The organism is Corynebacterium sp. (assembly GCF_030826625.1).
GTDB lineage: Bacteria > Actinomycetota > Actinomycetes > Mycobacteriales > Mycobacteriaceae > Corynebacterium.
On record NZ_JAPJNQ010000006.1, the window covers coordinates 1 to 53,039 of the forward strand.

At 56.0% G+C, this 53,039-nt stretch carries 43 protein-coding genes, 1 tRNA gene and 1 pseudogene; 17 read left to right on the plus strand and 28 right to left on the minus strand.

The window, feature by feature from the left end:
• The coding region (locus RCH87_RS01575) for a DNA repair helicase XPB (RefSeq protein ID WP_306514999.1) at positions 1–1,584 on the minus strand (1,584 nt) is incomplete at its 3' end.
• A gap of 76 nt (positions 1,585–1,660) precedes the next feature.
• Complete coding sequence (locus RCH87_RS01580) at positions 1,661–4,204, minus strand: helicase-associated domain-containing protein (RefSeq protein WP_306515000.1); 2,544 nt, start codon at positions 4,202–4,204, stop codon at positions 1,661–1,663.
• Between the two features lie 80 nt (positions 4,205–4,284).
• On the opposite strand from RCH87_RS01580, the gene RCH87_RS01585 reads away from it, so the two are divergent.
• Positions 4,285–4,467: a hypothetical protein gene (locus tag RCH87_RS01585; RefSeq protein WP_018121166.1), complete on the plus strand. Its 183-nt coding sequence runs from the start codon at positions 4,285–4,287 to the stop codon at positions 4,465–4,467.
• 227 nt (positions 4,468–4,694) lie between these two features.
• On the opposite strand, the gene RCH87_RS01590 is transcribed toward RCH87_RS01585, so the two are convergent.
• Positions 4,695–5,369 (minus strand): transglycosylase family protein, encoded by a 675-nt coding sequence (locus RCH87_RS01590; RefSeq protein ID WP_306515001.1) that lies wholly within the window; start codon positions 5,367–5,369, stop codon positions 4,695–4,697.
• Positions 5,370–5,959: 590 nt separating this feature from the next.
• On the opposite strand from RCH87_RS01590, the gene RCH87_RS01595 reads away from it, so the two are divergent.
• Positions 5,960–6,343, plus strand: a complete 384-nt coding sequence (locus tag RCH87_RS01595) for a cold-shock protein (protein ID WP_306515002.1) — start codon at positions 5,960–5,962, stop codon at positions 6,341–6,343.
• 50 nt (positions 6,344–6,393) lie between these two features.
• Here RCH87_RS01595 and RCH87_RS01600 read toward each other — a convergent pair whose 3' ends face one another.
• Together RCH87_RS01600 and RCH87_RS01605 are read right to left on the minus strand one after the other, a co-directional pair.
• Positions 6,394–6,903 carry a DUF2771 domain-containing protein gene (locus tag RCH87_RS01600; RefSeq protein WP_306515003.1) on the minus strand — a complete coding sequence of 170 codons (510 nt, stop codon included), beginning with the start codon at positions 6,901–6,903 and terminating at the stop codon, positions 6,394–6,396.
• A gap of 53 nt (positions 6,904–6,956) precedes the next feature.
• Positions 6,957–7,787, minus strand: a complete 831-nt coding sequence (locus tag RCH87_RS01605) for a glutaminyl-peptide cyclotransferase (protein ID WP_306515004.1) — start codon at positions 7,785–7,787, stop codon at positions 6,957–6,959.
• 115 nt (positions 7,788–7,902) lie between these two features.
• On the opposite strand from RCH87_RS01605, the gene RCH87_RS01610 reads away from it, so the two are divergent.
• Both RCH87_RS01610 and RCH87_RS01615 read left to right on the plus strand, forming a co-directional pair.
• On the plus strand, positions 7,903–9,408 hold the full coding sequence (locus RCH87_RS01610) for an NCS2 family permease (protein ID WP_306515005.1): 1,506 nt from the start codon (positions 7,903–7,905) through the stop codon (positions 9,406–9,408).
• A 16-nt stretch (positions 9,409–9,424) separates the two neighbouring features.
• Positions 9,425–10,366: an RNA methyltransferase gene (locus RCH87_RS01615; protein ID WP_306515006.1), complete on the plus strand. Its 942-nt coding sequence runs from the start codon at positions 9,425–9,427 to the stop codon at positions 10,364–10,366.
• A gap of 3 nt (positions 10,367–10,369) precedes the next feature.
• On the opposite strand, the gene RCH87_RS01620 is transcribed toward RCH87_RS01615, so the two are convergent.
• From RCH87_RS01620 to serC, 3 genes are read right to left on the minus strand one after another with little or no spacing between them, the layout of a single operon-like run.
• A complete protein-coding gene (locus RCH87_RS01620) occupies positions 10,370–11,332 on the minus strand; it encodes a hypothetical protein (protein ID WP_306515007.1) in 963 nt (320 codons plus the stop codon).
• A gap of 46 nt (positions 11,333–11,378) precedes the next feature.
• Positions 11,379–12,713, minus strand: a complete 1,335-nt coding sequence (gene sepH / locus RCH87_RS01625) for a septation protein SepH (protein WP_306515008.1) — start codon at positions 12,711–12,713, stop codon at positions 11,379–11,381.
• A 36-nt stretch (positions 12,714–12,749) separates the two neighbouring features.
• Positions 12,750–13,883, minus strand: a complete 1,134-nt coding sequence (serC, locus tag RCH87_RS01630; protein WP_306515009.1) for a phosphoserine transaminase — start codon at positions 13,881–13,883, stop codon at positions 12,750–12,752.
• A gap of 373 nt (positions 13,884–14,256) precedes the next feature.
• On the opposite strand from serC, the gene RCH87_RS01635 reads away from it, so the two are divergent.
• From RCH87_RS01635 to RCH87_RS01660, 6 genes are all read left to right on the plus strand, one after another.
• Positions 14,257–15,552, plus strand: coding sequence for a citrate synthase (locus RCH87_RS01635; protein WP_306515010.1), 1,296 nt, complete (start codon positions 14,257–14,259; stop codon positions 15,550–15,552).
• A 202-nt stretch (positions 15,553–15,754) separates the two neighbouring features.
• A complete protein-coding gene (locus RCH87_RS01640; RefSeq protein ID WP_306515011.1) occupies positions 15,755–16,123 on the plus strand; it encodes an FKBP-type peptidyl-prolyl cis-trans isomerase in 369 nt (122 codons plus the stop codon).
• 100 nt (positions 16,124–16,223) lie between these two features.
• Positions 16,224–17,075 carry an aldo/keto reductase gene (locus RCH87_RS01645; protein WP_306515012.1) on the plus strand — a complete coding sequence of 284 codons (852 nt, stop codon included), beginning with the start codon at positions 16,224–16,226 and terminating at the stop codon, positions 17,073–17,075.
• 262 nt (positions 17,076–17,337) lie between these two features.
• Complete coding sequence (locus RCH87_RS01650) at positions 17,338–17,679, plus strand: DUF485 domain-containing protein (protein ID WP_306515013.1); 342 nt, start codon at positions 17,338–17,340, stop codon at positions 17,677–17,679.
• A gap of 3 nt (positions 17,680–17,682) precedes the next feature.
• On the plus strand, positions 17,683–19,371 hold the full coding sequence (locus RCH87_RS01655; protein ID WP_306515014.1) for a cation acetate symporter: 1,689 nt from the start codon (positions 17,683–17,685) through the stop codon (positions 19,369–19,371).
• 163 nt (positions 19,372–19,534) lie between these two features.
• Complete coding sequence (locus RCH87_RS01660; protein ID WP_306515042.1) at positions 19,535–20,473, plus strand: hypothetical protein; 939 nt, start codon at positions 19,535–19,537, stop codon at positions 20,471–20,473.
• A 74-nt stretch (positions 20,474–20,547) separates the two neighbouring features.
• Here RCH87_RS01660 and RCH87_RS01665 read toward each other — a convergent pair whose 3' ends face one another.
• The 6 genes from RCH87_RS01665 to RCH87_RS01690 all read right to left on the minus strand — a co-directional run bounded on the left by RCH87_RS01665 (position 20,548) and on the right by RCH87_RS01690 (position 24,486).
• The gene (locus RCH87_RS01665) at positions 20,548–21,552 is read right to left on the minus strand and encodes a DUF1906 domain-containing protein (RefSeq protein WP_306515015.1); all 1,005 of its coding nucleotides are present in this window, start codon (positions 21,550–21,552) and stop codon (positions 20,548–20,550) included.
• A gap of 194 nt (positions 21,553–21,746) precedes the next feature.
• Positions 21,747–21,819, minus strand: a tRNA-Arg gene (locus RCH87_RS01670).
• 159 nt (positions 21,820–21,978) lie between these two features.
• Positions 21,979–22,266 (minus strand): glutaredoxin domain-containing protein, encoded by a 288-nt coding sequence (locus tag RCH87_RS01675; protein ID WP_306515016.1) that lies wholly within the window; start codon positions 22,264–22,266, stop codon positions 21,979–21,981.
• Positions 22,267–22,806, minus strand: coding sequence for a dihydrofolate reductase (locus RCH87_RS01680; RefSeq protein ID WP_306515017.1), 540 nt, complete (start codon positions 22,804–22,806; stop codon positions 22,267–22,269). It lies immediately after the preceding gene.
• A 5-nt stretch (positions 22,807–22,811) separates the two neighbouring features.
• Positions 22,812–23,684: a thymidylate synthase gene (locus tag RCH87_RS01685; protein WP_306515018.1), complete on the minus strand. Its 873-nt coding sequence runs from the start codon at positions 23,682–23,684 to the stop codon at positions 22,812–22,814.
• A 43-nt stretch (positions 23,685–23,727) separates the two neighbouring features.
• Positions 23,728–24,486, minus strand: coding sequence for a 3'(2'),5'-bisphosphate nucleotidase CysQ (locus tag RCH87_RS01690; protein ID WP_306515019.1), 759 nt, complete (start codon positions 24,484–24,486; stop codon positions 23,728–23,730).
• A 30-nt stretch (positions 24,487–24,516) separates the two neighbouring features.
• Here RCH87_RS01690 and RCH87_RS01695 point away from each other — a divergent pair, with 30 nt between their 5' ends.
• Positions 24,517–29,277: an ATP-dependent helicase gene (locus tag RCH87_RS01695; RefSeq protein WP_306515020.1), complete on the plus strand. Its 4,761-nt coding sequence runs from the start codon at positions 24,517–24,519 to the stop codon at positions 29,275–29,277.
• Between the two features lie 28 nt (positions 29,278–29,305).
• Positions 29,306–30,289: a DNA-formamidopyrimidine glycosylase family protein gene (locus RCH87_RS01700; protein WP_306515021.1), complete on the plus strand. Its 984-nt coding sequence runs from the start codon at positions 29,306–29,308 to the stop codon at positions 30,287–30,289.
• 31 nt (positions 30,290–30,320) lie between these two features.
• Here RCH87_RS01700 and pgi read toward each other — a convergent pair whose 3' ends face one another.
• The 7 genes from pgi to RCH87_RS01735 all read right to left on the minus strand — a co-directional run bounded on the left by pgi (position 30,321) and on the right by RCH87_RS01735 (position 38,554).
• Positions 30,321–31,985, minus strand: coding sequence for a glucose-6-phosphate isomerase (gene pgi / locus RCH87_RS01705; RefSeq protein WP_373690890.1), 1,665 nt, complete (start codon positions 31,983–31,985; stop codon positions 30,321–30,323).
• Complete coding sequence (locus RCH87_RS01710; protein ID WP_306515022.1) at positions 31,982–33,148, minus strand: cation diffusion facilitator family transporter; 1,167 nt, start codon at positions 33,146–33,148, stop codon at positions 31,982–31,984. Before RCH87_RS01710 ends, pgi begins: the two co-directional genes overlap by 4 nt.
• A 41-nt stretch (positions 33,149–33,189) precedes the next feature.
• Complete coding sequence (locus tag RCH87_RS01715; RefSeq protein WP_306515023.1) at positions 33,190–35,253, minus strand: N-acetylmuramoyl-L-alanine amidase; 2,064 nt, start codon at positions 35,251–35,253, stop codon at positions 33,190–33,192.
• A gap of 390 nt (positions 35,254–35,643) precedes the next feature.
• The gene (locus RCH87_RS01720; protein WP_306515024.1) at positions 35,644–36,252 is read right to left on the minus strand and encodes a flavin reductase family protein; all 609 of its coding nucleotides are present in this window, start codon (positions 36,250–36,252) and stop codon (positions 35,644–35,646) included.
• 3 nt (positions 36,253–36,255) lie between these two features.
• Complete coding sequence (locus tag RCH87_RS01725) at positions 36,256–37,314, minus strand: acyl-CoA dehydrogenase family protein (protein WP_306515026.1); 1,059 nt, start codon at positions 37,312–37,314, stop codon at positions 36,256–36,258.
• Positions 37,315–37,421: 107 nt separating this feature from the next.
• Positions 37,422–37,967 carry an OsmC family protein gene (locus tag RCH87_RS01730; protein ID WP_306515027.1) on the minus strand — a complete coding sequence of 182 codons (546 nt, stop codon included), beginning with the start codon at positions 37,965–37,967 and terminating at the stop codon, positions 37,422–37,424.
• 281 nt (positions 37,968–38,248) lie between these two features.
• Positions 38,249–38,554 (minus strand): chorismate mutase, encoded by a 306-nt coding sequence (locus RCH87_RS01735; protein WP_306515028.1) that lies wholly within the window; start codon positions 38,552–38,554, stop codon positions 38,249–38,251.
• A 154-nt stretch (positions 38,555–38,708) separates the two neighbouring features.
• Between RCH87_RS01735 and RCH87_RS01740 the strand changes: the two genes are divergently transcribed.
• Entirely contained in the window at positions 38,709–41,396 is a 2,688-nt protein-coding gene (locus RCH87_RS01740) for a UvrD-helicase domain-containing protein (protein ID WP_306515029.1), read from the plus strand.
• 12 nt (positions 41,397–41,408) lie between these two features.
• Here the strand turns inward: RCH87_RS01740 and RCH87_RS01745 are convergent, their stop codons facing one another.
• The gene (locus RCH87_RS01745) at positions 41,409–42,191 is read right to left on the minus strand and encodes a M23 family metallopeptidase (RefSeq protein ID WP_306515030.1); all 783 of its coding nucleotides are present in this window, start codon (positions 42,189–42,191) and stop codon (positions 41,409–41,411) included.
• Positions 42,192–42,627: 436 nt separating this feature from the next.
• Complete coding sequence (locus RCH87_RS01750) at positions 42,628–43,386, minus strand: M23 family metallopeptidase (RefSeq protein ID WP_306515031.1); 759 nt, start codon at positions 43,384–43,386, stop codon at positions 42,628–42,630.
• Positions 43,387–43,763: 377 nt separating this feature from the next.
• Between RCH87_RS01750 and RCH87_RS01755 the strand changes: the two genes are divergently transcribed.
• Genes RCH87_RS01755 through RCH87_RS01770 form a run of 4 tightly spaced genes read left to right on the plus strand, consistent with a single transcriptional unit; the run spans position 43,764 to position 48,350 of the window.
• Positions 43,764–45,407 carry a DUF6350 family protein gene (locus RCH87_RS01755; protein WP_306515033.1) on the plus strand — a complete coding sequence of 548 codons (1,644 nt, stop codon included), beginning with the start codon at positions 43,764–43,766 and terminating at the stop codon, positions 45,405–45,407.
• A 33-nt stretch (positions 45,408–45,440) separates the two neighbouring features.
• A complete protein-coding gene (gene purN, locus RCH87_RS01760) occupies positions 45,441–46,025 on the plus strand; it encodes a phosphoribosylglycinamide formyltransferase (protein WP_306515035.1) in 585 nt (194 codons plus the stop codon).
• The gene (purH, locus tag RCH87_RS01765) at positions 46,018–47,724 is read left to right on the plus strand and encodes a bifunctional phosphoribosylaminoimidazolecarboxamide formyltransferase/IMP cyclohydrolase (RefSeq protein WP_306515036.1); all 1,707 of its coding nucleotides are present in this window, start codon (positions 46,018–46,020) and stop codon (positions 47,722–47,724) included. The genes purN and purH overlap by 8 nt, the downstream gene beginning before the upstream one ends.
• Positions 47,724–48,350 carry a TetR/AcrR family transcriptional regulator gene (locus RCH87_RS01770; protein ID WP_306515037.1) on the plus strand — a complete coding sequence of 209 codons (627 nt, stop codon included), beginning with the start codon at positions 47,724–47,726 and terminating at the stop codon, positions 48,348–48,350. The genes purH and RCH87_RS01770 overlap by 1 nt, the downstream gene beginning before the upstream one ends.
• Positions 48,351–48,364: 14 nt before the next feature.
• On the opposite strand, the gene RCH87_RS01775 is transcribed toward RCH87_RS01770, so the two are convergent.
• From RCH87_RS01775 to RCH87_RS01795, 5 genes and pseudogenes are all read right to left on the minus strand, one after another.
• Positions 48,365–49,342, minus strand: coding sequence for an alpha/beta fold hydrolase (locus RCH87_RS01775; protein ID WP_306515038.1), 978 nt, complete (start codon positions 49,340–49,342; stop codon positions 48,365–48,367).
• A gap of 12 nt (positions 49,343–49,354) precedes the next feature.
• Positions 49,355–50,779, minus strand: a complete 1,425-nt coding sequence (locus tag RCH87_RS01780; protein WP_306515039.1) for a cytochrome b/b6 domain-containing protein — start codon at positions 50,777–50,779, stop codon at positions 49,355–49,357.
• A gap of 3 nt (positions 50,780–50,782) precedes the next feature.
• A complete protein-coding gene (locus RCH87_RS01785; RefSeq protein WP_306515040.1) occupies positions 50,783–51,754 on the minus strand; it encodes an electron transfer flavoprotein subunit alpha/FixB family protein in 972 nt (323 codons plus the stop codon).
• A 21-nt stretch (positions 51,755–51,775) separates the two neighbouring features.
• A complete protein-coding gene (locus RCH87_RS01790; RefSeq protein WP_306515041.1) occupies positions 51,776–52,597 on the minus strand; it encodes an electron transfer flavoprotein subunit beta/FixA family protein in 822 nt (273 codons plus the stop codon).
• 149 nt (positions 52,598–52,746) lie between these two features.
• A pseudogene (locus tag RCH87_RS01795) lies at positions 52,747–53,039 on the minus strand (TetR/AcrR family transcriptional regulator); the annotation flags it as partial.

A 53,039-nucleotide genomic window follows, 5' to 3' on the forward strand; every position in this document is an offset into this window, starting at 1 on the left:
GTGTAATGCAAAAGTCGCGTCTACCGTATCGCGGGTGACAATGGTGTAAAAGTAGGCGATTTCACCGGTGGATTTCGGGCGCAACAAACGCCCTAAACGCTGTGCTTCTTCTTGTCGTGAGCCGAAGGTACCCGAGAGCTGCACCACCACTGCGGTGTCTGGCAGGTCGATGGAGAAATTCGCGACCTTAGAGACGACTAACGTGGTGATTTCACCAGCCCGGAACTGAGCGAACAAACGCTCGCGTTTGGCTGCAGAGGTCCGCCCATCAATCACCGGGGCACCTATTCGGTTCGCTAGCGTTTTTAATTGGTCCAGGTATGCACCAATGAGCAGTGTTTGCTTACCAGAATGTTTGTCCAAAATCTTGTCGACGACGGAATACTTCACCGACGAACACGCGGCCAAACGATAACGATCTTTTGCCGCTGCGGTAGCGTATTCCATCTTCTCGGCTGCTGGCATGTCCGCACGCACCTCGATGCACTCGGCAGTGGCGATAAAGCCTTGTGCTTCCAGCTCTTTCCAGGGCGCGTCGTAGCGCTTCGGGCCGATGAGCGAAAACACATCGCCTTCGCGCCCATCTTCGCGGATCAGCGTTGCGGTGAGCCCAAGACGTCGCCGGGATTGCAGATCCGCCGCCATGCGAAACACGGGTGCGGGCAGTAGATGAACCTCGTCGTAAATGATTAGCCCCCAATCACGGGAATCAAACAACTCGAGTGCCCGATACTCACCTTGCGTTTTGCGTGTGATGACTTGGTAGGTGGCGATCGTGACTGGCTTGATTTCCTTTTTCTCTCCGGAATATTCGCCAATCTCGTGTGCTTCGAGGCTGGTGCGACGGATCAGCTCATCGCGCCACTGTCGGCCAGCAATCGTGCTGGTCACAAGGATCAACGTGGTCGCTTGTGCTTTCGCCATCGTCGCAGCACCGACCATCGTTTTACCTGCGCCACAGGGCAGGACGACGACACCAGAACCGCCCTGCCAGAACGATTCCGTGGCATAACGTTGGTAATCGCGCAGTTGCCAGTCGACGTCTTTCGTCGATAAAGAAATTGGGTGTGCTTCGCCGTCGACGTAGCCTGCTCGATCCTCGACAGGCCAACCGATCTTGAGTAGCTCTTGCTTGAGCCGGCCACGCTCGGAAGGTGGCACCGAAAAGGTGGATTCGTCGATGCGGCTTCCAAGCATGCTTGCGATTGTGCGGTGGCGCGCCACCTCTTCGAGGACCGGTAGCTCCGTGCTCTCCAAGATCAGCCCTTGAGTGGGATGGTTGTGTAGTTTCAGCCGCCCGTAACGCGACATAGTTTCGGCGGTATCGACCAACAACGCCTGGGGTACCGGAAACTTGGAATAGGTTTCGAGTACATCGACGACCTGCTCGGCATCGAAACCTGCAGCCCGGGCATTCCACAACGCCAATGGCGTGATGCGGTAGGTGTGTACGTGCTCGGGAGCTTTTTCGAGTTCCGCGAATGGTGACAGCGCAACGCGGGCCGCATCTGCTTGCGGGTGGGCGATTTCAAGCAAACAAGTCTTATCTGATTGCACGATTAATGGGCCATCGCCTAAGGGCACAGGATTGTTCCTTTCTCACACAGACAGTCTGTCCCATGGTACTCGCTTAATTCTGCTAAACGCCGTGCTTTCTCGCTTAATCGGTGTGGTTGATATCGATGATTCGATGGAGAGGGATGCGTCGAATGCTCTCGGAACGTGTGGGGCTCGTTGTGGGGTTCGCCGCCGCACTCGAGTCTGCAGCCCCGGCCTGGCTTAAACGAATATCTACGTTGCCTCCAAAAATCGATAAAATTGTGGCACGCACTTCTTTACGCTGACCATTCTTGGTCGCATAGCCAAGCACCACGGTGCGCCCGCTACGCTGGGCAAGTTCGATTACATTGCTGATCTCTGCTGCGCTGGTGCCAGTGTTTGCAGGCTGTGTGCCAATAGTGAGCTTGTCGACGATGCTTGTCACCCTCTCGGCATCTAAGCGAGGGCTAGATGCTGGCCTGTTACGCGGTGCAGGCACCCGTGCCGGGGATTGCCGAATATCGATGCCGTGCCCGTGACTGTCCTCAGCAACTGCATAGAAACCGTATTGCGCGAGCTTTTGCACCACGAATGCCAAAGGGCGCTGTGAGATCACAACAGTGGGGGCAACCCGGTGTATCGCGATCTCTGCCGCCGCTGCCGAATGCTCCAGGACGTCGAGCGTGGCTGGGTCTTCGCAGCGCACATATGATACCGCTGGGCCGCCGCGTAAACCGCCGTGGTGGCGGGCGAGGTCTCGGATTATTGATAGCATCGCATCGGGGACTGGGGTGAGACTGTGCTCGCGTAAAAACTCTATGATTTGCGCACCTGAGCGACCTGCGTCCAAGCTGCGGCGTAGTGAGGATTCATCAACCCGGTATAGACTCGCCAAGCCGGATGATTCCACATCGGCGAGAAGCTCCAATTCAGTGCGTACCACGGGTTCCAAAGGCCCGGGGCACATTATGGTGAGATCAGCTTGCACGATAAATTCGCTCACTGGCTCTGGACATAGTGCGCGCGTGGCGGCTATGACAGGATCAGCAGCATCGTGAAAAGTAGCGCCGGCATTGTTCGAGTCGGGTTCAGTAGACGCTGTGCTACTGCCCACTGATCGTGTTGTGTGCTCGGTTCGTGGGCTGGCCTCGTCGACAAGCAAAGCCACGGCAGGACTGCTGAGAACTCCATTGTTGATCGCACCAAGCCATTCAGCCTCACGTACCAGAGGAGCAAACAGCGATTGGGTTGAAGCAGTCACCAGCTTTGGATGCAAAAACAGCAAATCTTGCCAAAATTCCGCATCAGTGATTGCAGCCTGCGCACTGCTACGGGCGTAAGCGTGCAATGCTAGACGACGGTAGGCGGCTAGGCGATGATGACTAAACTCTGCATGCAACAGGCGTTGGTGTGGCTCAGTAGCATCGTCGATCTGCCACCACGGCCATGGAGAGTCGATCAAGCCCCGTAATAGCATGGACCAGCGGGTGGATAAATCTGCTTCCTGCCAATCATCGGCGCGCCGGGTCGGTGCGAGGTAGTTGCCTTCACCTTCGGCAGGCAGCGGTTTCGGTTCCCCGGTGCCGATGAGCCCGGCGGCCGCAGCAATGGCGACTGTGCGGGCAATATCGCGGACTGACAGTCCTAAGCGTTGTGCGATTGTCTTGGTGCTGCGTTGTCCTAGCCCGCCATTTTTTAGCATCGGTGCTGGCCGTTCGCCGAGATAGTCGAGTAGGTTGGAAACCTCTCGGCAAGCTTCGAGCCCCGCTGCGGTTGCAGCTTGCTCTGCAGCTGTCGACGACGATGATGTGGCCGCTGTGTAACGGGCATCGGGTTGATATCGGCCGAGCACTTCGTCGTTGTTGTGCCATAGCAGCCCCGCGATACGTGCAGAAGGCAGTAAGTGCACATCGGTGGAGGGTAAATCGCTGAGTATGCGGGCAACGGATACCGGCAACGCGACTGTCGAATCCGCCACGTGATATAACACTCCGGCAGAAATCATCTGCGTAATGGGGTGGTCTGGGTCGGTGCTATCCGCGTACTTGGTGGTGCCGAGTCCACCGCCAGCGTGAATCCGTCGCAGAATTTCATGGTGCTGATCGGGGAGGTGGGCGATGGTCTCCGCGCTGACGGATTGTTGCTGCAAAAGTCGGTCGCGGTGGGAAAGTAAATTTTGGATTCGTGCTGGGAGCCAATACTGCGCAGCCTGAGTCGACTTTGCAGCAGGTGTTTTTTCTGGCGGATAGTTCAGCACGATGGCGTGGGCCTGTAACTGCTGAAGTGCTTGTGCGAGTGCAGAGGCATTCCGGTCGTCGCCAGTGTCGCCAGCGTCGTCAAAGATGTCGGAGGTATGATGCGCATTTTCTAGTTGGCTTCCGGCCAGGGCAGCTAGGAGTTGATCCTGGCTTACTGGTCGGGTGTGCGCACCGGCGGTGAGCAAGGCTTCCACGACAGCGAGTTCGAGTGCATTACGCTGTTCCAAGGCGCGGGCGAGTGAAGCCGGCAGCAGTAGCCGGTGCGCTAGAGTCTGCAGATCGCGCGGTTCGGGGATCGCGGTATCGGCACGGGCCTGCACAATGACCTTAAGTTGCTGGTTTGTGCGGGTCTCTAGCCATTCGGCGAGGTGGTGTGCAGGCGATTGCGTAATTGGATGATCGGCCATAGTACTGCCAGATTTTACGCTGCTGAATTTTGTGGTGGTTCCGCTTACTTTTTAGAAAAATTTTTGGCAGAATGAGGTTTATGGCAAACGTAGAAAAATTCAACCCCGCATGGCCGACTCACCTGGAAGACGGTGATCACCCGGTTACTGAGCTGCATTCGAAACTGACTGGAGCTTCGAGCCCATTCGGTGATGATTTGGTGCTGCCAATTCCTGCCGAGAAGCTGAACTACGTGCACCCTTATACGCGGATCAATAAATAGCGTATACCGCGCGCTAAGCGTTTAGAGCTGACAACCTCCAGCCCCTAGTCGATGGCAAAACCAGACCATGGGGCTGGAGGTTTTTGTGCTGCAAGCAATCACTGGCTGTCATTGAGTTGCCGGTTGCTGTTGCCAAAGAAAAAGCTGCAGTCAGTGTTGACTGCAGCTTGCGCACACTATGAGATGCGCTCAAAACAACTAGCTCAGAATAACTACCCCAGAAAAATCTAGCGCAGGTTCAAGATTGCGTCGATAGCGCCGGCGTTAGCACGGTAGAATTCATCGACGCTTGGGATTCCAGCGACGGCACCCTTGGCCTGGGCCAAAGCGTGTTGGTAAGCCTGTGTGATCGGTGCAGGCACGGCCAAACCGTACTGTGCCAGAGTAGATTCGATGCGCTGGTAGAGATCTTCTACCGCCTGGAATGGATTGTTCGCGGCAGGAGCAGCGGCTTGCTCACGCTGGCCAGCGTACTGAGCTGGTGCAGGCGCTGGTGCTGGAGCCGGGGCGGCAGCACCGTTTGCTGAACGATCCAGGTTAGGTGCCGAGTTCAGCCCCAGCTTCGCGGAGCAGGCAGGCCATGCGCCCCAGCCCTGTCCAGCCAAGGTGCGTTCTGCAACCCAGATCTGCTGGGATTTGGTTGCCTGGTGGGCGTTGGGAGCAAACTGTCCGCCACCGAACGCGTGCCAGGTGGAGTTCGTGAATTGCAGGCCACCGTGGAAGCCGTTGCCGGTGTTGATGGACCAGTTTCCGTTGGATTCACATTGCGCCAAGCGCTCCCAGTCGGAGACTGGGGCAGCGTCAGCAGCTGGACTGAACAGCGCAGCGGATGCGCCAACGGCGGCGGTGGCTGCTGCAAGTTTGGTGATGCGCTTGCTCTTCACGTTGCTGTGGCGTCCCATTGGATTTCTCCTTGTGCCGCATACAGAACCCGCGTGTGATGATTGCTGCACAGATCGTGATGGTCGAATTCGCGCCCTGCTCGGGTTCGTCGTGCGGACTTGTTTGTAGCAGGTGTGCGAAAGTGACCGTGTGCCTGATTAGAAACACTAGCGATTTATAACGAATGTGTCACGCTTTGGCGCAAAATTGGCTACAAATTCGTGAATAATGTGGTGATTGTTAATGTGATCGCAGTAAAGATGCAGCACAGCAACGTTTATGAAGTAAATCACAAACCATTGGCGGGGGCTAAGCTGTCGGAAGTTTTTACGCTAAATCTCTACCGCTGGCTGTGATTTATCGGTGCGCGAAAGATCACGTCACGCTGGGGTTGTTGGGGTAATTAGAGCCTAGATATAATGGAGCCTTTACGCGTTGACTGCTGGTATCGACGACTAGATATCGTCTGCTGCATCACAGTGCAGGATGATGTTGCGTTGCCTGGCAATACCACGACAATAAGATCGAAAACGGCAAGCGTTCATAACAGCGAGCAACAGCGAAAAATAAACGATAATGACGAGTTAGAACAACGAAGGTGGTGACGATCGTGCCGGTTGGAAAAGTGAAGTGGTACGACGCAAATAAAGGATTCGGTTTTGCCTCCAACCCAGGAGATGCTGATGTCTTCGTCGGTAAGAACGTGTTACCCAAAGGCGTCGACGAACTGCTCCCAGGCCAGCGCATCGAGTTTGATTTCGCTGCTGGCCGTCGGGGGCCGCAGGCGCTGCGTGTGAAAGTTCTCGATAACCCGCGTCGGAAGGCAGGGATAGCTCGCAAGCCGGAAGAGCTGCACTCTCTGGTCTCGGACGTTATGACGGTTCTGGAAAACCAGGTGCAGCCGGCCTTGGAAAACGGCCGCTACCCGGACCGGAAAACTGGCCGTCAGGTCTCGGAAATTTTGCGTGCAATTGCCAAAGACCTAGATGCTTAAGTAAAAATTCTCGGGGCTCGAGCAAAACCAACTGCTCGAGCCTCGAACTATCACTGCTCTTGCGTGGCAATCGACCACACAACCGAATACGGAGATTCCTCACCTTGGTCATCAGTACCGATGAGCACAGTGGAAATCTCCACGACGAGCAAACGAGCATCGCCGGCGGAGCCCGCAATTTCTACGGAATCAGTGTCGTAGGCGCCGTGTAATACCTCGTCGTTGGCCGCCGGATCGTCATAAATTCGTAGCACTCGCCACGGGACCTTGTGCACCGCTTCGGGGACATCAATGTGCAAGGTTTCGTCAGCATCGACCAGCAACTCCGCGACCTCAGTTTCCGGGCATTCCGCCCCCAGTTCGCACACCAAGTAAGGGCTGATTTCTTCCTCCCGGTCACCGACGCGGGCCTGCAAAGTGATACTTCCCGGTTCCGGGCCGGGACGGTTGGTCCACCAGTTTTGGAATACCAAAGCAGCGACTGCAACCACCACGACGGCGACGATGAGCACCAAAATCTGAATCAGCGATTTCCGCTTCGCTTCTTTACGGGTAGCCATGGCCTTAAGCTTACTTTTCGGCGCAGCTGCTGCCGAACCCGGTTATCCCGTCACTAATGGTGGGCTGGGTCGGCCACGAATTCAACTTCGTACAAATCCGGCCAACGTTTGCCCGTGAGAAAGAAATGCCCACTGCGCTGATCGAAAGCGATTCCGTTGAGCACGTGGTTCGGATCGGCAACGGCATTGTTCTTCAGGCTCGAAGCGTCGATGATTGCATCTACCTCGCCGGTGATAGCAGAAAAACGAATGATCTCATCAGTTAAAAAGCGGTTGGCATAGACAGAGTCTCCGACACATTCCAACTCGTTAATCTTGTCGACGGCGGCACCCTTGGCTGTTACCTGCAATTCCGCACCGTCGAGCAGCTCGAAAGTATCCGGGTCACGCTTGACGACGGTAGCTGAGCCGTCCGAAACCAATAATTCGCCGTCGCGAGCGCAAATGCCCCAGCCCTCGCCGTCGTAATGTGCTCGCCCGATTTCTTCCAGGCTCTGTGGGTCTCGTTCAATCGCTTCGCCGGCTTGCCAGGTCAGCTGCCAAATCTTCTCGCCAGTATGGGTGATGCCTTCACCGAAAAATTCGTCGGCAAGCTCGTGATGTTCAGCGATTTCGTGGGTGGTGAGCTCTGCCCGGTAAATGCGGGATTCACCCCACTGGCCGGTACCAACTAAGAGGGACCCATCCGCAGCGAATTCCAGGCCTTGGGTAAAAGATTCGGCAGAAAACGGGTGAGTGGCAATCACTCGTGGCACTAGCCGTTCTATGGAATTGTCGTCTCCCACATCTGCGGTACCTGTTGCCGTGGCGTCGCTGGTTGTGCGGGGAGCGTTGGCAGTACTGCTATCGGCATGATCAGCACTACTGCAGGAAGTTGCCAGCAAGAGTGCGGCTAATCCTAGCCCGAGGGCGCTGCTGCGGGGACGGTGGAGGGTAGCTGTGAATATACCTAGGGGACCCATGTCTTTAATTGTGCCGTATGTGGTTCATAATGGGTGCATGACAAGACCGTCTTCACAGCCAGCAGAGTCAACTGGCGACATCAATACAGCAAATTCACAGTCTGAACGTGGCTTTTTAGACCGCTATTTCCACATCAGCGAACGCGGTTCCACGATTCCATCGGAAATTCGCGCCGGCGTCGTGACCTTCTTTGCGATGGCCTACATCATCATCCTCAACCCACTGATTTTGGGTACCACCGAGGATGTAGAAGGCACCGTGCTGGGAATCCCTCAGGTTGCAGCCGTGACCGCCCTCGCGGCAGGCATCATGACCATTCTGTTCGGCGTCATCGCGAAATATCCCTTCGGTTTCGCTGCTGGATTAGGCATTAATACTCTCGTCGCCGTCACCTTGGTGCTGGGCGAGGGGCTGACCTGGGCGCAAGCGATGGGGTTGGTCGTCATCGACGGCATTATCATCGTCATCTTGGCGGTGACCGGTTTCCGTGAGGCAGTTTTCCATGCCATCCCAGCGGCGATGAAATCCGCGATCGGCGTCGGCATCGGCTTGTTCATCACCATGATCGGCATGGTGGACGCGGGCTTCGTGCGTCGCATCCCAGACGCTGCCGGCACCACCGTCCCGGTGCAATTGGGCATCGATGGTTCGATTGCTAGCTGGCCGACCTTGGTCTTCATTATTGGTTTACTCATCTGCGGTTTCATGATGGTTCGCGGAATTCGCGGTGGCCTGTTCATCGGCATCGTTGTCACCACCGTTATTGCCGTCATCGTGGAAGCGATCGCGGGGGTTGGGCCGTCTGTTGATGCTGATGGTGAGGCTCACCCGACTGGTTGGAATCTGGCAGTACCTGCGGTACCGGATTCTTTGGGCGGGATGCCGGATCTGTCTTTGGTAGGAGCTATCGACCTGGTTGGCGCTTTCACCGAGGTTGGGGCACTAGCGGCAACGCTCTTGGTTTTTGCACTGGTGCTGGCGAACTTCTTCGATGCGATGGGTACGATGACCGCCTTGGGCAAGCAGGGCAAGCTGGTCGACGACAATGGCAACTTGCCCAACCTGAAAAAGGCACTGGTTGTCGAAGGCTTCGGTGCCGTGCTTGGTGGTGCAACCTCCTCGTCCTCGAACACGGTTTATGCTGACTCCGCTGCAGGTGTTGCTGACGGTGCCCGCACCGGCCTAGCAAATGTTGTCACAGGCTTGCTGTTTTTGGCCGCGATGTTTTTGACGCCTCTGTATGAGATCGTTCCGATGGAAGCTGCAGCGCCAGTTCTCGTCGTCGTCGGCGTGCTGATGATGGGCCAGGTGAAAGACATTGAATGGGACAAGTTCCATATTGCGCTACCGTCGTTTTTGACCATTCTGGTGATGCCATTTACCTATTCCATCGTCAACGGTATTGGCGTGGGCGTGATTGCTTTCACCGCGCTGAGCTTGTTCGCGGGCAAAGCGAACAAGGTGCACTGGATCATGTGGCTGCTTTCGGCACTGTTCGTAATCTTCTTTGCCATCGAACCGCTGCGTGCAGTACTCGGATAGTTACGCGACTGTACCTATGATCTCTTCCTCTGCTGATTCTGCCGTGCACAGCCCGCAGGTGATCGAGGTGCGTAAGGCTGACGTGGATGACGAGCGATTCGCGGATATTCGCTTGCTCAACCACCCGCGTCTGCGCCCGGACCGGAACCCGCGGTTGCAAAACAACGAGGCCGGCGATTATATTCCGGCGCGGCGTGAGCCGGTGGTGCTTGCCGACGGCGCGCTGCCGGTGTCGCGCATGTGCGCGGGAGATTCCCTGGTGCGCCCGACTGCAGTATTCGGGCTGAAAGAAAAACTGCGGCAGTTTGGTGCGCAATATCCTGAACAGTGGTCATACATCGCGCGACTCGGGATACCGGTCTACCAACTTTCGGCCCAGTTGCTGCGTGCGGTTGTCGGCTTCGAACTACATCGTGGATTGCTCGCCGTGGCTCCGCGCCCGGAGCCGGTAGCTCTCGAGCGCCTTAGGGACGCGCGTACCGTGGTGGTCTTAGAGGGCGTGGGCGATCCGGATAATATCGGCGCAATTTTTCGCTCTGCGGCATCCTTGGGCGCGGAAGCAATCGTTTTCGGAGCCGGCTGCGGTGACCAGTGGGATCGTCGAGTCATCCGAGTGTCGATGGGGCAGGGGTTGCGACTTCCGAGCGTGCACATTCCCGGAGGCCCGAATGATTGGCACCATGGCTTGCAAGATCTGCGCGACCAAGGTTTTCATGTGGCAGCGCTGAGCCCAGGGGCAGGAGCTGTGGAGCTTCGAGATGCGCTTGTTGATGCCTCGCAGCAGCCCCGCGAGAAGGTTGCGCTGTTACTTGGTGCGGAAGGCCCAGGGCTTAGTCAGCACGCGATGAAAGCCGCCGATAGCTTGGTGGTTATCCCGATGGCAGAAGGCGCAGATTCGCTTAACGTCGCCACGACGGCGGCTTGTTGCCTATACGAGCGTTGGCGCAGCCTGCACTGAGTGCTAGCCACGGTCAAGATGGCGTAATTGCTCACGGAGTTTGCCCCATCCTGTGCGCGTTTTACGAGCGGCAGTTTTTCCTAGCTTGCCGACGACGCGCGCGGTGGTGGTAGCGCCATTCATAAACGTTTCGGTGATCGAAGACTGTTCTGCTTGTGCTGCGTGATTCTCGTAGTCGTCGTAGTTCTCGGTGAGCGCTGCGGAGCTATTGGAGCCGGTGGCCGTAGAGGGCCGCGCAGCCGAATTCTTGCGTACGAGCGCGTGCGAGCCGCCGTTGCGGCCGCGGGCGAATTTTGGTTCAGGGCGCCCATCCAGCGCGAAGCCTACTACGTCGATATCGGGGCCGTCGGCAGAAAAGTCAATCCCCAGCCAGGCTTTGTGGGCGTCGGCAAGCAAATCTGCCGGGGCGAAGGGCAGCGCGATCCCGCCGAGCTGTGGGCTGCGTTCACCCGCCCACAGTGGTGCTTCAAAACCGTCGGGCAGGCCCTCGTTCTCGAATGTTGCATAGCGCGTCGCAGTCAGACTGCGATACAGCTCGCCATTGTGCCAATGTGCGATGCCACCGAAGCCAGTGTCGTCGTTGAAGGCAAAAGCATAGACGTCTGTGGCGGGGAGGGAATCACGCAGCTGTGGCGAAAGCTCAGACAACGTCAACGCATCATCAATAACGGTTTGTAGCACCGTGATGCCAGGGTAGGCGCCTATATAAAATTCGTCGGCTGATGCTTGGGCAGAACGGTTCAGTGGGAATTGCCCCAGCAAGGTGATCGGCGCTGAAGGATACATCTGTGCCAAATATTTCCGCCCGAACCCGCGGTCAGCGACCGGGTTGTTCTCTAATACTTCCGCAGGATTATCCGCAGAATCAAGAAACCACAAGGTAAGCACCGCTGAGCGGTCCTCTGGTTGGGAACCGTCGGATAGCGGGTCCGGCGTACCCGGTTGGTGAGACTCAAACTGCGTCATGGGAAACCTTCGGTGCGATTAGTGTGGTTGCGACACAGCCCGTGTGTTAACGGCGCGGTCGCTTGGTGTTGGCGCGTACGCCAAGCAAAACATCTTCCCAATGTGGGGTCGTTGCTTTGCGACGGCGCTTTTTCGGCGCTTCTGATTCTGGGTGTTGCAGGAATTCGTCGTCGTCGCTGTCTGCGCCTCGTGCTGAATCTTGTGCAGGTCGCTCATCGGAGTCTTTGACCACAGGGATGTCATCGCGGGTGTCTTCGTCATCGTCAGCCGGGCCGGAGTTGTCGACTGCATTCTGTGAAGTATCAGCAGTCTGTAACGGGTGCGAAGCACCGCGTTTGCGTTTTTTGTGCGCGGCGAGTTCGTCTTCTGCGAGAGGATCACCGGAGATGATGCCATCGAAGCCGGCGTTAAATGCATCCTGTGCGTCGTCATCAACGCGTTGTGAGCGGGTCAGGGAAGTTACCGAGCGCACTGGTTGGATGAAGTCAGGATCCACCAAATCAGCTGCAACAGAGTTACGTGGCTCGACCGTATCTGCCGACGTCGGATGCCGATGGAACAGCCATTGTGCGGAGTTTTGTGACAGGCCGGCGGTCCAGGAAACTTCGATGGTCCAGGGCTCTCCGGTAACGCTGCGGTGGGCATCCCAGTGTGAATCAGCAAGAGAATGCCCGCGGGCGGCAAAAGCCGTAGCCAGGACCTCCCAGAGCGTGAGACGATCAGGGCCACCATCGCGTACTGGGTGGGCTTGCTTCGCTAATTCCGCGATGCGTTCGCGCTCCAGAACCACGGGATGTGCGAATGGTTCCACGCGGGAAACCTCCACTCCCATCTCGTCGGCAAGCTCTTGCGCGCTCGCGCCCGCACGGATGCGCTGCTGAATTTGGTTCGGGCGCATCGACATTGGTCGGTTTCGTGGGCGTTCGCGATCCGGCACGCCGCTCGCCTTGGTGGGAACCATATGCGGAACTTCCGGCACTGCGCTTAATCCAGGACGCTCGGAGCTTGGCTGTGATTGCTCGGAGCCAGCAGCTTGGTTGGGTTGGCTGACGCTGCCCTCGGCATTGGTGCGGGCGTCTGTATTTGTACTCGTGGCTGCGTCTGTGCCTGCATCGTCTGTGCCTGCATCGCCATGGGCATTGCTGGCTGTGCCTGTGTTGGAGTCGTCACCAGCGGCGGTCGGCTCAGACTCGTCGATGATCGTCACAGCAGAATCAGGGGCACCGGATGCAGTCTTAGCTGCGTTAGTCGCATTATGGTGAGTGCCCAAAATGCGCAACAGCTCTTCGCTGACGGGCAGCTCAAAACTTTGGCCAGTCTCGTCGCGGAAGTACAAGACCGACGCCTCTAAGTTGTGGCCTTCGAATGCTAACTGGTGCATACCTGACTCCTTAGTGTGCAGTAGCTGCAGAAAATACTACCGTTTCTCGCTACCGTTATCGAGAATATAATCGATAGCTTTGGTGAGTATTGAGATATCACCAGGCTCGATAGCAGGGAACATGCCAATACGCAGCTGGTTACGCCCTAATTTACGGTAAGGTTCGACATCCAAAATGCCATTGGCGCGCAGTGTTTTTGCTAGCTCTGCTGCATCAATCGAATCATCGAAATCAATTGTGCCGACCACCAACGAACGGGCATCTTCGTTGCTGATGAACGGAGTGGTTTCTGCCCGCTCGGTAGCCCACTCGTAGAGGATTGCCGATGATTCGCGAGTGCGCTGCACCATGCCTGCTAACCCGCCATTGTCGTTCATCCATTTGATTTGAGCATCGAGCATCAGCAGCGTGGCGACGGCTGGGGTGTTGTAGGTCTGGTTTTTCCGGGAATTTTCTACGGCTGTCTGTAGATCTAAGAAGGCAGGGATGAATCGTCCGGAATCTTTAATCTCCTTGATGCGTGCGATCGCCGCCGGCGACACGATAGCGCACCAGAGCCCACCGTCGGAGGCGAAACACTTCTGTGGTGAGAAATAATAAACATCGGTTTCTGCAATATCAACCTCAAGGCCACCGGCGCCCGATGTGGCATCAACCACAACCAACGCGGCGCTGCCTTCTGGGCGGGTCACCGGCACCATGGCGCCTGTGGAGGTTTCGTTGTGTGCCCAAGCGATGACATCGCAACCTTCCATGGCCTGGGGCTTTGGTGCGTTGCCTGGTTCTTCTTTGATGACAGTCGGTTCGTCTAGCCAGGGCGCCTGCTGTGAAGCCTTCGCGAATTTGGCGGAGAATTCACCAAAACTCAAGTGCCCGGATTTCTTCTTGATCAGCCCATAGGTCGCGGCATCCCAGAATGCAGTGGCGCCACCGAGGGACATAATGACCTCGTAGCCTTCGGGAATATCGAAAAGCTTGGCTAGGCCATCGCGGATGTCCCCGACAACGTTTTTGACTGCCGGTTGGCGGTGGGAGGTGCCGATGATACTGCTGGCGCCGTCAACGACGGCCTGGATCTGGGCAGGCTGGACCTTTGAAGGGCCGCAACCGAAGCGGCCATCCGAAGGGCGCAAGTGTTCAGGCAACGTTAAAGGATTTGCAGAATCCATTTTCAAGAAAGGCCTTCCTGGTTTCGACGGTAGGGCACTGCTCGTGCAGATTCTGTAGAACCACTTCTGTATGGCCACCATTGTGGAACCAAAAATCTGCGGAAATATCTAACTTAGATCTAACTGTAATTAGCTGCATAGAGCGTGCTCTTCTTACTATAGGCATTGAGCGGTGATGGGGTGGGGAAGGGCTAGAGTTTTGGGCCACTAAGTGGTGGATAATGTTGATAGCATCACATAGTTTGCTACTATGATTAGCACCAGGATGCGGCTGAAATTGGCCGGATCCGCCGTAGGTGAGTCGTTTTCCGTACTATCGAATTGTACGAATTGTATCGAACTTGCGATTCAACCAATTAGCGAAAGGTTCATTGTGGCTTCTGACAATAATGACAAGGCTGTACTTCACTACCCTGGTGGTGAATACGAACTGCCAATCGTTAAAGCAACCGAAGGAAACTCGGGTCTTGCACTGGGCAAGATGCTCGGCGAAACCGGCTACGTTACGTACGACCCGGGCTATGTCTCCACTGGCTCAACCGAATCCAAGATCACCTTCATTGATGGTGATGAAGGTATTCTGCGTCACCGCGGATACGATATCGCGGACTTGGCCAACAACTGCAGCTTCAACGAAGTTGCCTACCTGTTGATTAAAGGCGAGCTGCCAAACGAAGAGCAGTTGGATGCCTGGAACAACGATATTCTGCGCCACACTTTGTTGGACGAGGATTTTAAGGCACAGTTCAACATCTTCCCACGTGATGCACACCCAATGGCTGTGCTCGCGTCGTCGGTTAACATTCTGTCGACCTATTACCAAAATGAACTGAACCCACTCGATGAGAAGCAGCTGGATAAGGCAACCATCCGCCTGCTGGCTAAGGTGCCGATGCTGGCCGCTTACGCTTACCGCGCTTCTCAGGGTAAGCCGTACATGTACCCAGATAACTCTCTGGATCCAGCATCGAACTTCTTGCGCATGATGTTCGGTTACCCGACCGAGAAGTACGAAGTTGATCCAGTCCTGGCCAAGGCTTTGGATAAGCTCTTGATCCTGCACGCGGACCACGAGCAGAACTGTTCAACCTCGACTGTGCGCATGGTTGGTTCCGCGCAGGCCAACATGTTCGTGTCCATCGCGGGCGGTATCAATGCACTGTCCGGTCCTCTGCACGGTGGTGCAAACCAGGCCGTTCTGGAGATGTTGGATGATATCCAGAACAACCACGATGGTGACGCCACCGACTTCATGAACCGCGTGAAGAACAAGGAAAAGGGCGTTCGCCTGATGGGCTTCGGCCACCGTGTGTACAAGAACTACGACCCACGCGCTGCCATCGTCAAGGATTCCGCACACGAGATCCTCGAGCACCTCGGTGGTGATCCGATGCTGGATCTGGCGATGAAGCTCGAAGAAATTGCTCTGAACGACGATTACTTCGTAGAGCGCAAGCTGTACCCGAACGTAGACTTCTACACTGGTCTGATTTACCGTGCGATGGGCTTCCCTACGGACTTCTTCACCGTTTTGTTCGCCATGGGACGCTTGCCGGGTTGGATCGCGCAGTACCGCGAACAGCTCACCGAGCAAACCAAGATCAACCGTCCACGCCAGATTTACGTTGGCGAAGGCCGTCGCGACGTACCTTCGTTGGACCAGCGCTAAGCGATATTTGCGTCGGTTGCAGTCTCGCCTTGGTTGGCGAGGCGGTGGCTTATAGCTAGGCTGGATCTAGTTTGGCTAGGTCCAGCCTTTTTGGCTGTCACATTTGATCGCTGACGGATTGTGGCAGAATGCGCCGAGAAAATCGGACACGTCCTCATCTCAGCGAGAAGATATTTCCCAGTTCACAAGGAGAATTATGGCAATGGAAAAACCCGAGATCGAAGAATTTTCGGGCCCAGCACCGACGGAGCTTGCATCCGAAGACATCGTGATTGGTGACGGCGCCGAAGCCGAAGCTGGCTGCTTCGTTGAGGTGCACTATGTCGGAGTTGATTACGAAACTGGCCAGGAATTCGACTCGTCCTGGGACCGCGGTCAGTCCATTGAATTCCCATTGCAAGGCCTTATTGCAGGCTGGCAAGAAGGCATTCCTGGGATGAAAGTTGGTGGGCGCCGTCAGCTGATTATCCCGCCTGATAAAGCATATGGCCCTGCAGGCGGTGGGCACCCGCTGTCCGGCCGCACGCTTGTCTTCATGATTGACTTATTGTCGGTCGGTGAGGGCAACTAAACTGCGCATTCGCAGAATGAATCAACACTAATCAGACAGGCGCCGTGATCAAAAAGTCGATCACGGCGCCTGTGCCATGTCTAGTGGCATCATGGAAGTTATGACTATTTCGAATTTTGCCCTCAACGACGGCACCGTCATGCCACAGCTCGGTCTTGGTACATACAAAATTGCGCCAGACAAAGTTGAATCAATCGTGCGTACCGCGATCGAACTGGGCTATCGCCATTTCGATACCGCACGCCTGTATGACAATGAAGAAGCAGTGGGCCGCGCGCTGAACAACGCGTTCAAAGCAGGCGATGTTGTGCGGGAAGACGTTTATGTCGTCAGCAAACTCTGGCACGACCAGCACGGCACTGACGAAGCAAAGCAAGGTTTTGCACAGTCACTGCGCAAACTGGATGTGGGGTATCTTGATAATTTCTTGATTCACTGGCCTTATCCACAGGGCGGCCGTTTCGTGGAAACCTGGGAAACTTTGCTGGAGTTGCGGGAAACCGAAGAATTAGTTTCTGCCGGGGTGGCGAACTTCAATGCAGAACACCTTGAGAAACTCGTTGAGGCCACAGGGGTTGCTCCGAGCTTGAATCAAATTGAATTGCACCCTGGATTCCACCAGCCAGAGCAGCTCGAGGCCAACGAAAAGCATGGCACGCGAGTGGAAGCATGGTCGCCTCTGGCGCGCGGGATTGTTCTGAATAATCCACGATTAGGTGAGATCGCGGAAACCACTGGGGCTACAGTGGCGCAGGTAGTGCTGCGCTACCTCTTGGACAAAGGGGTGTCTGTGGTTCCTAAGGCATCCTCGCGGGAGCGCCTGCAAGAAAACCTCGGTGCGCTCGGTGTTGAATTATCGCAAGCGGATACTAGCGATATCGATGCGTTAGCTGAGTTGCCAGGGTTCGGTCGTATTTTCGGGGATCCGGAAATCTTCCCACACGAAAAGTAGCCATAGCTGGGTGAGTGGGGGATGGGGGAGGATCTGATTGTTGCAGGTAATCGGGTCAATCGGGGGTGATTACTTTTAGGAAACTTTCCTGTGATGGGGGTTAAGTTATTCCTGAGACTGTTAGCAAGGTAACATGTGATGTGCAGCAAATTGCCCGTCTCCGCACAGATGTGTGGAGACAGCTTCATTACGGAGTGAATCCATAGTGAAGCGAATAGGAATCTGACGCATAAGCGTCGCCCCAGAAGTAATAGGAGAGATAATGGCAGGAGCTCCTTCCAACGCACCTCGGCGTAAAGCTACGTCTGAGGAATTTATTGAGATGAGTAAATCGGAAGAATTTGCTGAACTCAAAAGCCGCTTCCGCGGGTTTACGTTCCCAGCGATCATCATCGCGCTGTTGTGGTTTTTCGCTTATCTCGTTGTGGCAACTTTCTTCCCGGACTTCATGGCTGTCAAAATCGGTGGCGGATTCAACATCGGCCTGGTTTTGGGGATTGCCCAGTTCGTTACAACGTTCTTGATCACCTGGTTGTACGTGAAATTCGCCAATAAAAACCTGGAGCCGCGCCAGGCGGCCATCCGTGAGAAAATGGAGGGCTAAGCAATGTCTATCGCTTCGCTTGCTCAGACAAGCACAAACGTCTCCACTGTGGCCCAGGCGGCAGCGGAAGAAGGCCTCGATGCTGGTAACCCGTTGATCAATATTGGGGTGTTCGCGGCCTTCATCGTCGTCACCATGACGATCGTGACCAGGGCGGGTAAAACTACCTCAGAGGCATCTGATTTCTATACCGGTGGTGGACAGTTCTCGGGGCGTCAGAACGGTCTAGCGATTTCGGGTGACTACCTATCGGCCGCGTCCTTCCTTGGTATCGTCGGCGCGATTGCCCTATACGGCTACGATGGATTCCTTTATTCCATTGGCTTCTTCGTTGCGTGGCTGTTCGCTTTGCTCTTGGTCGCGGAACCGATGCGTAACGTCGGACGCTTCACCATGGCGGACGTGCTTTCGTTCCGCCTGCGGCAAAAGCCGGTGCGCCTGGCAGCCGCAATTGCCACCATCTTCGTGTCCTTGTTCTACCTCGTTGCACAGATGGCTGGTGCAGGTTCGCTGGTCTCGGTCTTGCTTGGTCTGGATCAAAAGATTTGGCAGTACGTCACCGTCGGCATCGTCGGTGCGGTCATGACCGCCTACGTTTTGATCGGTGGAATGAAAGGCACCACCTACGTGCAGATGATCAAGGCCGTCCTCCTGGTGACAGCCGTCGTCGTCATGATCATCTTGACCTTCATTGTTGCCGGTGGTGGCTTTACTACGCTGTTTGATCAAGCAATTGAGACCCACCGCAACTCCGCATACCTGGCAGAGCGCGCGTATGAAGCTGAAGACATCATGCAACCAGGCCTGAAATACGGCAAAGACATCTGGACGCAGCTGGACTTCATCTCTTTGGGTATGTCTCTGATTTTCGGTGTTGGTGGTCTGCCACACGTTCTTATGCGCTTCTACACGGTTCCTACCGCGGTTGAAGCTCGTCGTTCGGTGACCTGGGCAATCGTTATCATCGGTTCGTTCTATCTGATGACCCTGGTTCTCGGCTACGGTGCAGCTGCACTGGTGGGTCCAGACATCATTGTCGACGCACCAGGTGGTGCCAACGCCGCAGCGCCACTGCTCGCGCTCGAATTGCTCGGACCAATCTTTATGGCCGTGGTTGCCGCGGTTGCCTTCGCTACGGTGTTGGCGGTGGTCGCTGGCTTGACCATCACTGCGTCGGCTTCGGTGGCACACGATATTTACGACGCCGTGCTGCGCGACGGTGAAGCATCCGAAGAATCACAGGTGCGTGTTTCCCGCATCACCGTTATCGTCTTGGGCGTTGCCTCGGTTATCTTGGGAATCTTGGCGATGGAGCAGAACGTGGCCTTCTTGGTCTCCCTGGCCTTCGCGATCGCTGCCTCAGCAAACTTGCCGACGATTCTGTACTCGCTGTACTGGCGCAAGTTCAACACCACCGGTGCAGTTGCCTCCATGTACACCGGTCTGATCGGATCGCTGTTGCTGATTTTCCTCTCGCCATCCGTATCGGGTAGCGAAACCTCGATGATTCCTGGCGCCGATTGGGCGATCTTCCCGCTGACCTCTCCAGGCCTGGTCTCTATTCCGTTGGCTTTCCTGGCTGGTTACCTGGGAACCGTATTGTCCAAGCCGGACAAGTTGGATCACCTGGCAGCAGAAATGGAAGTTCGTTCTATGACTGGTGTGGGTGTCGAGGCTCCGGTGGATCACTAATCCCACAACTCGCAGGATGATGGTGGTGTAATATCGCATCATCCCATGACTCACACTGAAATCCCTGAGCGTAGTTTTACGCTCAGGGATTTTGCTATTGTGGTGCATCCTGTGTGGTATCGGCGCGGTGCGTTGTGGCGGTTTTGTAGAATGCCAAGTTGTGATGCATTCAAAATTTTCCGGACTGAAAGCTTTGAGCTGGTTCGGCCTGATCTTCGCTGTGATTGCCATGGTTATTGCTGTGTATCTCGGTGGCCATCATGGCTCCAGTGCTTCGCATTTGCCGGGCAGCGCTAATGGGCAACTTTCAGAAGCTCACGGTGATGGCGCTACTGCTAGCGATGACGATTTGGCGGCTGACGATAGTGCCAACGACGCGGATGCAGCAAGCGACGATGTATCAGCCACCAAGGCTTCAGCAACATCGGTGGCGAAGATTAAATCGCGAGCGGGCACCCAGCTGACCCCGGACAGTAACATTTTGCGGCCACGGAAAGTTGAGTTCGTCGAAAATCAGCAGGGAAGCCAATTTACGCTTTACCGGTTTTCGGATAACTCTAAATTGGGCAGCACTAGTGATCGGATGGCGCGACCAGCATTGTCACTGGCAAAGCTGTTCATCGCTGAATATGTTTTGAACAATGGCACGGATGCCGATATCGAGCTGGTCGAGTCTATGATCACGCAATCAAGCGACAGTGCTGCGGATCAATTGTGGGCACGGTACCCTGAATCGATCGATGAGGTGGCTGAGGAATACCGCTTGTTTTCAACTCGGGGTGGGCAACGTTGGGGTTTGTCCGTGACTTCGACCTATGACGTCGTTAGTTTTATCGCCCAGTTGAAAGACGAAAATCCAAAGCATCAGCTGCTGGAAATGATGAAACACACCGAGCCTATCGCTGCTGATGGTTATGAGCAGAATTTCGGCACTGCGCAATTGCCGGGTGTGCAGGGGACGAAATGGGGTTGGTCTGATGACCGAAGCCTGCATTCGTCAGTTTCTTTTGGCAAAGACTTTGTCGCGGCTGCGGCAATCACAGGCACCGCAGCGGAACTGTCTGCCGTCGTAAAAGAACAGTTTTCTGACTTTGTGAAGTAGTGTGCGAAGTCTCGTTGTGACTTGTCACGCGACACGCTTGTGATGGCACGGATCACCGGTGGAAATCTAGGCTTTTAGAGCCCGAATTGCTTTGCGAGGTGCGGGTTATCCTGGGCGAGTTTGATTAACTCTTGCAGGGTACGCGCACCTTGTTGTACTGCAGGATCAGAGCTGAGCCGCTGCAGGTCGGCGACGTTTGGTGGCGTCGTGCTGCCTGGAATAGCCGGGAATTGGCCTTGCGGCTGCGGTTGGCCTTGTGGACGCGGCTGGTTATTCTGCTGGTTGGTGTTTGGGGGAGTGCCGCCAGCTCCTGACGCGACGCCTGGCTTCCACTGGCCCCAATCCCGGGCGTAAACATTGTTGATATCGCAGACCACACCGCCGATGGTCTGTTGCTTGTTCTGTGGCAGCTGATGGATTGTGGTACGCGGGTGGATCTTTCCGCCGGAACCCCAGTCATGCATCCAGAAATACGAACCGATGCCGTCTTTGATTGCCCAGTCGATGACGTTGTAATTTCCATAGATGCCGGCGGAATACCCAGACGTTTTCAGGACAGCTTCAAAAGCGCGCAAATATGGCGCTATCAAGGTGTCGTATTCGTGACGCGAAGGGTTGTCGTCGATTGCGATGTAGATCGGACGGCCGGTTGGCCCACCGGCGCTGACGTGCAACGCGATTGCCTTTGGTGCGTGCGTAGCTGCGCCTAATGCACCTTGTTTCCAGTCCGCGGTTTCCGCGCGCCCGAACTGGTAGACAGATGCGGTCTCTAGCCCAAGTGCTGCCAGGTTGTTGGTTTCGGTGGCACTGACGGGCTTGCCCAGCATCCATGCTGCACCTGGGCGTCGTTCGGAAACGTAGCGTACAGCACCGAGAAAACCGCCGTCTTTGATGGAGCGTGCCGACGGCACACCGGCGGCATAGTCCAGCACTTGACCGAGCACAGGGCCCGGACCCGGTGCAGCCGCAGCGAGCGGAGCAGTGAGTGCCGAGTTGGAGCTGATGAAAGCGCCAGCGAGGGCGAGGGCACCGGTGGTGCGCAGCAGCGTTCGACGACTGACATTGCGGGAAGCATTCATTGAGATTTCTCCAATCAGGAATGAATAATCTTCACAACAATAACACCAGTAACATTTGTTTCAGGTGTGCAACGCGTGTGATCGTGGGCTCTTTTGGGAAGGGGGTCCTAAATCATTGATGCGCGATGGCAGCTCTCAGCAAAAAAGTCTTGAGACATCGCCAACACAACGGACGAAGTCTCAAGACAAAAGTGTGCCCCAGAGTGGATTCGAACCACCGACACCGGCTTTAGGAGAGCCGTGCTCTATCCCCTGAGCTACTGGGGCCAAACGCTGACCAGAAGAGATTCTGAACAGCCAGTCCAGCCAATAGCTTAGCGCACACCGCCCTCGGTCGGGCAACGTGGCCGTCGGGGCGCCTAGCTAGCGCAGTCAAGCAATTGGCTGTGGCCAGCACCGAAAAACGTCGGCATGGCCTCGGGAAGATTAGCTTTGCAGTTCTTCCAGCTTCTTTGCCACCTCAGCGGCAGGTGGGTTGGTCATCGAAGTGCCATCGGAAAACAACACGGTAGGGATGATGCGGTTACCGTCGTTCACGGATTCGATCCAAGGGTTAGCGTTTTTGGCTTGTCCCTGCTCGGAGTCTGGGTCGATGAGCTCAAATGGGGTGCCGTTGGCTTCCAAGTCGCCGATCAGTTTGCGGCAAAACGGGCACCAGGTGGCACCGAATACAGTGATGTGCTGGGAAGTTTCTGGGGTTTGTACGTCAGACATTTAAGCTGCAGCCTTTCGTTCGTAGGTTAAAAAGCGATATTTCAGCGGTAAATCACTCGGCTCATGTCCCGGAATCTGCAGATGGCCATTGGCAGAGACTTGCCAGTCACTATCTGCGATCAGCCCGAAATCATCCGGGATTTCCGGGGCATAAACCGCCCTTTGCCCGTAAATACTACCAATATTCGCCCCCATCAGAGTGATCTCTAGCCGGTCCACATCTCCGAGCGTGGCCGCATAAACCTTGCCACCACCCAGGATCCAGGCTGTAGACAACGTGGTGACGTCGTCAAGCGAGTTCACGACATCCGCACCAGCCGACCACGGACCAGGAGCCGCCGACGACAGCACGTAATTATCCCGCCCCGGCAGCGGACGGAAACGCTCGGGGAGCGATTGCCAGGTCTTGCGCCCCATGATCACTGGCGCACCGGTGGTGATTTCTTTGAAATGCGCGAGATCTTCCGGCACATGCCACGGCATGGACACACCATCACCAATGATGCCGTCCAGCGATTGCGCCCAAATTGCACCCAACATGGCCGTTACACCGAAACCTGGGCTTTGATGGCTGGGTGCGGATCGTAACCGTCGACCGATATGTCGGAGAAATCATAGTCGAAGATGCTCGCAGCCTTGTGCAACTTCAACTGCGGATAAGGCCTGGGGCTGCGGCTCAGCTGCTCACGGACCTGCTCGACGTGATCGTTGTAAATGTGGCAATCGCCACCGGTCCAAATCAGTTCGCCAACTTCCAGGCCTGCCTGCTGGGCGAACATATGCGCCAACAGGGCATACGAGGCAATATTAAACGGCACGCCCAAAAATAGGTCTGCGCTGCGCTGATAGACCTGCAGTGAAAGTTTGCCATCGGCGACGTACAACTGGAACAGCAAATGACACGGCATCAGCGCCATGTTGTCGAGTTCCGCGACGTTCCAGGCACTGACGACCATGCGACGGGAATCCGGATTGTTCTGTAAATCCTGAACGGCCTGGGCGATCTGGTCGATGTGCGTGCCATCTGGGCTGGGCCACGAGCGCCACTGCACACCATAGACCGGGCCGAGTTCACCGTTATCATCAGCCCATTCGTTCCAGATACGCACGCCGTTATCGCGCAGCCAGCCGACGTTGGAATCGCCACGCAAAAACCACAACAGCTCACCGACCACGGCGTGAAAATACACCTTCTTGGTGGTTAACAGTGGAAAAGATTCCGCCAGGTTATAGCGTAACTGGCGGCCAAACACGCTGGTTGTTCCGGTACCTGTGCGATCGTGTTTGGTGGTGCCGTTGGCTAAAACATCGCGCAGCAAATCTTCGTATGGTGTGGGAATTCCGGCGCTGGAATTGTTGGCGTGAGAAAAACGTGCGTTGTCCGTCTGGTTGTCAGTAAAGCTCGATGGGCCAGTCATGGCCTATAGCCTACTAGTTGCTGTCTACGGCACACTGTGGTTGTTAGTAGCTTCCGTTCTGGCTGGCGTAATCGGCGATGTGCCCCAGCATTTCGTCGGCAAGCTCTTTGCGGCATATCAATAGATCCGGGATATAAGTATCGGCGCGGTTGAACTGGTGCTGCGAACCATCCAATCGGCTTACATGCAGTCCTGCAGCTTGTGCAACACCGACCGGCGCTGCCTGGTCCCACTCATACTGGCCACCTGCATGGATATAGGCATCCACGTCGCCCAGCAACACCTTCATCGCCTTCGCTCCAGCTGATCCCAACCGCACGGTTTCTAGGCCCATGTGCTGGCCGACGTATTCCGCAATCTCTGGCGGGCGGTTACGCGAGACCACAATGCGACGTGAAAACGGCCCGGAAACCGCACGCACATCAGAGGAGCGAAACACCACGCCGAGATCCGGTAAGCCGACTGCCGCATGCAGTGGCACTCCGTTTTCGACCAGCGCGATGTGCACCGCCCAATCCTGGCGCCCGGTGGCGAACTCTTTGGTGCCGTCGAGTGGGTCGACGATCCACACGCGCTGTTTGTCCAGCCGCTCCGGGTTATCCTTGGCTTCTTCAGATAAAAACCCGTCGTCCGGACGGTGCTGTGCCAGTACCCGTGCGATCCAGTTTTGTGCGAGCTCATCGCCGGCCTGGGCGAGTTCTTTATCGCGGAGCAAACCAACGCCACGGATACCTTTGAGGATCTCGCCGGAACCTTGAGCCAAAAGGTTGGTCAGCCGAACATCTGATAACACGCCTGTCATGGCTCATACTGTAGCCGTAGAGTGGTGGTCATGCCCGATGACGTCCTGTCCCGTTTCAGCCCGCCGGTCGCAGGCTGGTTTCGTGAAGTCTTTTCCGAGCCCACCCACGTGCAGAAACAGGCGTGGCAGGCAGTCTCGGAAGGAAAAAATTCGCTGGTGGTGGCACCAACCGGCTCGGGTAAAACCTTGGCGGCATTTTTCTGGGCACTCAACGGACTGATCAGCGGTGCTGGTCAACTGAGTTTGCCGGTGGGCGTCCCGCATGCCGACGAAAACCGCAAGCCTGGGGTGAAGGTGCTTTATATTTCACCACTGAAAGCCCTGGGCGTTGACGTTGAACGCAACCTTCACGCCCCGCTGACTGGGATTGAGCGCGTCGCAGCGCGGATGGGTTTTGATGCCCCATCTGTGACGGTCGGCGTGCGCAGTGGCGATACCCCGCAAGCAGAACGCGCCCGCCAGCTTCGTCGACCACCAGATATTTTGATCACCACCCCGGAATCGGCATACCTCATGCTCACCGGGAAAGCTGCCGGAATCTTATCGACGGTGACCACCGTCATCGTCGATGAAATTCACGCGCTTGCTGGCAGCAAACGCGGAGTGCACTTGGCATTAACCCTGGAACGATTAGCGCGGGTTGCCGGAGATCCACAACGCATTGGGCTGTCGGCGACGGTGCGCCCGCTGGAAACCGTCGCGCAGTTTTTGGGCGGCGACCGTGCCGTGGAGATCGTCGCCCCGCCGACGCAGAAATCCTGGGAGCTTGCGGTATGCGTTCCGGTGGATGATATGGCTGATCTGCCAGTGCCAGAACAAGCCTCGACGATTGGGGAGATGACTGTCGATGACCCGCTGGGCTTAAGCAGCGGCGGGGGCCCGGCTGATAACAGCACCTTTGCCAGCGAATCGGCTTTGCCTACAGCAAAATCCATTTGGCCGCATATCGAAGCCGAGCTGTATCAATCCATCATGGAGCACAACTCCACGCTGGTATTCGTCAACTCCAGGCGGACGGCCGAGCGGGTAACCTCCCGGCTCAACGAACTCTATGCCACCGAGTACGCCCCAGAAACACTGTCGGCACCGACGCGCCGGGACCCCGCGCAGTTGATGAAGCAGACGGATATCGCTGGAACCGCCCCGTCGGTGATTGCGCGTGCGCACCATGGCTCGGTCTCGAAAGACGAACGCGCCCAGACTGAATCGTTGTTGAAACAAGGCGCGCTGAAAGCGGTCGTTGCCACCAGTTCGCTAGAGCTCGGCATCGATATGGTTGCGGTGGATCAGGTGGTGCAGGTGGAATCACCACCGTCGGTGGCCTCCGCATTGCAACGTGTGGGCCGTGCTGGCCACAGCGTTGGCGCAGTGTCTAAAGGAGATTTTTATCCGAAACATCGCGCAGATCTGCTGCAAACCGCGGTGACCGTCGGCAGGGTAGAAGCTGGGTTGATCGAAAAAATAAACGTTCCCCGCAATCCCCTGGATGTGCTGGTGCAACAAACCATCGCTGCGGTGGCGGTAGAAGATCTGGATGTCGACGAATGGTTCGCTACCATCCGGCGCGCCTGGCCGTACCGCGAACTGGACCGTGAGGTTTATGAATCCGTACTGGACCTGGCCAGTGGTCTGTATCCCAGCACTGATTTTTCTGAGCTGAAACCTCGTATTGTTTTCGACCGGGTACGCAATATTTTATCCACCCGCCCTGGTTCCAAACGCGTCGCCGTGACCAGCGGTGGCACCATCCCAGACCGGGGTATGTTTGGGGTATTTTTGGCTGGAACGACTGCAGAATCCGATGCTGCCGCTAGCAATAGTGGTGGCTCTGGTACCCGACCCACCCCGCGCCGGGTTGGAGAACTCGATGAAGAGATGGTCTACGAATCCCGCGTCGGTGACGTGTTCACCTTGGGGGCGAGCAGCTGGCGCATCGAAGACATCACCCGCGATCAGGTGCTGGTTTCTCCAGCGCCGGGCCACACAGGACGGCTGCCTTTCTGGAGCGGCGACCAATTAGGCCGTCCATACGAGCTGGGCCTCGCTGTAGGTGCTTTTCGACGCCAAGCGCACCGCGAACGCGAGCAAGTGCTTGATACTCTCCCGCTGGAACAACGTGCACGCACTAATCTTCTGGCTTATCTCGATGAGCAACACGAAGCCACAGGGATCATTCCCGACGAAAAGACTCTGGTATTGGAACGATTCCGTGATGAGCTTGGCGATTGGCGTGTCGTGTTGCATACCCCGTTCGGTCGCGGTGTCAATGCCGCCTGGGCGTTGGCGGTAGGTGCGCGCATTGCAGAAAACACCGGTATGGATGCCCAAGCCGTCGCCGGAGATGATGGAATCGTGCTGCGCATTCCCGAAGGTGATCATGAGCCGGATGCGTCGTTATTCACCTTCGATGCCGACGAGGTAGAAGACATCGTGACCGCGCAGGTGGGAAATTCTGCGCTGTTTGCCTCGCGTTTTCGGGAATGCGCTGCGCGTGCCCTGCTTTTGCCACGCTATGATCCTGGCAAACGTGCGCCGCTGTGGCAGCAACGGCAAAAAGCAGAACAATTGCTGGATATCGCGCGGAAATACCCCTCGTTTCCCATCATTTTGGAAACTGTGCGCGAGTGTTTGCAAGATGTCTATGATCTACCAGCCCTCAACGAGGTCACACGGGGAATTGCCCAGCGCAATATCCGGATTGCAGAAGTGACCACAGAACAACCATCGCCGTTTTCATCGTCGCTGCTGTTTAATTACACCGGGGCGTTCATGTATGAAGGCGATAGCCCGCTGGCAGAAAAGCGAGCGGCTGCGCTCTCACTGGATCCTAGTTTGCTCGCGAAGCTACTCGGCACCGTGGAGCTGCGTGAACTTCTCGACGCTGATGTGATCGTGGAAGTTCACCAATCGCTCCAGCACATTACTCCGCAGCGCCGTGCACAGACCGCGGAACAACTCGCGGATACGCTGCGGCGCATCGGGCCGATTCCCGTGGATCGCCTGGCCGAGCATTCAGAGGTTTCTGTGGAGGACGCCCAGCGTGAATTGGGCATGCGAGTGATGGTGGTGCGCCTGGTGGGCAAGGAGCATCTTGCCCAAGCACAGGATGCTGGGTTGCTGCGTGACGGCCTCGGGATCCCCGTACCGCCGGGGGTGAGCGCCTCTGCGGAAACCATTAGCGACGCGCTTGCCCAATTGCTGAAACGCTGGGTGCGGGCACGCGGCCCTTTCGTGGTGCGCGATGCCGCAGAGGCATTCGGTATCAGTATCTCTAGCGCTTGGCACATCGTGCAGGAGATGGCGGCCAAAGGGGAACTGGTCGAAGGACACTACCGCCAGGGTGTCGATGAGCTGGAATATTGTGCCGCTGTGGTGCTCAAACAAATCCGCTCGCGGTCCCTGGCCGCTGCGCGCAATGCGTTGCGCCCGGTCAGTGCGTCAGCTTTCGCGAGATTTCTGCTCGACTGGCAGCAAATCACGGATGCGCCAGCTGGTGGTGTTAGCGGGGTGGATCGCGTTTTCACCGTCTTGGAACAACTTGCTGGGGTACGTTTGCCCGCGAGTGCCTGGGAACAATTGGTTTTGCCTGCTCGGGTGCCTGGGTTTAGCCCGCGCCACCTCGATGAACTCACTAATAATGGGGAGGTGCTTATTCGTGGTGCCGGACAAGCCGGGCGCGATGATCCCTGGATAATGCTGCTGCCAGCTGATTATGCTGCGCAGCTCTGCCCACTGGATCACGATGTAACGCCGAAGCTGTCGGTGGTGCAAGAAGCGATCTTGGATGTCCTGCGTAATGGCGGGGGATACCTATTTTCCGATATCGTCGACCAGGTTCCGTTGCACGGCAGCGATGCGGTGCGCGAAGGTCTCTGGGAACTGGTGGATCTCGGGCTTGTCAGCCCTGATAGCTTCGCGCCGTTGCGTGCTCGCTTGACTGGTGGCACTAGTCGGGCGCATAAGGCCAAACGGCCGTCGCGTCGTTCCCGTCTTCGCCTGGGGCGTACGAGTTTTGCGCAAAACCAACAAACTCGCCCGGGTCAGGCCACGCCTCCGGACATGGTTGGCCGCTGGTCGTTGAGTATCCAGCCTGATACAGATGCCACCGCGCGTTCGCTCGCGCAGGGCGAGGCCTGGTTAGACCGATACGGCATCGTCAGCCGTGGCAGCGTCGTGACAGAAGACGTCACTGGCGGTTTCGCCTTGGCATACAAAGTGCTCAGCGAGTTCGAGGCGGCCGGCAAAGCTCAGCGAGGCTATTTCATTGCAGGATTGGGAGCCGCGCAATTTTCTACCCCGGCTGTGGTTGATCGTCTGCGCGGTGTTGATGATGCCCCCGACGTGCAGGGATGGCCCTCGGGATCCACTGACCCACACGTCGTTGTGCTCGCTGCCACCGACCCTGCCAACCCGTATGGTGCTGCGCTTGACTGGCCCGCAACTGATGGCGATAACGACACTGCTGGCGATAACGACAATGCGCGAAGTAGTTCGCGTCCAAGCCGGGCAGCAGGTGCGTTGGTGGTGCTTGCTGACGGGCTCTGCCTTGCGCACTTGAGCCGAGGCGGGAAAACCTTGACGACGTTTTTCGATACGCTGCCGGAAGGTATTGCTGCTGCTCCAGCGCAGCTGCTCGTCGATGCGATACAGCAAGCGCTTGCTAACGAGTGGCTTCGCCCGCTGATTATTGAAAAAGCCAATGGTGCTGGAATCTTGGGAACACAGTTGGCAGTAGCCATGAGGAACGCTGGGGCAAAGCTCAGCCCGAAAGGTCTACGTTTGAGTAATTAAAACGTGCAAGTAGAAAGGAAGCGGCGCTATGCCCGAAGGAGATTCCATCCTGCAGCTGTCGCAGCGGCTGCAATTTCTCGTCGGCAAGCAAGTCACACGAACCTCGATTCGCACTCCGCGGTTTGCCACCCAGGATTTTACGGGTGCGTGCTGCCAAAAAATCTGGCCGTACGGAAAATACCTGTTCATGCTTTTTGATGAGCAGATTCTTGCCACGCACCTGAAGATGGAAGGCACCTGGGCGTTGCATTTAGCAGGCGATCGGTGGCGCAAACCCGGCCATAGCGCACGTGTGGTGCTGCAGTTTGCACACCAACCACGGGATATCGAAATTGTGGGGCACCAGCTAGGGATGGTGCGGGTGTTTCCTGCAGCGGATTACAATCTGTTCATTGGCGCGCTCGGGCCTGATATTTTGGCAGCCGATTGGGATGATCCGGGTGCAGAAAGCTCAGCTGATACAAAGTCCAGGCAAAACACGAAGGTCACGCCTGGCATTAAGATCACGCCTGACACAGAGAACTTGCCTGACGCCAAGAACATTCCTGAGACATCGAATAACGCAAACAAAACTGCTCGCAACGGCAAAAGCGAAGCATTGTGCCGGATCATGCTGCAACCCGAGCGCCCCATCGGTACAGCGCTGCTGGATCAAAACAACCTGGTCGGCATCGGCAACGAATACCGCGCAGAAATTTGTTTCTTAGCAGGGCTACACCCGGGCAGCCGCGTCGCTGCATTGGGCAGCCATCGCGTGGCAGAAATTCTGGATATCGCCCGGCGGATCATGTGGGCAAACCGCAACGAACCGGTGCGGGTGACCACCGGCATCAAGCGCGCCGGGGAAACGACGTATGTTTTTGGGCGAAATCATCGCCCGTGTCGTCGTTGCCGCAGCCTCATCGAAAAAGATGTGTTGGGTGGGCCGGATCAGAAAAACCGCGGAGGCACCGATGATGAGCTCGAACGCATCATCTGGTGGTGTCCGCGGTGTCAACCGCTGCTGGGCTAGCAATCACGGGATTGGAAGTTGCGGTGCTGGCCTAGTGCTCGCGATGTTCGCGGTACCAGCGAATTAGTTCGTCAGTTGAGCTGTCACCCGAATCGATGTCTTCTGCACCGGCAATGGCGGGCAAGAGCTCATCGGCTTGTTTCTTGCCCAGCTCGACGCCCCATTGGTCGAAGGAGTTGACGTCCCAGATCACGCCCTGGACGAAGGTAATGTGCTCGTACAAAGCGATCAGGCTGCCGAGCACTGCGGGGCTTAACAACGGTGCCAAGATGGTCGTCGTCGGGCGGTTACCAGGCATTACCCGGTGTGGGACGAGGTTCGCCGCAACGCCTTCGGCCGCGACTTCTTCAGCGTTTTTCCCGAACGCCATGACTTTCGACTGGGCAAAGAAGTTGCTCATCAACAAATCGTGCAATGAGCCCTTGCCATCGATCGCCGCGAGATCATTGTGTGGGCGGGCGAAACCGATGAAATCTGCCGGAATCAAATGCGTTCCCTGATGTAGCAGCTGGAAAAACGCGTGCTGACCATTGGTTCCCGCTTGGCCCCAGTAAATCTCGCCGGTGGAATAATCCACCTTGGCGCCATCGCGTCGCACAGACTTGCCGTTGGATTCCATCGTCAACTGCTGCAGATAAGCGGGGAAACGACGCAGGTGCTGCGAATATGGCAAAATCGCGTGGCTGGATGCCCCGTGGAAGTTGGTATACCACACGCCCAGCATTCCCATCAGCACGACGACGTTGTCGCGTAGCTCTGTACGGTAGAAATAATCGTCGATGGCGTGAAAACCGCTGAGGAAGCTCCGGAAATCCTCTGGCCCGATGCACAACATCAACGACAACCCGATCGCAGAAGTGACCGAATACCGGCCGCCGACCCAGTCCCAAAAAACGAACATGTTGTCCGGATCAATGCCGAATTCTCGGACCTTTTCCTCGTTCGTCGAGACCGCAACGAAGTGCCGGGCAACTGCATCCTGGCTTCCGAGCTTGTCGACGAGCCAGCGCCTGGCAGCCGTCGCATTCGACAGGGTTTCTTGTGTGCCAAAAGATTTTGAGCTGACGATAAACAGAGTGGTTTCTGGATCAACCACTGCCAACCTGTCGTTCATATCTGCTGGGTCTACATTGGAGACGTATTCGGCAGTGATGCCTGCGGTATTGTATTCCTGCAGCGCTAACGCAGCGAAGGCCGGACCTAGATCGGAGCCACCGATGCCGATGTTGACGATGGTGCGGATTTTCTTACCGGTGAAGCCAGTCCAGCTGCCATCGCGCAGGGAAGTGGCGAAACGCTCCATCTTGTTGAGCTCGGCGTGCACATCGCGGGTGACGTTTTGGCCGTCGACTAGCAAATCCTGCTCGCCATTGCTGGAAAACGATCCTGGGGAGCGCAAAGCGGTGTGCAAAACCGCACGATTTTCGGTGTTATTGATATGTGCACCGGAAAACTGCTCATTGATTGCCTCACGCAGACCAGCGCGCTCAGCTAGTGCGAGCAAATGGGAATGAACGGTATCGTCGATCCAGTTCTTCGATAGATCAAGGTGTAAATCCCCGGCAGAAAAAGACCACCGCCGGGCGCGGTCGGGATCTTCCTGGAACAACGAACGAAGGTCAAAATCATGCTCATTGGCCAGGGCGACAAGCCGTTGCCATTCCGGGGTGGTGGTTATTGATGCAAAAGAACTCACGAAGTTAGATGATACCGATTTCCGCTGGCACGTACGACAGACGCGCGCCAGTTTCGTCTGCAGGAAACCGCGGTTTTATCCCACAACTGCCAGCCCTGATGTTCGGTGGTGTCTGGGTGATGGGCAGCAGCGCGCGCAGGAATAGAGGTTGCCGCATCTGCTTGCGCGGATAGTGCACAATGCGGGCTGTGGACGCATTCGTCGGCACGCTGAGCGCCGGGTGGCGAGAACTCAATCTGCACGGTGGTGCGGGTAATCCCAAATTGGCTGCGCAAAATCGCCTCGACTTGGCGCAAGATTTCCTGGTGCTCATGAAGTTGGGATGAACCGTGCGGTGCAGCGACGATGTGCACCGTCGCAATGGCATCCGATCCGGTCAGTGACCACAAGTGCAGGTCATAGACTCGTTCTACACCGGGCAGCCGCAGAAGCTCGCGCTGGATCGCAACATAATCCAATCCGGCAGGCGCGTGCTGCATCAGCACCGAGAAGGACTGCTTGAGCAACTGCCAGCAACGAGGCAGTAATACCGCCATGATCAGCACAGATACCAAAATATCTACGCCGGTCCAGCCGGTTTCCCACACAACGAGGGAGGCGAAAATGACGCCGATGGAGCTGAGCATATCCGAGACAATATGCAAATAAGCGCCTTTGATATTCAATGAATTTTGCGAAGGCTTGTGCAAAGCCAGCATCGCCAAAAGGTTCGCGAGTAAGCCGATGGTGGCAACGAGCAACATGACCTCGGCGGCAAGCTCTGCGGGGTTGTGAATGCGTCGGATTGCGGCGACAAGAATCCAAACCGCAATTGCCATGACCATCAACGCGTTGAGAGCAGAAGCAATGACTTCAGCACGTGAGAAGCCGTAGGTTGCCAATTGGGTGGCTTTGCGTTTTCCCCAGTACAGTGCAAGCCCGGCCATCACCAAGCCGACTGAATCAGTTGCCATGTGGCCGGCGTCGGCAAGCAAAGCCAACGAGCCCGACCAGATCGCACCGATGACTTCTGCCACCAAAATGGTGGAGGTGAGCACAATGACTGCTACTAGTCGAGCGCCGGTTGCCGAGCCATGGTGGCTGTGGCCGTGATGGCTATGGCAGTGGCTGTGGTGGCCATGGTGGCTGTGGTGGCTGTGCTGGTCATGTGGATGCGTGCCCATGTGCGGCATTGCTCCTTCCTGTCTAACGCGAAGAGCGAGCTTTAGTGGGTATGCGAATCGTCGTCTTCAGAAATTTCGATGTGCCCGGTGCTTGGGTCATAAATGATGGAACCGTGCTGGAACTTCACTGTGACTGGGCTGGTGCCGTCGAAAACTTCCGGGGTGCTCGTCGGCAAGCCCAGCGATTCGACCGCGCCATTGGCCCATGTGCGAGCGATTTCGCCCCACAGCGCTTGCGGGCCGGTTTCTTCCGAATCGATGATCACGCCGTTGTCGAATACAGCGAAGTCGATATCTGTATTGAAGCCGGCAGCAGCGCCCGCGGTTCCAATTCCAGTGATCGGGGTTCCCAATACCGGGCCCAGGAGCGCATTGATGCGAGCCCAAGTTTGCTCGATATTGGAATCTCCTGTCAGCTTCACGACGCGGCCAATCAGACCTGGGATCTCGCCGAGGTTGAGCCCGGAGGAAATCTCAATTTGAGCGAGGTTGTTGGCGTTGCCGGGAAGGCTGCTGGTCTGGGAGTTTTTCAGTAGTGTCATCACGATCGGGGCGATTAAACCAATCGCTGTTGTAGCGAGTGCCGCGATATCTTGGCCGCCCCGGTTCGTACCCTGGTTATTCGTACCCTGGTTATTCGGGGTGCTTGGCGACGATGGACGCTGGTTCTGAGTGCCCTGCGGCGGCTGATTTTGCTGGTTCGGGTTAGTCCCCGGATTACCCGCGATCAGATTGGAAACGTGGCTGTAGGCCTGGTTAGTGGCAGCGCGAATCGAGGGCCACTGTTTGACGGCTTCATCGCCAGGGCATTCGGTGTGGTCGACATCGCGGTGGCCGTGGAAACGGTTAAAGGTGCGGGTATCGCCGGCCCGGTAGCGGGCATGCTGGCTGCCTTCGGAGGTCAATGACACGGTTCCAGAAGGATCAAATCCAGATTGTGCAGCGCGCCAACCAGCGATTTGACCTACGGAGTTAATCGTTGGCTGTGGAACTGGAGCGATCTGGTGGTTACCGATCATCGCGATGCCAAAGGTTCCGGTGTTGTAGCCACCCGCGTGTGCACCAAGCACGCCTGCGTTCAAGCCATCGCGGCGGCCTTCGTAGATGGTGCCGAACTTGTCGACGAGTGCGTGGTAGCCGATATCACACCAGCCCAGTGATCGAGTGTGGTACTGGTAGGCGCCACGCACCTGGGCTGCTGCGGATTCACGGGTGTAGTTGTTGACACCGGCGGTGTGGTGCAGGGTCATCGCTTTGTAGTTCATGCCCGTAGGTCCGCAATTGCCGCGATAGGATTCGTTGGCGCCCCAGGCCTGTCGGGTCACTACGCTGGGCATGCCGACGGAAAGGTTTGCGGTCTGCTGAATACCAGCCGGGGTGGCACCTTCACGGCCGTTGATGAATACCGCGCTAAGCTCTTCTGCCTTAGGCAGCGGAGCAACACCGACAGCATCGTCAGTGTGTGTGAGGTCGACCGAGTCGGTGACCGGCTGGATGATGCCCTCAGAGGTCTCTAAACCGGCTTTCGGAATGCTGATTTGTGGTGAGCCAGCGTGCTCACCATGCTCGCTGTGTTCTGCATGTTCACCGTCGCCGTAAAGATCAACGCCAGCCAGAGAGACCTGCACCTTAGTGGTCGGTGCAACATAAATTAGTTCTGTTCCTTGTTGGGTGGCTTCCGGCGGATTCGGCAATGGGTGTGTTTCCAGCCATGGGCCCCAAGATCCATCCGCAGCTTCTGCGCGGAAAAATGCAAGCACATCGCGGTCGCCTTCCCAGGTGAGCGCGAAAGAGTCGAATTCTTCATCCTGGGTAAATTCTTGCACGGCACGCGGTTCATCTGCCGAGTGTTCGTCGTGGTGATGGCCGTGGCCATGGTCGTGTGCTCCCTGCGTAGAGACAGCAGGATCATCGACGACCGTCGTGGTGCCGCTGGAAAAACTAGCGGTTTTCATAGTTGCTTCCACCGGTCCGGCACCGGCGTTTTGGGTGTTGAGAACATGATTGCCGCCGAAGGCAGCGGCGACGACGAGAGCAGAGGTGCTCGTGATGGCGATTGCGGGCGTTAATCCGCGGGGGCGGCGAGGGTGAATGTGCCGACGCATCCTCATAAGGGCTCCTTGTACAGATAATTAAACAACATTGGTGTTTGCGGTCACAGTAAGGATCGTCAAAGTTAGTTCATGCAACTGAAGTTACAAGTGTTACTGGTGTTGTTTATGTATCGACACGCCAGAAGATTTAATATAAGTAAAAATGAATATTTGGCTAGACGTGGGCCTGTCGGGGTTGGTGCAGTGTATTAAGTCCGGACAACATGCGGAATGCGAAAAACCCGCAAGCAGTATGCTTGCGGGCTAGATCACTTACATATTCCTGTGAACCCAAGCTGGATCCTGGGACTGTACTCAGAGACGAAACTGCTCAGGGACAAGACGGCTCAGAGACGAAACTGCTCAGAGACAAAATTAGGTTCGTGTCAGTGAACCGAATCGTTAAATAGAGGACGGGCGCCAACCAAGCTCGGGCCAGCAATGGAATTCTCCGCCTTGGTAGAGCAATGGTGCGACCGAGGCATCTGAATCGCAATCTTCGACCCGAACAATCACGATGGTGTGGTCGCCAGCAGGAGTTTTCGATTCAATCGTGCCGGTAAACCATGAGGCACACCCGGAAATCACCGGAACATCCAATGCTGTGCGCTGAGTTTTTACGCCAGCGAATCGGTCGATCCCTTTGCGTGCGAATTGCTGGGCTAGTGGTGCTTGGCCTTGCGCGAGCACAGAAATCGCTACTGGGTTGCCTTCAACGAGTTTCGGTAAAGAACTTGAGCGATTGCCTACCGAGAGCATCACCAGTGGCGGGTTCAGCGATAGCGAAGAAAACGCAGATACCGTCATCCCCGCATCGCGTCCTTCGTGGAGCGTGGTGACGATGGTTGTGCCCTTGGGGAAAGCCCCTGATGCGCCACGCAACTTATCGTTGAGGCTGAATCCAGCTTTCGAGGACTGCGCGTTCGTTGATTCGTTGCTGGACATCTCAGTCTTTGCGGCTTCAGTCTTTGAGACTTCAGTATTGGATGAGCTAGGTTTCGGGTCTGCCACTTTTTAGCTTTCTGCTTCGCGGGCCAATTGCCATTTCAGCTGGCCTTCGGATGGCGACTGGACAGGGATGAACGTCGCCTCCCGGTAGCGGCGCGAAGCCGGGGACGACTTCGCGTAGCCTGCACCACCAGCTACTCGAATTTCTAGGTTAGCGGCATTCACTGCAGCCTGTGCAGCGTTTAACCGCAAGCGCAGCAAGTCTGCGAAAGCTGGCTGTTGGCCGTTGTCAGTCTTTTCTGCGATGTTTTCTTGGGTTGAGATCAACTCGGTGATTTGTTGGTAGGTTTCGGCAATGTCATCAGCGAATACTTCATTGATGCCGACTGCTTTGCCGCTTGCCGCAGCGATAGCTGCTTCGGCAACGCCGAGGCACTCAGAGCTCTGCAACAATAAAAATGCTGGCCGAACCTGCGGCAGGTAATCCTTGAAACTCGTCGTCAGCACGTTTTCTGTTGGCACGAAGACGTTGTTGAATTCAACCCAAGCTGAGGAGGTGGCGTTGAGTCCCAACAGTCCGAAGGGGGTACCCAATGTGATCCCTGGGGCATCACCGTCGATGACGAACAAAAATTGCCCGCCTTGATCCGAGTGTGCACCGGAGACGATAATTGCATCGTCGGCCAAGTTTGATGCCCATTTCAGCTTGCCGGAAACCTGAAATCCCCCATCGGTTGCAGTGGCATGCAAGTCCAGGTCACCAGCGCCTGCGGCAAATTTGAATACCGAAGCCATTCCGGTCACACCAGGGCGGGAACCGTTCTGGAGGGATTTAATGAGTTCTGGGTGCTTTGTGTCAGCGGCCTGCAGGTAGGTCAAAACCATCAGGTCTGCCCAGGTGCTGAAGGCGACCGAGAGGTCTTCGCGGGCAAGCGCGCGAACCAGCCGTACCGTCGATACAAGCCCATCGGTGTTGAGCAAGCCGTGTTTGGCGAGGAGTTCCAGGCCGTAGCGTGCAGGTTTATCACCCTTGTCGACGGCAGATGCGTTTTCTTGCAGCGTCGCACGGATGGACTCGTCGAGCTCGAGGGGTTCTAATTCGATGCTGGGGGCTGTAGATGTCATGGGATTGTGCCTTACATGCAGGGGCCAAAAGGACAGGGTAGAGCGCCGGGATCAAGTGAACCCGGCGCTGTGCAAACGGAGCTAAACCGTGAAAGGGTGTGAAGAGGTTAGACCACTTCGTGGGTTAGGTTCGCAGGACGGGTGTAAGTGTTGACGACTGGCGACCACTTAATGGCATCGGCTACGACTTTTTCGAGAGTCTCGCGGTCTGCATCACCGTCAATGTCAACTTTGACGCGCACATCAGAAACTCCCGGACGAGCGTCTTCACGTGGGCTTACGCCCCAGGTTGGGGAGATGTCGATATCAGATTCGATGTCGATGTCGATCTTGGTCAGAGTGATGTTGCGGTGGGTCGAAATTGCCTGGATGCCTACGGAAATGCATGCAGCCAAACCTGCCTGTGCAATCTCGGTTGGGTTTGGTGCGGAGTCATCACCCAGCAGCTTCGGTGGTTCGGCAACCAAAGTTGGCTGCAAATCGCGAACTTGGGTGTAGTTACGGAACTGGCCATCTGCTTCGGTGTGGGTGCGGATGACTTTTTTGCCGCCCTCGGGATTTTCTGTGTTCTTGTCTGCCATCGCCTGCAGGGTGTCAGCGTCGATTGGTGCCAATGGCTCGCCGGCTTTGTGGTTTGGGGTGAGATCAGACATGAGGAACCTCCTTGGTTGGCGTTGGCAAGCGCTGTGCTTACCTGCATGAACTGACGCCACGATAGCACTCTTGGTATGTCTCTTCTAGACAAATCAGTCTAGGGAAAATGAACGGCATGGATCGGTTGATTTTAGGAGGTGGGTTTTGGTGCGCAAACAGTGGTGAGTTTGCTTATAAAACCATTGGGGAAGAATGTGAATAAAAATATTGTTTGTAGTGCGGTATGTGGCAGTGAGCAACACCTAGATTCCGCACTCACGGTGAACAAGCTTGCTCCGTTTTAGCCCAAACGTCCGCGGCCCAAGCGCAGCAACGCATTGGCTATATCGACGCCGTCGCTGCCAAGTTCGTCGCGGAAATAATTGATGATCGCAACTTCGCGCGTGTGCACAAGGCGCGTGCCACCGGAGCTCATCCGGGTTTTGCCAATCGCCTGCGCGACCTCGGTGCGGCGTTTTACCGCGTTGAGGATAATGTCATTCATCTTGTCTATCTCTTCGCGGTATTGTGCGATTTCTTTATCCGAAAGCGGATCGTCGGTGCCGGTGGGGGTGCGTACGGAAAAATTCGAAGCCACGTTGTCCATACCCGGTATTCTACTGTGGTCGCAGTTACAGCATTCGCCGCACTTGCCCCGGCTGGGCTGGCGTCATTCGTAGCTAAGATCTGTGTACGAGCATCAGGCAATAACTCGCGTGAGGACGCCTAGTGTGACGGCGAAATAGTAGTTTGGAGATATTATGAATTCTTCGCCGTTTCAGCCTCGTCCTAATAACAACGACCAGTCCCTATTCTCAGACACGCACTTGGGCGGTTTTCAAGAGGGGATAGCTGATGGTGCGTCCGCGCAGTTTCCCTCGCGTTTCGACAGCACTCATAGCGCATCTGGTGTGCCCGCAAGGACTGTGGCGCAGTCTAGTGAAAACCTTGTCGCGGGGCTGAATGAGCAACAGCGCCAAGCAGTTGAGCACACTGGCAGTCCATTATTAATCGTTGCGGGCGCGGGCTCCGGAAAAACCGCTGTGTTGACCCGCCGGATTGCTTACCTCATGCAATACCGTGGAGTTGGCCCACACCAGATTTTGGCAATTACCTTTACTAACAAAGCAGCCCGCGAAATGCGGGAACGCGTCGGCCAGCTCGTCGGACCGGTTGCAGAGCGTATGTGGGTCGCAACTTTTCACTCCACGTGCGTGCGTATCTTGCGACAGAATGCGCAGCTTGTCGATGGTTTAAACACGAATTTCAGCATCTATGACGGGGATGATGCGCGGCGCCTGCTGTCGATGATCGCCAAAGAGATGAGCCTGGATCTGAAGAAATTCACTGGTCGGGTGTTGGCGAATGCAATTTCGAACCACAAGAATGAATTGCTCACGCCAGCGGAAGTAGCCAGCGCCGCGGCAACTACCAAGAACCCATTCGAGACCACAGTCGCAGAGGTCTACACTGAATACCAACGTCGACTACGCGCCGCCAACGCAGTGGACTTCGATGATTTGATCGCGGAGGTCGTACACATTTTCCGCGAACACCAAGAGGTTGCTGAATACTACAGGCGACGGTTCCGGCATGTGCTGATCGACGAATACCAAGACACCAACCATGCTCAGTATGCACTGGTCGCAGCACTCGTCGGTAATGCTAGCGGCGGTGCATCCGGACACGAACAAACGGTTGGCCAGGAAAAAATCGGCGCACCAGAACTGTGCGTCGTGGGTGATTCAGATCAGTCGATCTATGCCTTCCGTGGTGCAACCATCCGCAATATTGAAGAATTTGAACGCGATTATCCGCAGGCACGAGCGATTTTGTTGGAACAAAACTACCGCTCAACGCAAAATATCTTGACGGCTGCGAACGCCGTGATCACTAATAACTCTGGCCGCCGGGAGAAAAAACTGTGGACCGACCAGGGAGATGGCGATGACATCATTGGCTATGTCGCAGACAACGAGCACGATGAGGCGAGGTTTATTGCCGCAGAAATCGATGAGCTCAGCGACCGCGGTTATCGCTACGACGAAATTTCGGTGATGTATCGGACGAATAATGCCTCTCGCGCGTTGGAGGACATTTTTATTCGCTCGGGCATACCGTACAAAGTGGTTGGCGGTACTAAGTTTTACGAGCGCAAAGAAATCCGGGATATCGTCGCCTACTTGCGGGTATTGGAAAATCCGGACGATACCGTGAGCATGCGTCGCATTATTAATGTTCCCAAACGCGGAATCGGCGACAAAGCGCAAGGCCAGGTTGCTTTGCACGCAGAAAATCACAACATCAGTTTTTCTAAAGCCGTGCAAGCAGCGGTGGCGGGGGAAATTGCTGGATTGAATTCTCGCGCTCGCAATGCGTTGAGCGGTTTCGTCGAAATGCTGGCAACAGTGTGCGAAGAAATTCCCGCGATGAACAACGAGTCTACTGGGCAGCCGCATCTGGGTGAGCTGATCGGACGGATTCTGGATATCACCGGATACAAAGCAGAGCTGGAAGCCTCGAACGATCCACAGGATGGCACCCGTCTGGATAACTTGAACGAGTTGGTTTCGGTAGCTCGCGAGTTTTCCTCCGATGCAGCGAATGCCGCAGGTCTGGAAGATCACCCCCTTGCGGTTAAAGGGGATGAAGCAGCCGAGGCAGGGGTGAGTACTGCCGACGGTGGTGAGCTTGCCGACGGTGAAGCCCCGGCGGGATCACTGGCAGCATTTTTGGAAAAAGTCTCGTTGGTCGCAGATGCTGATCAAATACCAGACCATGAGCATGGCGTCGTCACGATGATGACGTTACACACCGCGAAGGGGTTGGAATTCCCCGTAGTATTCGTCAGCGGGTGGGAAGACGGGCAATTTCCTCATTTACGTGCACTTGGCGATCCGAAAGAGCTTTCCGAAGAACGTCGCTTGGCCTATGTGGGCATTACCCGTGCTCGTAAAAAGCTCTATCTCACCCGGGCGATGATGCGCTCGGCGTGGGGGCGCCCAGTGGAAAACCCGGCGAGCCGCTTTTTGGCAGAAATCCCGAGCGAAGTTATTACCTGGAAACGCGAAGAACCCACCACAGGCTACGGAGCTGGATGGGGCAGTGGTGTCTACGGTGGTTATGGAGCCGGAGCTTCGAATTTCAGTGGAGGCAACGACGATGCTTGGTCCGATATCTCCTACGGTGCCCGTCGCTCGCGCCGCATGGGAGGCTCCGCTGCGTCTTCCCCTTCACAACGGGGCCGGTCCGGAATTCCAAAGAAGAATACCGGCGGCGCAAAATTAGAACTGGCGGTCGGCGACAAGGTCAATCACGCCAAATATGGGTTGGGCACTGTGATCGCTGCTGATGGGCAGGGAGCGCGTGCCACTGTGACGATTGATTTTGGTTCATCGGGAACCATTCGCCTGATGCTAGTGGGTGCCCCGCCGATGGAAAAGCTTTAAGCTAGCACTCAACTATTTGGCGCCGCGGACGGTGATCCCTCGTTGTGCAAACCACGGCACCGGATCCACCGGTGTCGTACCGTCAGGTCGGATTTCGAAATGCAGGTGCGGGCCAGTCGAGTGGCCTTCGTTGCCCATGGTGGCAATCTGCTCACCAGCTTTGACCTTCTGGCCAACGCTCACGTTGTACGAGTTCACGTGGCCGTAGATCGAGATTTCTCCGTTGTCATGCTGGACGCGCACCCATTTGCCATATCCTTGGGCTGGACCGGCGCTGATGACGGTGCCATCCATGATCGAATAGATCGGGGTGCCGATGCTGTTGCCGATATCGATTCCCTGGTGAATCCGACCCCAGCGGGGGCCGAAAGGTGAGGTGAAAATACCTTCGGTTGGGAATACCACGGTGCGACCATCAGCAGCGGTGCCTTTATCGGCAGTCATATAGCTCGTCGATGGTACGGCCTTAGCGATGGCTTCAGTACGGTTTGCCTCTGGAGCAGTCAGCGGGTCGATAATGATCTCTAAAGCCTCGCTGCTGGTTTGCAACGACGGGGTACCACCATTCTTGTTCAATTCCTGAACAGTTGATGCCAGACCCTCTGCGACGCGAAGCAAAGCATCGATGTCATAGCCGTTGATGGCGGGGGCCTCAGAGCTGGCAGGATTAACAGTTGCCGTCAAGGCCGGTTTAGCTTGTGCTGCTGGTGCGAAACCAGTGGAGCTCACAGCGACCGCGAGGCCGGCGACACTCAAAACCATGGCTAGCCGTCGAAAGCGGTGAGAAGGCTTCATACAAGATCCCGTCTAAAATCGTGCAGTCTTACGAGTACCGAAAGCGCTGGCTTTCTTAGAAGCGTTTTCAGAACATCGTTAAAGCTACCGTTATTTATTTGTGATGGCAATGCCATAAGTGCAGGTTGATGGGTTATTTTGCGTAAAGAACCGTAATTTGCCAGCTCACACGGCGTGTTGCGCTAGTGAATATTGTGATTATTGGGGTTTGTGGGGATAGATTCTGGGGGTGATTTCTAGGGGTGATTTTTAGGGGCGGTATGGCGCGAGTCGCCGTCTGGCGAGGCTTGGGTGATTGAGAGGAAGTAACCGAAAGTGGCAATAAAAAATCCACTCACACCGCTGCAAGAATTGCTGCAAACAAGCTTGCGGTGTGAGTGGAAAAGATGGAGTTATAAAAGCGCTATTGCTCCTGCAGGGGCAGTGAGCGAAGTGCTTAGACGGAAATGCCACGCTCTGCGAGCCAAGCAGCGGGGTCAACTGGCCCACCGCCACCCGGGTGTACCTCGAAATGCAGGTGGGTGCCAGTCGAAAAACCTTGGTTGCCCATGCCCGCGATGCGCTGGCCGGCGTGAACTTGCTGGCCGACAGCAACATCTAGGGATTCCATGTGTCCGTACAGCGAGATTGTGCCGTCCTCATGCTGAATGCGAATCCAGTTACCGTAACCAGAAGCAGGGCCGGAATCGATGACAACACCGTCCATGATCGCCAGGATTGGAGTTCCATTGGCGTTGGCGATGTCAATGCCGTTATGGAAAGAACCCCAACGAGGGCCGAATCCGGAAGTGAATACGCCTTCGGCAGGCTTCACGATGCTAGGTAGGCGGGAGCTGAGATCCGCGGCGATGCGTTCCGTGGAATGAGCAATGGCCTTATCAAGCTGTTCTGCCAAATTGGATACTGGGCGGAACTCGTTAATCTCTAGGATCTGTGGAGCAACGGTCGACGAAGGGATGAGGGCATCCGCATTAGTCGCCAGGGTGTAGTCCACGTCAGTGGTACCGGCGTCGACAGTGGAATCCTGCTCGGTGATCTCCGTGGCGTTAAGCTGCCCAGCAGTCGCGCCACCGATACCAGCAGTCGAGACCGTACCCGCAGCCACAGTAACTAGGGCAATGCGTCCTTTAACAGTTTGTGACGCGTTGACCTTGCGGTGGCGACCCCCACGGGAGTGAATGGAAGAACCTTGCATCAATAGTTTCCGTTCCTGTTGCAGCAATTCTCGATTAATTCTCAGTGGCGTTTTGTGGGCAGAATCTTGACCGTTAAGCGCGACACTGAATTGTAACCTGTCTGTTATCTAACGAATGTAACAATAATGTCTCAACGTCGATCGATCAACTTATTTCGGGAAAAATCTTTAGAGATCACTGAGTTTTCCCTTAGATGGGTGTACCCTGCCGAAAAAAGTGGTGAAGTTGTGAAAAAAGATGGGGTCTGAGCTGCTTGTGACGTCGGTCGTGGAGCCGCAGCTTAGTGCAGAGTAATGCACGTAGAACTGCGCGATTGATGCAGGAATTCGACGTGCCGCGATGGCCTTGTTGCGCGAACATGGCAAAGTAGAAGGCGATGAATAGCAACTCTAGCCCGCATTCCCGTTCTGTGCGCCGTCCGCACCGTCGCCCCCGGAGTACTGCAAACGCTGCACCTGTCGGCTCTGCCCGGCAATACCGGGGGAGTTCTCTGCGAGGTGCGACGTCGGGCAAGCGTGGACAACGGACACCAGAACGAAAGAAAACCGCGCCTGCTGCTGCAGAATTGACCATGCGTCAGCGTATACGCAAGGTGGGGTTGATGCTGGCTGTCCCGCATCTGGTGCTCATCATGTCGGTCATCGTCATCGCTGTTACTGCGCTGCTTATCTCTTCCCAGTCGGTCGCAATTTTGCCCACCGTCATCGCGATAGCATGGTTGATCTTTCAAGCTGCGCCGGTTGCGGGGGAGGACGTGGTCATCTCCGCGGTACCTTTAGCTCCAGCGCTGGTTACCATTGCGTTGAGTGCGCGCCAAGTTAACGCCACTGTTCGGAAACGATTTAGCATCATCGACTTGCTGATGGTGTTTGCTTGGTCGCTGGTGATACCGCTGGTCTTAACCGTTATTGCGTTATTGATGCTGGCAGACGCACAGGCGGTCTATCCCGTTGCGGTCCCGCCAATCGCTTCAGTGTTTCTTTCCGTATTGATCATCCATCTGTTGGCTTTTGTCTGCGGACTCGGGCCGAAGGCATGGCGTGCGCTTGCGCGGCGATACCGCGTGCCGTCGTCAATCGTCGATGGAATTGTTCTCGGTGCGAAGACGCTAGGGTGGTTGAGCTTGGCTGCTCTCGGCGTAGGGATAGTGCTGTTCGCCTTGTCCTGGGGGAAGCAAGAAGAAATTATGGTGGCATATCCGCAGGCACAATCAGGTGGCAAGCTGGCGTTGATCGTGCTTTCGCTGCTGTATATCCCTAATGCGATCATTGGTGTTGCTGGTGTGTTGTTTGGATCCGAGTATCAATTCGGAGCCGCGAGTGTGTCCTTGTTTGAAACCCATCTAGTGCCGCTACCGCCGGTGCCGATCATGGGGCTGGTACCAGCGTCGTCGGCAAGCTGGGGTTGGGTCGGACTATTCGTTCCTATCGCAGTCATCGTCGTGGTGATGTGGCGGATACGACCGAGCCCAATTGCAACTTTGAGTGCAGGGCTTTCGGCTTGGTTGCTCATGGCTGCAGCGGGCTACCTGTCGGGCGGTGAAATCGGTGCTTATGACAACACTGGTGTGCCGGTCCTGTGGACCGCAAGTTTGGCCCTTATTTGGATTGGTGGCATTGCGCTGGCGGTGACCCTGATGCTGTTCGTTTTCCAGCGTCGTCAAGCATCCGCGCTTGTCGCCGAAAATTATGAGTCTGCTGCCATTGCTCAGACTACTGAGGCTACTGAGAACGCGGGCGTGGATGACTTCGATCCAGAAGATAATGCCTTCGGTGATGATGCGGAGTACTCAGAGTACGCAGAGGAAGAAAGCTCGAATCTAGAAAACTCAGATGTGGAAGATTCTGCAGTCGGGGAAGACGTTGTTGACAGCGCTGTTGAGGAAGACACAGCTGACAGTGCCGCCGAGGAGGGCGTAGTTGAGGAGGACGTAGTTGAGGCTGACAACGACTCCGGACACACGGATGACGCCGACAACGGAAACGATTCTGCAGACCGCGACGAGAGCACAGAAAAGTGACGAAGGCTACCGTACCGAGTAGTCTGGTCAGATGTGAGTATTCCACTGCGACTAACAGCCTTAGTTTCGGGAAGCGGCACATTATTACAAGCCCTTCTGGATAACCAAGACGAAAACTACACCGTCGACCTCGTGGTCTCTGACCGCGAATGCCCAGCGCTCGACCGCGCACGAGCAGTAGGCGTTAAGACCGCCGTCGTCCCGATGCGTGAGAATCGAGCGAGCTGGGATGAAGAACTAGCCAACGCCGTCGGCAAGCCGGACTTGATTGTGTCTGCTGGGTTCATGAAAATTCTGGGCCCGAGCTTCGTCCAAAAGTTTAATGGCCGACTCATCAATACCCATCCGGCACTTTTACCAGCCTTTCCCGGCGCCCATGCGGTTCGAGATGCATTGGAATACGGCGTGAAAGTGACTGGCTCGACGGTGCATTATGTTGACGAAGGCGTGGATACTGGCCCGATTATCGCGCAGCGTGCAGTGAAAATTCACGCCGGCGAGGGGGAGTCCGCACTGCACGAACGGATCAAGCAAGTTGAGCGAGAACTACTGGTTTCACTTCTACGTTCTGCCACAGTAGATGATGCTTCGAGCGAGGTAGTTTTTCATCATGACTAATGCAGATAACGTAGATACAGCGAGTTCAGCTCAGCCCGCGCAAGCAGCGAATACCAACAACGAACCAACGACCAAAGGATCCAACACCGTGGCCAACACCAAGATTTCTCGCGCACTGATCAGCGTCTACGACAAAACCGGATTGGAAGACCTAGCACGTGCACTCTCTGCCGCTGGCGTCGAAATTGTCTCGACCGGCTCCACTGCAAGGGGCATTGCAGACTCTGGTGTCGAGGTCACGCCAGTAGAAGAAATCACTGGGTTCCCGGAATGCTTCGATGGTCGTGTCAAAACCCTGCACCCGCGCGTACACGGCGGTATTTTGGCTGACCGTACCAAGCAAGACCACCGTGACCAGCTAGAAAAACTCGAGATTGCAGCGTTCGATCTCGTGGTCGTGAACCTCTATCCGTTCGAAGAAACTGTAGCCTCCGGCGCAGGGGTAGAAGACTGCATTGAAAAGATCGATATTGGTGGGCCTGCGATGGTGCGTGCGGCTGCCAAGAACCATAATTCGGTCGCCGTCGTCGTTGATCCTGCAAATTACGGTGCAGTGGAACGTGCCGTTGCCGGCGAGGGATTCAGTCTCGCAGAACGTCGACAGCTGGCGCTGGAGGCTTTCACGCATACCTCGAAATATGATTCAGCTGTTTCGTCTTGGATGTTTGCCGAGCTCGTCGCCGATGCAGAAGATAACTCGGAATCAGAACTTGCTTCTGATGTTCCAGCAACTCAACTGCGCTATGGCGAAAACCCACACCAGGCTGCCTACCTCGAGCGCATTCCGGGCGCTGGAGGGGTGGCAAACGCACAGCAGTTGCACGGTAAAGAAATGAGCTTCAATAACTACCAAGATGCTGAAGCGGCCTGGCGTGCTGCGCATGATCACCAGCGGCCGTGCGTCGCGATTATTAAGCACGCCAATCCATGTGGCATCGCCGTCTCGGATGCATCCATCGCCGAAGCGCACCGCAATGCCCACGCTTGCGATCCAGTTTCTGCATTCGGCGGTGTCATTGCTACGAACCGTCCAGTCAGCGTCGACATGGCGCGCCAAGTTGCTGATGTGTTCACCGAAGTGATCTTGGCGCCAGGTTTTGAAGACGGCGCAGTCGAAATTCTGCAGGCTAAGAAGAATATTCGTATCTTGCAGGTTGAGGATGCCGAGTTCGCAGCCGGCGCAACCCCGTTGGCTGCAGACGAAGATGAAATGGGCTCCTGGGATACCAAAGTGATTTCCGGTGGCGTGTTGTACCAAGAGCCAGACCGCTACCAGGCGGAAGGCGATCAAGCTGCGAACTGGAAGTTGGCTGCCGGTGAACCGGTTAACGATGAGGTACTAGCGGACCTGGAATTCGCGTGGCGTGCGGTTCGTTCGGTGAAGTCGAACGCAATCGTGCTCTCACGCGGCTCAGCCACCGTCGGCGTGGGCATGGGACAGGTCAACCGCGTGGATTCCGCACGCTTGGCTGTTGAGCGCGCCAATACGCTTGCCGACGATGAACAGCGTGCCGTCGGCTCGGTTGCAGCATCCGATGCGTTTTTCCCGTTCGCTGATGGCCTCGAGGTGCTTCTGGATGCCGGTGTGAAAGCCGTAGTCTCACCTGGTGGTTCGATTCGCGACGAGGAAGTCATCGCTGCTGCAGAAAAAGCCGGCGTAGCTTTGTACTTCACAGGAACCCGGCACTTCTTCCACTAGTGGCACCGAATTCGACTGCACGTTCGCAGGCGAAAGAGCGTCGTCGCACTGCGCTATTCCGTGAGGCGGCGCGCATCATTGCCGAGCGTGGATTTCACCAGACCCGACTGGCAGATGTTGGCGCAGCAGTCGGCATTTCTGGCCCCGGGGTATACCGGTATTTTTCCAGCAAAGACGATATGCTGGCACAGCTATTAATCGATATTTCTTCGCGCTTGGTCGCCCGCGGGCGTGAAGTCATGGCCGAGCACGGTACAGAATCTGACCCGCGAGCTGTATTGACTGCGCTGGTGGCCGCGCAAACCCACATCGCCGCTACAGAGCCTGATTTGATTCGGGTGCAAGAACGCGAAATCCGTAATCTTGTCGACGAAGATTTGTCGCGGGTGAAGTCGCTGCAGATGGCGTACCTGCATATGTGGGTTGAAGTATTGCAACGGTGTCGGCCTGAGCTTGACTATGAGCGCGCAAGGCTACGCGTACAACTTGCAGCTGGGTTGATCAATTCGTCCCGGCACGTCTACCACTGGGCAGGTGGCGAATTAATCCGCGAGCAGAGCACGCCGATGGCGGTTGCTGCCATGCTTGCCGAAGCAGACGATCACGATAGCTATGGCGACAGCTAGTTCACAGTTCACGCCTAATCGTGCAATGTAGTCACGAATTCGTCGAAGCGGTCGGCGATCAACTGTGGTTTACGAGCCCAGCGGTTATGGCCTAATTGCTCGGAATAATTTTTGATAACTACATCCGCGTTGGGGATTCCCGCCGCCAAGTTTTCCATTGCACCAGGAGTGCAGTCGCGGTCATTGTCGAATCGCGTGAGCATGACTGGAATGCTCAGCTCATGCTTCGCATCTTCGTAGTCACGGTCTTCTCCGAGCAAGCCGCGTTGCTGGTTTGTACGAGAGTAATGACTCCATTCCAGCATCTTGTGCTTGGCTTGACGCCCATAGCCTGGGAGATCCAATTTCCCGGCGGGTTGGTAGCCAATAACCGTGACGATTGCGCGAATTACAATCATGCCAATTCGCAGTTTTCGTCGTATAGCTCCGGAATACCCCGGATAATAGGGGCTGCCGACGCCGACGCCGAACATTCCTTGGACGTTGAGCTGGCTGGCTTCGCTGCGCGTGAAAAAGAGCGGGGCAATCTGGCCACCAAGAGAATGGCACAGCAAGATGGTGGGGTAGTCGGCATCCAAACCGAGGTCCTGCTTAACCGCACGAATGGTTAGCGGATAGTCCTGTGAAGCAAGATGATGGTAACCCCAGGTGTGTTTGCGGGTTGCCCTGGCCGTCGACGTTCCCTGCCCGCGTAATTCTCCGCTGGCGACGTGGTAGCCGCGACTGGCTAGCTCTCGACCCATAGGATCGAAATACCGAGCGCCCATGCCAAAACCAGGCCAGATAACAACCAGAGGCTTGCGTATTTCGCTTTCGGCGGTGCCTAAAGGACCTTCGTAGCCATGATCTCGTGGTTCGAAAATGCGCACTTGCGAGGTTGATTCATCGGGCATCGAGACTTCGAGTAAGCGCGGTGAATTGTCACTAGCGGGCACGGACCCTGCAGCGGTGTTTTCAGGTTCTGGCATACGCTCTCCGGTTGAATTAGGCATGAAGTATTTTTCCTATCGAGCTGTCACGGTGCCGAAAAGTCGCGCGACCGGCGCCAGGACCATTGGGCGTGCAAGGACGGCTGCTGCCGTCGTTAGCGCTAATCCAATGACGAAGAAAATGAATCCGGTCCAGTTACCTGCGTACACGGTAGGGTCTGGATCGCCTTGTGCTGCCCACATGTGGTTGAGGTTGCGGAGTGCGCCCGTCGCAAAGACCATGAGCACGTGAATGACGATAAACACGGCAAAATACAGTGCGATCGGGAAGTGGAGTTTTCGTGCGATGCTGATTGGATAGAGTTTACTAAGTGCTTCTGATTTAGGCCAGAAGGCTGACATCCTGAACCCAGTGGCGATTGCCATCGGGGCGACGATGAAAACGGTGACGAAATAGAACAGCAACTGTAAACCGTTGTAATGCACCCAACCATTTTCTGTGGGCCAATCTAACGAGGCGTATTGCAACGCAGCGGAAGCCGCATGCGGAAATATATCGAGGCTGGTGGGAACGATACGAGCCCAATGTCCCGTGGCGAAAAGCAAAACAAAAAAGACTGCACCGTTGATGATCCACAGCAGGTCAATGACCAGGTGAATCCAAATTGTCAGGCTCATTTTTTGTGAAGAATTATTTTTCGGAGCCCAATAAGCAGGGGCTTTGCGCTCATAACGGATTGAAATACCAGTCTTGACGATGAGCGCCATGAAAAAGAAGTTCAAGAAATGCTGCCATGACAACCATGCGGGAATACCGGTGGGGGTGCTGCCCGGGAGTCCGGGGTGTCCGTTGTAATCCGCGATAAAGTTCGCGCCCGTGTCGGTGCTCAGGAACCATCGCGACGATAACACGATGATCGCAGCCACAAGGATGATGCCGCCGAGTATAAGCGCACCACCACCGAGCCATTGTCGTGCGCTAAAAGGACCATACTCGCGGTCGAGAACTGGGGTTTTTTCTGTGTTCGTGTTCGAGGGGGCTGCTGAATCTTTTGTTGATGGTGAATTAGATTCTGGACCAGCTGCGTGCGCCGGGCGTTCTGGTGCAGCGGGAGCCTGAGTCTCTGTCGCAGCAGCTTGGGTCGCTGTAGCTTGGGGCGCAGCAGCCTGGGTCGCTGTTGTGGTGGCGGCGGCTGCGGCATCGGTGGTGGTATCGGCGGCTTTGGCGACATCGGTTTCTGCGGGGGCAGGCGGTGCGGTCGAAACAGTTTCGATTCCGGCTTCCTTTACGGGCGGCCAAGGTGCACCGCCAGCCAGGCGGGGAAGTCCCTGCCTGAGGCGGACGCTAGATTCCGTTTGCGTCGGCATAGAGGAAGTAGCATCGGCAGCCTGCCCACGCTCGGTGAGAGCTTCGTCGAGCTGTGCGTTGCCAACGGGCGGCCAAGGTGCACCGCCTTCGGTGCGTGGCAAACCGCGGCGAAGGATTGGCGTAGAAGACATGGATTATCCCTTTCGCTGCTCGAGCAGCGCGGTAAGCTGCGGAACGACTTCAAAGACATCTCCGACGACGCCGAAATCAGCGACCTCAAAAATCGGCGCCTGTTCATCTTTGTTCACGGCGATGATGTGTTTCGAAGCTTGCATGCCCGTAAGATGCTGCAGGGCCCCGGAAATACCTAACGCGAAATAGAGGTTTGGCTGGATCGAGGTGCCTGCTTGACCAACCTGTGCCGAACGGTCGACACAGCCAGCATCGACCGCTGCCCGGGAAGCTCCGATTGCTGCGCCCAGTGCGTCGGCAAGCTTTTCGACGGCGCCGAATTCTTCTTTTGAACTAAAGGCACGTCCGCCTGATACGACGGTTTTAGCGCTGGTTAATGCTGGTCGTGTCGCCGAAGACTCGGTCTGAATAATTTCGGTGATTGTGGCGTTTTTTGTGCGTGCATTCACGTTTAGCGACACGATCTCGCCGGCACTTGCCTTAGCACGAACTTCAACAACACCAGGTCGCAGCGTGATGATTGGCGAGCCGAAAGTTGCGGCAGAGGTGACTCGGTGGCTGTCACCGAGGACTGAATGGTAAGCGATAATTCCTTCTTCATCGCGGTCGACGCCGGTGACGTCTGTAAGCAATGCTTGTTTTAGTCGTACCGATGCGCGTCCCGCAAGATCACTGCCGAAGGAATCAGCTAAACACAGCGTGGCCACAGGAGAGAATTCCGCAGCGGCTTGTTCTAAAGCATCGATAGCGAACCCAAGCGAAGCCTGGGCGGAATCTGCGGTAGCTATATAAGCGGCACCAGCTTGAGCGAGCAAATCTTGAGATTCCTTGCTGATTTCTGCCGACGAAATGGCTAAAACGACAGGAGTGCCGATGGTACTGGCTGCGCCACACAATTCGGCTACAGCCTCGGGGGTGGCACCATCTGGAGATAAATCGCACGCGACGAGCACACTGTTGTCCGGGTAGGTCATGGAAATTGCTCCTAAAACGGCTTAGATTAGCTTTTTGCTCTCGAGGTATTCGACGATTTTTTCTGCACCGGTACCGTCGTCGTGTATCTTGCTGCCTGCCTCGCGCGGTGGTGCTTTCTGCACGGCAGTCATGATGGCGCGGGGATGGGAGAAATCTTCTGCGTTGACGCCTAGCTCATTCAGACTGAGCGTGGTAACCGGCTTTTTCTTTCCCGCCATGATCGCTTTGAAGTTCGGGAAGCGTGGTGCTGGAAACGCGTCAGTGACTGAGACTACGGCTGGGCAGGCTGCCTGCAAGGTCTGGCGTGCGCTCGTGGTGGTTCGGGACGCTTCGAGAATCAAGGAATCGGGTTCGCGATCGGCTTGGATGGTTAAGGAGGCTAATCGACTCAGTAAAAAATATCCAAGATGTTCGGCCAACATGGCCGGTAATGCGCTGGATGCGCCATCCGTTGATGCATCACCAGTGATCACTAAATCGTAGCCGCATTTACGGATAGCGGCAGCAAGGACTTCGGCGGTTACCGTAAGGTCTGCTCCGAGCAAAGCTTCGTCGTGAATATGCACGGCTTCATCAGCACCGAGGGATAACGCTTTACGGAGTGAAGAAAGCGCTGCTTCCGGCGCCATCGTCACGGCATCGATCGTGATTTCCTCGTTGAGTGCTTCGGAGTACTGCTCCCTTAGCTGTAGCGCAGCCTCGACCGCGCGCTCGCTAATTTCATCAAGGCTCAACTCGACGTTGGATTCGCTGTCGTGTCGTTGCACAAGACCGGTTTCTAAGTTCAAAACCCGTGGCTTGGATGTGTCCGGCACTTCTTTTACGAGAACTGCTATACGCACAATCTATCCTTTCAGTGAATATCCTTAATCCTTAAAACCTTAGATGTCACCTTGTATTGCCACGTAATCGGCCGACGAATACAACGTTTAGGTTTGCCTTGTGTGTTGTGCACACTTCCTTGATTGGCAACCAGTCTGCCCTTTGCTGGCTAGGCGTTGCTAGCAGGTGCCAATAAGTCAAGGGTCCGTTGTTCCCGATTATCTGGTATTTCTGCACTCAACACCGCCAGCGCGGCGTCTGCAAGCATAATTGCTTGTTCCGGCAAGCTGTCCTCGCGTAGGGGTTGCGGGGCTACGCCGTTGTTGGGGCGCATTTCAATGACGGAGAGAGCTAAATGAAACGGCAGATCGACACGGAGATCTTGCTTGCCGACGATTTCTGCCGCAGATTGGCGGAAATATTCAGCCAAGCGTGCTTTCTGCTGGTGGTAATCATCAAATT

Coding starts and splice junctions, on each gene's coding strand:
- RCH87_RS01785 (WP_306515040.1), bottom strand. CDS start 51,754: ATGACCTACCCGGACAACAGTGTGCTCGTCGCGTGCGATTTATCTCCA.
- RCH87_RS01590 (WP_306515001.1), bottom strand. CDS start 5,369: ATGGGACGCCACAGCAACGTGAAGAGCAAGCGCATCACCAAACTTGCA.
- RCH87_RS01645 (WP_306515012.1), top strand. CDS start 16,224: ATGACTATTTCGAATTTTGCCCTCAACGACGGCACCGTCATGCCACAG.
- RCH87_RS01695 (WP_306515020.1), top strand. CDS start 24,517: ATGCCCGATGACGTCCTGTCCCGTTTCAGCCCGCCGGTCGCAGGCTGG.
- RCH87_RS01655 (WP_306515014.1), top strand. CDS start 17,683: ATGTCTATCGCTTCGCTTGCTCAGACAAGCACAAACGTCTCCACTGTG.
- RCH87_RS01640 (WP_306515011.1), top strand. CDS start 15,755: ATGGAAAAACCCGAGATCGAAGAATTTTCGGGCCCAGCACCGACGGAG.
- RCH87_RS01690 (WP_306515019.1), bottom strand. CDS start 24,486: ATGACAGGCGTGTTATCAGATGTTCGGCTGACCAACCTTTTGGCTCAA.
- RCH87_RS01685 (WP_306515018.1), bottom strand. CDS start 23,684: ATGACTGGCCCATCGAGCTTTACTGACAACCAGACGGACAACGCACGT.
- RCH87_RS01735 (WP_306515028.1), bottom strand. CDS start 38,554: ATGGACAACGTGGCTTCGAATTTTTCCGTACGCACCCCCACCGGCACC.
- sepH (WP_306515008.1), bottom strand. CDS start 12,713: ATGCACCAGTTAGCATTCGAAGGCCACAACTTAGAGGCGTCGGTCTTG.
- RCH87_RS01755 (WP_306515033.1), top strand. CDS start 43,764: ATGAATAGCAACTCTAGCCCGCATTCCCGTTCTGTGCGCCGTCCGCAC.
- RCH87_RS01730 (WP_306515027.1), bottom strand. CDS start 37,967: ATGTCTGATCTCACCCCAAACCACAAAGCCGGCGAGCCATTGGCACCA.
- RCH87_RS01780 (WP_306515039.1), bottom strand. CDS start 50,779: ATGTCTTCTACGCCAATCCTTCGCCGCGGTTTGCCACGCACCGAAGGC.
- RCH87_RS01615 (WP_306515006.1), top strand. CDS start 9,425: ATGATCTCTTCCTCTGCTGATTCTGCCGTGCACAGCCCGCAGGTGATC.
- RCH87_RS01725 (WP_306515026.1), bottom strand. CDS start 37,314: ATGACATCTACAGCCCCCAGCATCGAATTAGAACCCCTCGAGCTCGAC.
- RCH87_RS01745 (WP_306515030.1), bottom strand. CDS start 42,191: ATGAAGCCTTCTCACCGCTTTCGACGGCTAGCCATGGTTTTGAGTGTC.
- RCH87_RS01660 (WP_306515042.1), top strand. CDS start 19,535: ATGCATTCAAAATTTTCCGGACTGAAAGCTTTGAGCTGGTTCGGCCTG.
- RCH87_RS01750 (WP_306515031.1), bottom strand. CDS start 43,386: ATGCAAGGTTCTTCCATTCACTCCCGTGGGGGTCGCCACCGCAAGGTC.
- RCH87_RS01700 (WP_306515021.1), top strand. CDS start 29,306: ATGCCCGAAGGAGATTCCATCCTGCAGCTGTCGCAGCGGCTGCAATTT.
- RCH87_RS01665 (WP_306515015.1), bottom strand. CDS start 21,552: ATGAATGCTTCCCGCAATGTCAGTCGTCGAACGCTGCTGCGCACCACC.
- RCH87_RS01600 (WP_306515003.1), bottom strand. CDS start 6,903: ATGGCTACCCGTAAAGAAGCGAAGCGGAAATCGCTGATTCAGATTTTG.
- RCH87_RS01715 (WP_306515023.1), bottom strand. CDS start 35,253: ATGCGTCGGCACATTCACCCTCGCCGCCCCCGCGGATTAACGCCCGCA.
- purH (WP_306515036.1), top strand. CDS start 46,018: ATGACTAATGCAGATAACGTAGATACAGCGAGTTCAGCTCAGCCCGCG.
- RCH87_RS01740 (WP_306515029.1), top strand. CDS start 38,709: ATGAATTCTTCGCCGTTTCAGCCTCGTCCTAATAACAACGACCAGTCC.
- RCH87_RS01775 (WP_306515038.1), bottom strand. CDS start 49,342: ATGCCTAATTCAACCGGAGAGCGTATGCCAGAACCTGAAAACACCGCT.
- RCH87_RS01680 (WP_306515017.1), bottom strand. CDS start 22,806: ATGTTGGGTGCAATTTGGGCGCAATCGCTGGACGGCATCATTGGTGAT.
- RCH87_RS01620 (WP_306515007.1), bottom strand. CDS start 11,332: ATGACGCAGTTTGAGTCTCACCAACCGGGTACGCCGGACCCGCTATCC.
- RCH87_RS01710 (WP_306515022.1), bottom strand. CDS start 33,148: ATGGGCACGCATCCACATGACCAGCACAGCCACCACAGCCACCATGGC.
- RCH87_RS01650 (WP_306515013.1), top strand. CDS start 17,338: ATGGCAGGAGCTCCTTCCAACGCACCTCGGCGTAAAGCTACGTCTGAG.
- RCH87_RS01585 (WP_018121166.1), top strand. CDS start 4,285: ATGGCAAACGTAGAAAAATTCAACCCCGCATGGCCGACTCACCTGGAA.
- serC (WP_306515009.1), bottom strand. CDS start 13,883: ATGGATTCTGCAAATCCTTTAACGTTGCCTGAACACTTGCGCCCTTCG.
- RCH87_RS01675 (WP_306515016.1), bottom strand. CDS start 22,266: ATGTCTGACGTACAAACCCCAGAAACTTCCCAGCACATCACTGTATTC.
- RCH87_RS01610 (WP_306515005.1), top strand. CDS start 7,903: ATGACAAGACCGTCTTCACAGCCAGCAGAGTCAACTGGCGACATCAAT.
- RCH87_RS01580 (WP_306515000.1), bottom strand. CDS start 4,204: ATGGCCGATCATCCAATTACGCAATCGCCTGCACACCACCTCGCCGAA.